41 protein-coding genes and 6 pseudogenes are annotated in these 47,639 nt (G+C 64.2%); 23 read left to right on the plus strand and 24 right to left on the minus strand.

Going from position 1 to position 47,639, the window contains the following annotated elements; translation table 11 throughout:
- Positions 1-693, minus strand: a 693-nt coding sequence (locus ACYP5B_RS18410) for an SDR family NAD(P)-dependent oxidoreductase (RefSeq protein ID WP_459570648.1), incomplete at its 3' end; no start/stop codon positions are given.
- 305 nt (positions 694-998) lie between these two features.
- Here ACYP5B_RS18410 and ACYP5B_RS18415 point away from each other — a divergent pair.
- From ACYP5B_RS18415 to ACYP5B_RS18425, 3 genes are all read left to right on the plus strand, one after another.
- The gene (locus ACYP5B_RS18415) at positions 999-1,400 is read left to right on the plus strand and encodes an SgcJ/EcaC family oxidoreductase (RefSeq protein ID WP_459570649.1); all 402 of its coding nucleotides are present in this window, start codon (positions 999-1,001) and stop codon (positions 1,398-1,400) included.
- 137 nt (positions 1,401-1,537) lie between these two features.
- The gene (fusA, locus tag ACYP5B_RS18420) at positions 1,538-3,586 is read left to right on the plus strand and encodes an elongation factor G (RefSeq protein ID WP_400095496.1); all 2,049 of its coding nucleotides are present in this window, start codon (positions 1,538-1,540) and stop codon (positions 3,584-3,586) included.
- Positions 3,587-3,626: 40 nt separating this feature from the next.
- Positions 3,627-4,418: an alpha/beta hydrolase gene (locus tag ACYP5B_RS18425; RefSeq protein ID WP_459570650.1), complete on the plus strand. Its 792-nt coding sequence runs from the start codon at positions 3,627-3,629 to the stop codon at positions 4,416-4,418.
- Between the two features lie 74 nt (positions 4,419-4,492).
- Here ACYP5B_RS18425 and ACYP5B_RS18430 read toward each other — a convergent pair whose 3' ends face one another.
- Complete coding sequence (locus ACYP5B_RS18430; protein ID WP_459570651.1) at positions 4,493-5,353, minus strand: class I SAM-dependent methyltransferase; 861 nt, start codon at positions 5,351-5,353, stop codon at positions 4,493-4,495.
- A 79-nt stretch (positions 5,354-5,432) separates the two neighbouring features.
- Positions 5,433-5,603: a hypothetical protein gene (locus ACYP5B_RS18435; RefSeq protein WP_459570652.1), complete on the minus strand. Its 171-nt coding sequence runs from the start codon at positions 5,601-5,603 to the stop codon at positions 5,433-5,435.
- Between ACYP5B_RS18435 and ACYP5B_RS18440 the strand changes: the two genes are divergently transcribed.
- Positions 5,596-6,672 (plus strand): mechanosensitive ion channel family protein, encoded by a 1,077-nt coding sequence (locus ACYP5B_RS18440; protein ID WP_459570653.1) that lies wholly within the window; start codon positions 5,596-5,598, stop codon positions 6,670-6,672. The two genes, ACYP5B_RS18435 and ACYP5B_RS18440, sit on opposite strands and share 8 nt — an antisense overlap.
- 56 nt (positions 6,673-6,728) lie before the next feature.
- Here the strand turns inward: ACYP5B_RS18440 and ACYP5B_RS18445 are convergent, their stop codons facing one another.
- From ACYP5B_RS18445 to ACYP5B_RS18455, 3 genes are all read right to left on the minus strand, one after another.
- Complete coding sequence (locus ACYP5B_RS18445) at positions 6,729-7,937, minus strand: serine hydrolase domain-containing protein (protein WP_459570654.1); 1,209 nt, start codon at positions 7,935-7,937, stop codon at positions 6,729-6,731.
- 161 nt (positions 7,938-8,098) lie between these two features.
- Positions 8,099-9,067 (minus strand): NAD-dependent epimerase/dehydratase family protein, encoded by a 969-nt coding sequence (locus tag ACYP5B_RS18450; RefSeq protein ID WP_459570655.1) that lies wholly within the window; start codon positions 9,065-9,067, stop codon positions 8,099-8,101.
- 254 nt (positions 9,068-9,321) lie between these two features.
- The gene (locus tag ACYP5B_RS18455; RefSeq protein ID WP_459570656.1) at positions 9,322-10,116 is read right to left on the minus strand and encodes an SDR family NAD(P)-dependent oxidoreductase; all 795 of its coding nucleotides are present in this window, start codon (positions 10,114-10,116) and stop codon (positions 9,322-9,324) included.
- A 267-nt stretch (positions 10,117-10,383) separates the two neighbouring features.
- Here ACYP5B_RS18455 and ACYP5B_RS18460 point away from each other — a divergent pair.
- A pseudogene (locus ACYP5B_RS18460) lies at positions 10,384-10,494 on the plus strand (helix-turn-helix domain-containing protein); the annotation flags it as partial.
- A gap of 49 nt (positions 10,495-10,543) precedes the next feature.
- On the opposite strand, the gene ACYP5B_RS18465 reads toward ACYP5B_RS18460, so the two are convergent.
- Together ACYP5B_RS18465 and ACYP5B_RS18470 are read right to left on the minus strand one after the other, a co-directional pair.
- Positions 10,544-11,566 (minus strand): class I fructose-bisphosphate aldolase, encoded by a 1,023-nt coding sequence (locus tag ACYP5B_RS18465; RefSeq protein WP_459570657.1) that lies wholly within the window; start codon positions 11,564-11,566, stop codon positions 10,544-10,546.
- An 86-nt stretch (positions 11,567-11,652) separates the two neighbouring features.
- Positions 11,653-11,988 carry a DUF3175 domain-containing protein gene (locus tag ACYP5B_RS18470; RefSeq protein ID WP_459570658.1) on the minus strand — a complete coding sequence of 112 codons (336 nt, stop codon included), beginning with the start codon at positions 11,986-11,988 and terminating at the stop codon, positions 11,653-11,655.
- A 285-nt stretch (positions 11,989-12,273) separates the two neighbouring features.
- On the opposite strand from ACYP5B_RS18470, the gene ACYP5B_RS18475 reads away from it, so the two are divergent.
- On the plus strand, positions 12,274-12,879 hold the full coding sequence (locus ACYP5B_RS18475; RefSeq protein WP_459570659.1) for a J domain-containing protein: 606 nt from the start codon (positions 12,274-12,276) through the stop codon (positions 12,877-12,879).
- 155 nt (positions 12,880-13,034) lie between these two features.
- Here the strand turns inward: ACYP5B_RS18475 and ACYP5B_RS18480 are convergent, their stop codons facing one another.
- Positions 13,035-13,790, minus strand: a complete 756-nt coding sequence (locus tag ACYP5B_RS18480; RefSeq protein ID WP_459570660.1) for an SDR family oxidoreductase — start codon at positions 13,788-13,790, stop codon at positions 13,035-13,037.
- A 43-nt stretch (positions 13,791-13,833) separates the two neighbouring features.
- Positions 13,834-14,235 (minus strand): nuclear transport factor 2 family protein, encoded by a 402-nt coding sequence (locus ACYP5B_RS18485; RefSeq protein WP_459570661.1) that lies wholly within the window; start codon positions 14,233-14,235, stop codon positions 13,834-13,836.
- Positions 14,236-14,460: 225 nt separating this feature from the next.
- On the opposite strand from ACYP5B_RS18485, the gene ACYP5B_RS18490 reads away from it, so the two are divergent.
- The 9 genes and pseudogenes from ACYP5B_RS18490 to ACYP5B_RS18530 form a co-directional block, all read left to right on the plus strand.
- Positions 14,461-15,099 (plus strand): TetR/AcrR family transcriptional regulator, encoded by a 639-nt coding sequence (locus ACYP5B_RS18490; RefSeq protein WP_459570662.1) that lies wholly within the window; start codon positions 14,461-14,463, stop codon positions 15,097-15,099.
- Positions 15,100-15,716: 617 nt separating this feature from the next.
- Positions 15,717-15,815, plus strand: a complete 99-nt coding sequence (gene kdpF, locus ACYP5B_RS18495; RefSeq protein ID WP_318235815.1) for a K(+)-transporting ATPase subunit F — start codon at positions 15,717-15,719, stop codon at positions 15,813-15,815.
- Positions 15,812-17,599, plus strand: coding sequence for a potassium-transporting ATPase subunit KdpA (gene kdpA, locus ACYP5B_RS18500; RefSeq protein WP_459570663.1), 1,788 nt, complete (start codon positions 15,812-15,814; stop codon positions 17,597-17,599). Before kdpF ends, kdpA begins: the two co-directional genes overlap by 4 nt.
- 10 nt (positions 17,600-17,609) lie before the next feature.
- The gene (gene kdpB / locus ACYP5B_RS18505) at positions 17,610-19,727 is read left to right on the plus strand and encodes a potassium-transporting ATPase subunit KdpB (RefSeq protein ID WP_459570665.1); all 2,118 of its coding nucleotides are present in this window, start codon (positions 17,610-17,612) and stop codon (positions 19,725-19,727) included.
- 56 nt (positions 19,728-19,783) lie between these two features.
- Positions 19,784-20,353, plus strand: a complete 570-nt coding sequence (gene kdpC / locus ACYP5B_RS18510) for a potassium-transporting ATPase subunit KdpC (protein ID WP_459570666.1) — start codon at positions 19,784-19,786, stop codon at positions 20,351-20,353.
- Between the two features lie 75 nt (positions 20,354-20,428).
- A pseudogene (locus ACYP5B_RS18515) lies at positions 20,429-23,109 on the plus strand (DUF4118 domain-containing protein).
- Between the two features lie 37 nt (positions 23,110-23,146).
- Positions 23,147-23,848, plus strand: a complete 702-nt coding sequence (locus ACYP5B_RS18520) for a response regulator (RefSeq protein WP_459570686.1) — start codon at positions 23,147-23,149, stop codon at positions 23,846-23,848.
- Positions 23,849-24,002: 154 nt separating this feature from the next.
- Entirely contained in the window at positions 24,003-24,260 is a 258-nt protein-coding gene (locus ACYP5B_RS18525; RefSeq protein WP_459570667.1) for a hypothetical protein, read from the plus strand.
- Positions 24,179-24,511, plus strand: a pseudogene (locus ACYP5B_RS18530) (cation:proton antiporter domain-containing protein); the annotation flags it as partial. The gene ACYP5B_RS18525 and the pseudogene ACYP5B_RS18530, both read left to right, overlap by 82 nt.
- A gap of 66 nt (positions 24,512-24,577) precedes the next feature.
- On the opposite strand, the gene eno reads toward ACYP5B_RS18530, so the two are convergent.
- From eno to ACYP5B_RS18560, 6 genes are all read right to left on the minus strand, one after another.
- Entirely contained in the window at positions 24,578-25,879 is a 1,302-nt protein-coding gene (eno, locus tag ACYP5B_RS18535) for a phosphopyruvate hydratase (RefSeq protein ID WP_459570668.1), read from the minus strand.
- 42 nt (positions 25,880-25,921) lie between these two features.
- Positions 25,922-27,352 (minus strand): pyruvate kinase, encoded by a 1,431-nt coding sequence (pyk, locus tag ACYP5B_RS18540; RefSeq protein ID WP_459570669.1) that lies wholly within the window; start codon positions 27,350-27,352, stop codon positions 25,922-25,924.
- A gap of 3 nt (positions 27,353-27,355) precedes the next feature.
- Entirely contained in the window at positions 27,356-28,651 is a 1,296-nt protein-coding gene (locus tag ACYP5B_RS18545) for a glycerate kinase type-2 family protein (protein ID WP_459570670.1), read from the minus strand.
- A 27-nt stretch (positions 28,652-28,678) separates the two neighbouring features.
- Positions 28,679-30,037 carry a dicarboxylate/amino acid:cation symporter gene (locus ACYP5B_RS18550; RefSeq protein ID WP_459570671.1) on the minus strand — a complete coding sequence of 453 codons (1,359 nt, stop codon included), beginning with the start codon at positions 30,035-30,037 and terminating at the stop codon, positions 28,679-28,681.
- A gap of 93 nt (positions 30,038-30,130) precedes the next feature.
- Positions 30,131-31,099 (minus strand): tripartite tricarboxylate transporter substrate binding protein, encoded by a 969-nt coding sequence (locus ACYP5B_RS18555; protein WP_459570672.1) that lies wholly within the window; start codon positions 31,097-31,099, stop codon positions 30,131-30,133.
- Positions 31,100-31,226: 127 nt separating this feature from the next.
- Complete coding sequence (locus tag ACYP5B_RS18560) at positions 31,227-32,303, minus strand: tartrate dehydrogenase (RefSeq protein ID WP_318237763.1); 1,077 nt, start codon at positions 32,301-32,303, stop codon at positions 31,227-31,229.
- 146 nt (positions 32,304-32,449) lie between these two features.
- On the opposite strand from ACYP5B_RS18560, the gene ACYP5B_RS18565 reads away from it, so the two are divergent.
- Entirely contained in the window at positions 32,450-33,373 is a 924-nt protein-coding gene (locus ACYP5B_RS18565; RefSeq protein ID WP_267606489.1) for a LysR substrate-binding domain-containing protein, read from the plus strand.
- Between the two features lie 58 nt (positions 33,374-33,431).
- Here ACYP5B_RS18565 and ACYP5B_RS18570 read toward each other — a convergent pair.
- Positions 33,432-33,512 (minus strand): annotated as a pseudogene (locus tag ACYP5B_RS18570) (glyoxalase); the annotation flags it as partial.
- Between the two features lie 169 nt (positions 33,513-33,681).
- Between ACYP5B_RS18570 and ACYP5B_RS18575 the strand changes: the two are divergent.
- A complete protein-coding gene (locus ACYP5B_RS18575; protein ID WP_400095469.1) occupies positions 33,682-34,083 on the plus strand; it encodes a hypothetical protein in 402 nt (133 codons plus the stop codon).
- A gap of 63 nt (positions 34,084-34,146) precedes the next feature.
- Here the strand turns inward: ACYP5B_RS18575 and ACYP5B_RS18580 are convergent.
- The 3 genes and pseudogenes from ACYP5B_RS18580 to ACYP5B_RS18590 all read right to left on the minus strand — a co-directional run bounded on the left by ACYP5B_RS18580 (position 34,147) and on the right by ACYP5B_RS18590 (position 38,258).
- Positions 34,147-35,494 (minus strand): annotated as a pseudogene (locus tag ACYP5B_RS18580) (gallate dioxygenase).
- Positions 35,495-35,503: 9 nt separating this feature from the next.
- The gene (locus ACYP5B_RS18585) at positions 35,504-36,832 is read right to left on the minus strand and encodes an MFS transporter (protein WP_459570673.1); all 1,329 of its coding nucleotides are present in this window, start codon (positions 36,830-36,832) and stop codon (positions 35,504-35,506) included.
- Between the two features lie 215 nt (positions 36,833-37,047).
- A pseudogene (locus tag ACYP5B_RS18590) lies at positions 37,048-38,258 on the minus strand (LysR family transcriptional regulator).
- 144 nt (positions 38,259-38,402) lie between these two features.
- Between ACYP5B_RS18590 and ACYP5B_RS18595 the strand changes: the two are divergent.
- The 4 genes from ACYP5B_RS18595 to ACYP5B_RS18610 are packed head-to-tail and all read left to right on the plus strand — an operon-like array spanning position 38,403 to position 42,462.
- Complete coding sequence (locus tag ACYP5B_RS18595; RefSeq protein WP_459570674.1) at positions 38,403-39,542, plus strand: 4-oxalomesaconate tautomerase; 1,140 nt, start codon at positions 38,403-38,405, stop codon at positions 39,540-39,542.
- Positions 39,543-39,567: 25 nt separating this feature from the next.
- The gene (locus tag ACYP5B_RS18600; protein WP_459570675.1) at positions 39,568-40,596 is read left to right on the plus strand and encodes an amidohydrolase family protein; all 1,029 of its coding nucleotides are present in this window, start codon (positions 39,568-39,570) and stop codon (positions 40,594-40,596) included.
- A gap of 24 nt (positions 40,597-40,620) precedes the next feature.
- Complete coding sequence (gene ligK / locus ACYP5B_RS18605; protein WP_459570676.1) at positions 40,621-41,316, plus strand: 4-carboxy-4-hydroxy-2-oxoadipate aldolase/oxaloacetate decarboxylase; 696 nt, start codon at positions 40,621-40,623, stop codon at positions 41,314-41,316.
- A gap of 51 nt (positions 41,317-41,367) precedes the next feature.
- The gene (locus ACYP5B_RS18610; RefSeq protein WP_459570677.1) at positions 41,368-42,462 is read left to right on the plus strand and encodes a porin; all 1,095 of its coding nucleotides are present in this window, start codon (positions 41,368-41,370) and stop codon (positions 42,460-42,462) included.
- A 47-nt stretch (positions 42,463-42,509) separates the two neighbouring features.
- On the opposite strand, the gene ACYP5B_RS18615 is transcribed toward ACYP5B_RS18610, so the two are convergent.
- Positions 42,510-43,445 (minus strand): LysR substrate-binding domain-containing protein, encoded by a 936-nt coding sequence (locus ACYP5B_RS18615; RefSeq protein ID WP_459570678.1) that lies wholly within the window; start codon positions 43,443-43,445, stop codon positions 42,510-42,512.
- A 152-nt stretch (positions 43,446-43,597) separates the two neighbouring features.
- Between ACYP5B_RS18615 and ACYP5B_RS18620 the strand changes: the two genes are divergently transcribed.
- Entirely contained in the window at positions 43,598-44,413 is an 816-nt protein-coding gene (locus ACYP5B_RS18620) for an aminotransferase class IV family protein (protein ID WP_459570679.1), read from the plus strand.
- 259 nt (positions 44,414-44,672) lie between these two features.
- A complete protein-coding gene (locus ACYP5B_RS18625) occupies positions 44,673-45,365 on the plus strand; it encodes a cytochrome b/b6 domain-containing protein (protein WP_459570680.1) in 693 nt (230 codons plus the stop codon).
- A 24-nt stretch (positions 45,366-45,389) separates the two neighbouring features.
- Here ACYP5B_RS18625 and ACYP5B_RS18630 read toward each other — a convergent pair whose 3' ends face one another.
- The 3 genes from ACYP5B_RS18630 to ACYP5B_RS18640 all read right to left on the minus strand — a co-directional run bounded on the left by ACYP5B_RS18630 (position 45,390) and on the right by ACYP5B_RS18640 (position 47,348).
- Complete coding sequence (locus tag ACYP5B_RS18630; RefSeq protein WP_459570682.1) at positions 45,390-45,848, minus strand: CHRD domain-containing protein; 459 nt, start codon at positions 45,846-45,848, stop codon at positions 45,390-45,392.
- A 217-nt stretch (positions 45,849-46,065) separates the two neighbouring features.
- Positions 46,066-46,791 carry a 2OG-Fe(II) oxygenase gene (locus ACYP5B_RS18635; RefSeq protein WP_459570683.1) on the minus strand — a complete coding sequence of 242 codons (726 nt, stop codon included), beginning with the start codon at positions 46,789-46,791 and terminating at the stop codon, positions 46,066-46,068.
- Positions 46,788-47,348: a methylated-DNA--[protein]-cysteine S-methyltransferase gene (locus tag ACYP5B_RS18640; RefSeq protein WP_459570684.1), complete on the minus strand. Its 561-nt coding sequence runs from the start codon at positions 47,346-47,348 to the stop codon at positions 46,788-46,790. Before ACYP5B_RS18640 ends, ACYP5B_RS18635 begins: the two co-directional genes overlap by 4 nt.
- Between the last annotated feature and the right edge of the window lie 291 nt (positions 47,349-47,639).

Raw genomic sequence — 47,639 nt, forward strand, 5'->3', positions numbered from 1 at the left:
GATAAAGGCACTGTCGTCCGAGGCGAGGAATACCGCAGCCTTGGCGAGGTCGTCTCCCGTGGCCAAGCGGCCCGCCGGTGTGGCGTCAATCATCGCGGCCTTGTGCTCCGGCGTCACCAGGGTGTCCAGGCCGGGAGTCTGGGTGTGGCCCGGGGCGAGCGAGTTCACGCGGATATGGCGCGGCTTCAGATCGTTTGTCCAGCTGCGGGCAAACGAGCGTATTGCAGCCTTGGTGGCGTTGTAGACCGAGAAATCGGCGTAGCCCTTGAACGAGGCAACGGATCCGGTCAGGATGACCGAGCCGCCGTCTACCAGCAGCGGTAGCGCCTTTTGCACCGTGAACAGCGTGCCGCGTACGTTCACGTCGAAGGTCTTGTCGAAGTGCTGCTCCGTGATCTCCCCGAACGTACCGAATTCATAGACGCCTGCGTTGGCAAACAGCACGTCCAGGCGCCCTGCTTCTTCCTTGATCTGCGCGTAGATGCGGTCGAGGTCGTCCAGATTTGCCACGTCGCCGCGAATCGCGACTGCGCCGCGCCCGATTTCGCTGACGGCCTGGTCGAGTTCGGCCTGACGGCGCCCCGTGATGAAGACGCGCGCGCCTTCCGATGCGAACCGCTTGGCGGTGGCCAGGCCGATGCCTGCGCTGGCTCCGGTGATCAACGCGACTTTGCCTTCGAGCTTGTTTGCCATGATGCTTCTCCAGATCGAGTCCCTCGGGCTTTGGTGGTGCTGGCCGGAGGGGCTTCGTTAAGTGGTGCCGGTATTGGTTGCCACGGATAGAGAGTAATAACGAGGCCTGCCTGTCGGTAGCCATCTGGCGGGACTAACAGCTATTCCAGATTCGAATTGATGGTGCTCAGAGCGATATGGGGCCGTACCGCGTGCGCCGGTCTGCCGCGCTCTGCCAGCTAGAATGGGCAAGTGCGCTCGCTGCGTCCCGGACGGGCGCAGGGCGCGCACTTGCCCTGGCTTGACCCTTACAGGAACTATCAGGAATGACCCAAGACGAACGTGCCATCCGCGACGTAGTCGACACCTGGTTCGCCGCCAGCAAGGCCGGCGACATCGCCACCGTCCTGGACCTGATGACTGACGACGTGATCTTCATGGTCGCCGGCCAGCCGCCCTTCGGCAAGAAGGCGTTCGCGGCGGCGTCGGAAGGCATGAAGAACGTCAAGATCGAGGGCGCCTACGACATCCAGGAAATCCAGGTCCTCGGCGACTGGGCTTATCTGCGCAACCATATCCGGATGACCATCACGCCGCCTGGCGGTAGCCCCGCCGTGCGCCGCTCCGGCTATACGTTGACGATCCTGCGCAAGGACGCCGACGGGCGTTGGCGGCTTGCGCGGGATGCGAATCTGCTGGCGGCGGAAACTGCAGCGACGCCGTCATGATGGCGTCGCCGGGTGAACCGCAGGGACAAGACAGTCGTTGTGCAGTGCACCAGGCAAGCCACGCTGCTACCGCGCATGGCGTTCCCGCCCTATATCGCCAATAATGGTCTAACTGCCATTGCCGGACGAGGGCGACCATGCTTTATAGTCCCGATGCCATTCGTACAGTCGCCCTGCTGGGGCACGCGGGGTGCGGCAAGACCTCGCTGGTCGAGGCGTTGCTGCACAAGGGAGGCGCGCTGCACATGCCCGGCAGCGTCGAGCGCGGCACCACGGTGTGCGATTTCGATCCCTTGGAGCGCAAATATCGCCACTCGCTCGCCACGGCGGCTGCCCACCTCCACTATCACGACACCCGTATCTACCTGCTCGACACGCCTGGCTATCCGGATTTCGCCGGCCTGTCGATAAGCGCCCTGGCGGCGGTGGAGACGGCCGCCATCGTCATCAACGCGCAGGCCGGCATCGAGATGACAACTCGGCGCATGATGGCCTGGGCGCAGGCGCGCAAGCTGTGCCGGATGATCGTGGTCAACGGCATCGACAAGGAGAAGGTGGATCTGCCCAAGCTGGTGGCGGACCTCCAGGAGGCGTTCGGCAAGGAGTGCTTGCCGATCAACCTGCCGGCGGGGCGAGGCAGCGAGGTTGTCGATTGCTTTTTCAACCCGGCGGGCGAGGCTGATTTCCTGTCGGTGGCTTCGGCGCACGAGGCGCTGGTCGATCAGGTGGTGGAGATCGATCCCAAGCTGATGGAGCTTTATCTGGAGCAGGGCGAGCAGATTGCGCCGGAGCAATTGCACGCGCCGTTCGAGCGGGCGTTGCGCGAGGGGCACCTGGTGCCGATCTGCTTCACATCGGCGACCAGCGGCACGGGCGTTCCGGAACTGCTCGACGTGATCGTGCGGTTGCTGCCTAACCCGGCCGAGGGCAATCCGCCGCTGTTCTACCGTGAAGCAGGCGAGCGCCAGGAAACGGTTCGTGCCGAGCCGGTGCCCGACAAGCATGTGCTGGCCCATGTCTTCAAGATCACGATGGACCCGTATCTGGGGAGGATGGCGGTGTTCCGCATCCACCAGGGCACGGTCACGCGCGACAGCCAGCTTTTTATCGGCAACGCCCGCCAGCCGTTCAAGGTCGCGCATCTGCTGATGCTGCAGGGCAAGGAGCGCGTTGAAGTGCCGCAGGCCGGACCCGGCGACATCTGCGCCGTGGCCAAGATCGACGAGATCGCCTTCGACGCCGTGCTGCATGATGCCAGCGAGGATGCACACATCCACCTGGCCCCGCTCGACTTTCCCACGCCGATCTATGGCCTGGCGATCGAACCATCGCGCCGCGGCCACGAGCAGCGCCTGGCTGAGGTGCTGCAGAAGCTGAGCGCGGAAGACCCCTGCCTGCGCATCGAGCATCCGGCCGGCACCAATGAGACCGTTGTGCTTGGCCTGGGTGAACTCCAGCTGCGCTGCGCGCTGGAGCGCCTGACGGAGCAGTACAAGCTGGAGGTGGTGACGCGGCCGCCGAAGATTGCTTATCGCGAGACCATTGGCGGCAAGGCCGAGGGGCATCATCGCCACAAGAAGCAGACGGGTGGTGCCGGCCAGTTCGGCGAGGTGCAGCTGCGCGTTGAGCCGCTGCCACGCGGCACGGGCTTTGAGTTTGTCGACGCGGTCAAGGGCGGCGCGATTCCGGGCCAGTTCATTCCCGCTGTGGAAAAGGGCATCCGCCAGGTCCTGGAGAGTGGCCCGCTGGCGGGCTTTCCGATGCAGGACGTGCGCGTCACCGTGTACGACGGCAAGAGCCATTCGGTCGATTCGAAGGAAGTGGCATTCGCGGCCGCGGGGCGCAAGGCCTTTATCGAGGCCGTGCTCAAGGCGCGGCCGAGCGTGCTGGAGCCTATCGTGGATATCGAGGTGACGATGCCAGAGGCGGCAATGGGCGACATCATCAGCGACCTCTCCGCCAAGCGCGGCCAGGTGCGTGGCACGCGTACCGCGGCGGGCAACAGCGTTCTCGTGACAGGACAGGTGCCGCTGTCGGAGCTCAACGACTATCAGTCGCGCCTGAACAGCATCACTGGCGGTCATGGCAACTACACGATCCAGCTCAGTCACTACGAAGCCGTGCCGCCCGCACAGCAGCAGCAGATGGCGTCGCAGCACAAGGCGCATGGGGACAGCGCGGACTGATGGGATGCCTGGATGCGGGGGTGCCGGGTTGCGAATGGCGATGAAGACCGCTGGACTTGTGCTATGGCTCGGCGCTCTTCTGCCTTCCCCTGCCCTTGCGGCTCTGCAGGACCAATTTCTGTATTTCCCTGTCAAGGCAGAGTTGCCAGAACTGGTTGCTGGCGGGCTAAGGGCCTGGCCGTCTTCGCAAGACTTCAAGGGGTTGGTTGCCGAGCCCACCGGGCCGGTGCGTGCCACTGCGATTGTTTTCCATGGCAATGCCGGACATGCCGGTAACCGTAAGGCTTACGCCGCGGCGCTGGCGCCCGTGGGCGTGCGCGTGATTCTCGCCGAGTACCCAGGCTATGGACCGCGCCCGGGACCGTTGGGCGAAGCCAGCCTTGTGGCGGATGCAGAGCAGGTCATTGCGCAGGCCTATCGCCAATATGGCGCACCGCTGCTGTTGATCGGCGAATCGCTGGGGGCCGGCGTTGCGGCCGCGGCCGGAGCGCGCCAGCGGGACAAGACAGCAGGCCTGATGCTGATCACGCCATGGGACACGCTGCAGCATGTTGCCGGCTACCACTATCCCTGGCTGCCGGTGTCGTGGCTGCTGCGGGACCGCTACGACAGCGCGGCCAACCTGGCGTTGTTCGACCGGCCCGTGGTCGTGGTGGTTGCCGAGCGCGACAGCATCGTCCCGGCGCGCTTTGGCGTGGCATTGCATAAGGAGTTGGTAGCGCCTCGGCAATTGCGCGTAGTGCCTGGTGCCGAGCACAACGATTGGTTCGAGCGAGTTGACGATGGCTGGTGGCGCGATGCCCTTCGTTTCTTGCTCGGGGGTTCGGATTGATTTGCCGCCGCCCCGTGCCGAACCGCAGGTAGCCCGTACCGGGGTGTTGCCACAACGGGAATGCATGCGGGCCGCTAGGTATTCGCCACCAGCAGCTCCTCCGCATTGTTCGGCGGGCGCAGATCATCCGTCCTGCCCGCGAAGTAGCGCCGGGCAAGATCGGCCGCCGAGACGTGCCGTGCTTCCCTGAAGCCAGCTTCGCGGGCCAGCGCCAGGATCTCCGGCGGGGTGAAGAAGCTGAGGAAAGGGGTCCCGCTTGCTCGCGCGCCCTTCTCCGCCATCTCGAGCCCGGGACGTACCTCGGGGTCCGCCAGCTCCAGCGGCAGCAGGAACGTCATGGCGAGGGTCGATCCCGGGGCGAGATCGGCGACCTGGCGCAGCGTGGCCGCGTTCGCAGCCTTGGTGAGATACATGCTGACGCCAGTGGAGACCACGATTGCCGGCTTGCTGTCATCGAAGCCGGCGGCCGCGAGCCCGTCCCGCCATCCCTCGCCCGCCTCGAAATCGACCGGCACGAAGCGCAGCCAGTCCGGGATGCCGAAACCGAGCTCCATCAGGCGCTGACGCTTCCATGCCTGAGGACCCGGCTGGTCGACCTCGAACACCCTCAGGCGGGATGCGATCTCCGGCCTGCGCTGCGCGAAGCTGTCAAGGCCGGCGCCGAGGATGACGTACTGAGCCAGCCCGCGGGCGGCCTGTTCCGCGACCAGGTCTTCGATGAAGCGAGCGCGCGCCACGATCGAAGCGCGGAAGGGGCGCGTGAACTGCGGGTCCATGTCCCCGCGGCGGCGCCAGTCCTCGTCCGGGGCCAGCAGCTTGAGGCCGATCTTGTCTTCCAGCACATGCGGCGGGGCGTCGGCCTCGACATGCAGGGCGCGCCACAAGGCGACTCGCGCTGCCGTGCTGTCCGGCGCTACATCTTGCTTGTCGTTCATGACTCTCCATCCGGTTGGGCCGGGCAACAGCGCATCGCTCAAGTCGCTGCAGCGAATGTCGGCCGACGGCGGCAACAATTCATCCATTGATCGTATCATTTGCCCGGCAGACCATGGCGCGTGCGGTGCCGAATTCCATGCGATTGCCGCCGCCTGCCCCAAAACGGCGAAACTTCTGTCCCATCTTCATGTCGTTACCTGCAATCAACACGCAACCCGCGATGACATAGGACGATCGACCGATGAACATTGCAATCCTCCTCGCCCACCCCTGGTTCGGCACATGGGCAGCGGCCCTGATCGCCGTCGTCGTCGCACTGCTGGCGCATCGCCTCGGCGGCATGCTGCTGTTGCGCATTACCCGGCCCGCCCCGGTGCTGCATACGATTGTGAGGAAAGCGCGTGCCCCGGCTGAGGTGGTCTTGCCCTTGCTGGCGCTGCAGCCGGTCTGGCTGGCCGCGCCAGACGCGCTACGCTGGATCGACAGCGTGCGCCATCTCAACGGCCTGTTGCTCATTGCCGCCACCACCTGGCTTGTGGTGCGCATCATCGCCGGCTTCGCCCAGGGCATCCTGGATCGGCACCCCGTGGACGTAGCGGACAACATGAGTGCACGGCGCATTCACACGCAAACACGCGTGCTCTCGCGCACTGCGATGACCCTGGTCGTGGTGATGGGTGCGGCGATGCTGCTCATGACCTTTCCGGGGGCTAGACAAGTCGGCGCCAGCCTGCTGGCCTCGGCAGGCGTGATTGGCCTGATTGCTGGCTTGGCGGCCAAGCCCGTGTTCAGCAACCTGATTGCCGGGCTGCAGATTGCGCTGACGCAGCCTATCCGGCTCGATGACGTACTGATCATCGAAGGTGAGTGGGGCCGCGTGGAGGAGATTGCCGGCACGTATGTGGTGCTCCGGATATGGGACGAGCGCCGTCTCATCATCCCGCTGCAGTATTTCATCGAGAAGCCCTTCCAGAACTGGACCCGCAACAATGCCCAGATCACGGGATCCGTGTTCTTCCACGTCGACTACGGCATGCCGCTGGCCCCGCTGCGCAAGGAGCTGGAGCGCATCGTGCACGCAGCGCCACAGTGGGACCAGCGCTTCGTCAATCTGGTGGTCACCGAAGCCACGGAGCGGACGATGCAGATACGCGTACTGTGCACCGCGGCCTCGTCTGGCCAGGCGTGGGATCTGCGCTGCATCGTGCGCGAAGGGCTGATCGACTTCATGCAGCGCGAATTCCCGCAGTTCCTGCCACGACTGCGCATTGAGGGCGACGGCGGCGCGCCGCCGCGAGATACACCGTCGCCCGCCTGAGCCGCACGAGCCTCTTGAGCGCTTGGGTCAATGCTTCTACCAGTTGCTACCAGTTGCTACCAGTTGCCATAGGTCGATACGATGCCACGCAGCAGCGCGTCGCGTTCCGCGCCAAGGTGGGCGCCGCTCGCGTCGCCCGACGCATCCTTGCCGACAGCGGTATGCACCACCACCAGGTTCAACGCGGGATCGACGAAGATGGCCTGCCCGTGGATGCCCAGGAGGGCAAACCGGCGGTGACTGCCGGGCAGGATCCAGGTTTGCAGGCCGTAGCCGTAGTAGGTGCTGCCGTGGTACTCCATGTGCCCTGGCCGAAATGCTTCGGGTTGCCGTGGTGCATCCGTCATCGCGAGCAGGTGGTCGCGTGATAGCACAGCGGTGCCCCTCACCAGTCCATCGGACGCCATCATCAAGCCCAGGCGAGCGTAGTCGTGCAGCGTGGCATTGAAGCCACCTTGCGCGAGCTCTTCCTGGTCGACCGGGTTCACCAGCCACGTCGCCTGCGCCTGGGCGCCGATCGGCTTCCATAGCTTCTCATCGACGTAGTCACAGAGCGTGCGGCTCGTGGCACCACGCAACACCAGCCCCAGGATTTGGGTCTGGGCCCCGGCATAGTTGAAGCGCACCCCTTCGGGATCGCTGCGCGCCGTGATCAGCCGAGCGGCCTGGGCAACGCCAGCTCGGCGCACGGCATCGTTGAACCTGGCCCGATCGTCGTGCGCCGAGTAGTCCTCGGTGTACCGGGCGCCCGAGGCCATGCGCATCAGATTCACGATTCGGGTCTGTCCGTACAGCGTGTCCTTGAGCTGAGGCGCGTAGGTCTCGGCGGTGTCATCAAGGGAACGGATGAAGCCCTCTTCCTGCGCCTTGACGATGGCCAGCGCGGTAATCGTCTTGGCCATCGAGTTGGAGAGCATCCGCATGTCAGCGGTGCGCATGTAGTTGTAGCGTTCCGCGACAATCTCGCCGTCCTTCACGACCAGAAGTCCGGTGGCGCGCTGTCGCTGCATGTAGTCGTCCAGTGTCAACTGGCGGCCACGAAAACGGTAGGTGAACGGCGTCTCGATGGCGGCCTTCTTCAGCGCAAGCGGATCGTCTGCCGACGCGAGCGCGCAGGACGGATTGAAGCTGTCCATCGCGCTGAACGAGCCGACGCGATAGCGCTCATCAAAGGCTTGCCTCTGGCTGCGAGCCGGCGGATAGCCCTCGGCTCTGCCCAGGGATTCTTCGTCGGGGGCGGCCGCGCTAGCGCTGACGGCGAGCAAGGCAAGCAAGGCAAGCGGCGGGAAGGAGAGCAGGCGAGCGATCGTCATCACGGCAGGATGTCATTGCGATGGCAGCATATTCTCATGCCATCGAGGCAGATACGCTGAAGGCTACGGGCGGATCCTGGAGGCGTTCTTGAGCCGGCCTCCAGGCGCGACATTCAGGCGGCGTACGACCCGAACTCGATATCGTGCAGGATGTCCGTGCGGGTTGGCGACCAGCCCAGCAGACGGCGTGTCTTATCTGACGACATGCGCTTGTTCAACGAGAGGCTCACGCCGACCGGGCCGCCAGCAGCGTACATCTCCTCGAGCTGGAGACTCGCTGTGCGATCGCCGGCGCCGATCATGCGGCTGACGGCCGCGGCGAGCTCCCGCTGGCTGACTTCACCTGCTACGCCGTGCAGCACTGCGCCAGCGGGCGCGCCCTCGACCGCGAGACAATACAGTTCGGCTAGATCATCCACATGAACATATCCCTGCAGCGTGCCGCCTGCTCCGAGGTGGGGCGCGACGCCTTGGGCGCGGGCCATGCGGATGAGGGCGGGCAAGTCGTAGCTGCCGCCGTTTCCATAAACGAGGCCCGGACGCATCACGATGCCCCGGATCCCGAAGGCGTTCGCCACTTCCTTCTCCGTCTCGACGCGCGCGCCCATGGCTGCGCCGAGCATTTCCACCAGCAGTGGCGGCACATTTGCCGATGCAGGCGCGAAGACCGCGGGCGGCAACGGCAGGCGCACATCTTCATCGAATACGTCGCGCGTCGCCTCGCCGCCATTGACGATGCCAAGGACCGCCGAGCCGCTGGTGAAGACCAGGGTCTTGCCCGACCCCTCGACAGCGCCAAGCATGGCGCGAATCGCGTCCCGATCCTGCGCGAACGTTTCGGCGCTGCCCGCCAGTGAGCCGATGCTTGCCGTACTGACGATCGTATCGACTCCGCTGGCCGCTCTGATCAGGCTCGCGTTGTCGGTGAAGTCGCCGGCGACAGGGGTGATTCCGGCGAGGCGAAGCCGCCCGGCGGATTCTTCCGATCGCGCGAGGCCGAAGACCTCGTGTCCACGTTTGACGAGCGCCTTGGCGGCGGCACCACCGATATAGCCGGTCGCTCCGGTCACGAGAATCTTCATTGCGTTTCTCCTTGACGAGCCGGCGTTCTTTCCTGATGTTTCATGTTCATATCCAATGAGTCTGAGCGTTAGAAGCCGCCGTCCGGATCCGGCGAATCGTTGAATTGAGCACGCTTCGCGCGCAGCTCGGCGTCCCGGCGTCGACCCGATGCACGGCCGCGTCCGATTTGCGGGTGCGGATGCCCTGGGTTGGGTTACCCGTCTCGATGGCGAAGACGCGTGCAGGGACCGGCTGCAAGCGTCTCCGAGTGCTTTCAGCCTTGGAGCCCCATTTTTCCAGTGGCCATTGCCGCGAGGCGAACCGCGAGCGTTCGGGGAACAAAGCGCGACAACCAGGTGGCCGCTCGCACGCTTGTCCGCCCTGGGTAGGCGACCGCTTTCCTTCGATCGAAGGCCTTGAGTGTTTTTTCGACAACCGATTCCGAGCTGTCCATGTCCTTGGGCGACACCTCGGTCGACACCCCGTCAAAGAAGCTCGTTGCCGTGGGTCCTGGGCAAGCTGCCATCACATGAACGCCCGTGCCGGCAAGCTCATATTGCAGCGCTTCGCTGAAGAAAAGGACGAACGCCTTGGTGGCAGCGTAGGTGCCCATGTAAGGGAGCGGCTGAAAGCTCGCGTTGGACGCAAGATTGATGATGCCGCCCGTGCCCCGCTTTGTCATTGCGCTGCCAAGCTGGTGGGCAAGCGCGACCAGCGCCTGGACGTTGACCTGGATCTCCGACTGTACTTTCTTGAAATCCTGCGAGAGGAAGCTGCCGGTCAGGCCAAGCCCCGCATTGTTGACCAGCAGGTCGACCTGAATGCCGCGGTGCTCGAGTTCCTCGCCGATCTGAATGGCGGCATAGGGATTGGCCAGGTCAGCGCTGAGCGGGACGCATTGGACGCTGTATCTGGCGGTAAGGTCTTGCGCCAGGGCGCGCAAAGCGTCACCAGAGCGCGCTACCAGCACCAGGTTCATGCCGCGTGCGGCAAGTGTCTCCGCGAAGACCTTCCCTAGCCCTTTCGATGCCCCTGTAATCAAAGCGGTCGAGCCACGATAAACAAACATTCTTTACCCCTTGCGTAAGGATGAACTTGCATTAGCCTCGCCGACGCGTTGATCCCGGCCTGGATTGCCGGTCACGTTGCCTGGCTGGCGACGGCGGTCGGCGGCGTTCATGCAAGGCTGACGGCGTCCCGTGCCCTGTCGGGAACGTTCGCACGAGCTTCATGGGGATTCGATCGCCGATTGCTGATGTGGAACATTGTGCAAGGTCCGGCGCGCTTTGATAATTGGCCCACCGGTTGAATCATCTTCAAAAAGAACGGAAATATCGTGGAGAACCCCGGTGACATCCGGCTTTTTGTTGAAACGGCAAACCCAGGCGGGCTGTCGGCCGCAGGACGCAAGCTGGGACACTCTCCTGCGGCGGCGAGCGCACGTATTCTCAACCCGCATTCAACGATCAATCGACTTTGGGCTATGTTCCCAAAGCTCAGCCCGCAGCAGTCTCCAGCGCCGCTTCGTATTGCCCCAGGCAGGCCATGCCATTCAGCCGTGCGCGCTGCAGCAGCGCCCGTTGCGCTTGCGCCGCGTTAGCGGCTTCGCCATGCCAGGCCAGCAGGGGCGGCTCCTGCAAGGCGCGCCCGTAGGAGAAGGCCAGCCGCCAGGGCTGCGGGGCGAGCCGGTTCATGGCATCGAGATTGGCGGTGGCCTCAGTGGGCGTTTGGCCGCCGGACAGGAAGAAGATGCCCGGCACCGCCGCCGGCACCGTGCGCTTGAGCACCTGCACGGTCTGCATGGCAACCTCGGCCGGCGCCGCGTGCCCGGCCTCCTTGCCGGGGAGCACCATGCTGGGTTTCAGCAGCATGTGTTCGAGCACCACCGCATGCCGGTGCAAGGCGTGAAAGACTTCGTGCAGCACGGCCTCGGTGACCTCGGCGCAACGCGCCATGGAGTGCGCGCCATCCATGAGCACCTCGGGCTCGACGATAGGCACCACGCCCGTCTCCTGGCAGATCGCGGCATAGCGTGCCAGCGCCTGCGCATTGGCCTGGATGGCAAGCTGCCCAGGCAGTTTGTCGGACACGTTGTACACCGCGCGCCACTTGGCAAAGCGCGCGCCCTGCTGGCGATAGCCGGCAAGCCGCTTGGCCAGCCCGTCGAGGCCTTCGGTGATCTCGTCGCCGGGAGCATGGGCGAGCGCGAGCTTGCCCTTGTCCACCTTGATGCCGGGCACGATGCCATGGCGCGCAGCCAGTTCTGGCAGCGGCGTGCCATCGTCGGCGCGCTGGCCCAGCGTTTCCTCGTACAGGATCACGCCGCTGATGAATTCACCAAGACCTGGTGTCGACAGGAGCAGGTTGCGCCACACCCGGCGGCTCTCCTCACTCGATTCCACCCCGATGCGCTCGAACCGCTTGGCGATCGTCGGCCCGCTCTCGTCGGCGGCCAGCAGACCTTTGCCCGCTTGAACCAGGGCGTCCACGGTGGCTTGCAGTTCGCTTCGTGTGTCCATGATGTTGCTCCGCGAAGATGACATGGGAACAAGCATTAGCTCGCACACGCAATCGCGCAAGCGAGCCGGGGGCGCGTGGCCGGTCCTTATGGTGGCCGCCCGAACGCTTCGCGCAGCTTGCCCTTGGCCTGCTCGAGCGTGGCGCGGCGCTCCCTGGGCAGGTTACGGCCGGCGCGATTGATGTAGAAGTTGAGCATCGACATCGCCGACTGGAAAGCCGTGCCCTTGCGGCGCCGGCTGCTCAGGGCGGACCGCTTGAGCGAGGCGGCGATCTCCTCGGGGCTGTCCGAGGCGAAGAGATGCGGTTCGAGGTCCAGTGCGTTGCTGCGCACGGTCACATCCTGCGACCAGCGCCGCACGGTCCCGGCGCTAGTACCGGCGCGGCCCTTTGCCGGCCGGCGAGTGGATTTCGTGGCGGCCATCTCTGGTCCTCTTACAATTTCATCGGCATCCATCAAGCCTAGGCAACTTTTCGCCGTCTTGGCCGCTCCGGGGGGCTGCAAGACGCGGTACCGCCAGCGGCATGCCCTATCGGCGAGGCCGCCACGACAAGAGCGGAACCGTGCCGAATGACGTCGATGTGCATATAAGCGCGCAAAAGGGGATAAGTGCGCTGTCGATAACAGCACCACGTCGACGTGGCGGTGACCGTGCTGGCGGGTCACCCCGTGCTAGGATAAAAGCCCCCCAGCAGCCACCCCAGGCCCATGACCACCCTCTACGCGACCCTCGGCGTGCAATCGGATGCCACCCTGGACGAGATCAAGCGCGCCTACCGCCGCGCCGCGATGAAGTGGCACCCCGACCGCAACCTTGGCCGCGAGGCGGAGGCGCACGGGGTATTCCAGGAAATCCGCGATGCCTACGCCATTCTTTCCGATGCCGTGCAGCGCCAGATCTACGACGAAGTATTCGAGCGGGAGATGCGGCGCTGCCAGGCCGAGCGCGAGGCGCAGGAAGAACAGGAGCGCGAGACCCAACGCGAGGCCCAGCGCGTCGCGCAGGAACACTACGAGAAGATGGTCGCCATCGCGATGCGCTTTGCCGATGACGGCCACAACCGCGACGTCATCTTCGGCGTGCTGCTCGGCCGGGACTGCGACGTGGAACTGGCGGCACGCATCGCGGACAGCGCATGGGCCTTGGAGGCGTCGCGGCGGGCAAGCGCGCCGGCCGCAGACGCGCCTGACACCGGGGCTGCCCCGACGCCCGGCGGGGCGGAGGCGTCAAACCCCGACGAGGCGACGCGGCCCAGGCGTCACCCCGGCGCCTTCGATTCGTTCTGGCACGGCTTGTTCGGCATCCGCTCGTAGCGGAGGGAGGGGGGACATGCCGAGGCCGAAGAATCCGAGCCTGTGCCCGACTGGCGAAGGCCAAGACCACGACATTGGCTATGGCACTCGGCGATATGGGCATCCATGTCAATCCCCTCTCGCTCGGCGGCACTCTGTATCCGGCAGGCAGCGAATCACCCAGCCTGCATCGCCATCATCTGTGCATTGAAGCCATTGACCATGTCGTGTTCACCGGGACCCGGGTTGCCACGGAACAGCTTGGCGCCTTCAACCAGAATCTCATCTGCATCGGTTCCGAGGACAGCGATCGTTTCGTCGATGAACGCTTCAAGCGGCATCGCTTGTTCGGCTTCGCGGCTGTTCATGAGGTCCGTGCGTACCCAAGGCGGTGCGATCTCGAGTACGCGAACCTTCGTGTCCCGCAGCATGAAGCGCTGCGAGAGGATGTACGAATGAAGCGCCGCCTTGGTCGACGAGTACACGGCAGTCACAGCCAACGGCACGAACGCCAGCACCGAGCTGGTATAGGCGACGACAGCATCGTTCCTGGTCTTGAGGTGATCGATCAACGCGGACGTCATGCGGATCGGCCCCATGAGGTTGGTCGTGATGGTGGACACCATCAGCGCGTCATCGATCTGGCCACCCGCCTGGTCCGGCTGCATGACACCGGCGTTATTGATCAGCACGTTGAGATCGGGATAGTCCGCGATCAACTGCGCCGCTACCCGCTCGATGCTGGCGGCATCGGTGATGTCGAGCTCGACCGCGGCCATGCCAGGGTTCGCAGCCACCACCTCGTCCAGGTGGCTGCGCCGGCGGCCGCCGACGATGACCTTGTTGCCGCGCTTGTGGAGCGCCTCGGCTAGCCCGCGGCCAATGCCTGAACCGCCGCCCGTGATGAAGATCGTGTTTCCGGTGAGTTTCATGATCATTTCCTTGCTGATGCTTTAGTGGTTGACGCTTGCGTGCTCAGGCCGAGAACCGGTCGCCGAACATCGGCAGGCCGCTGACGGATTGCGCCTGGGTCGCTTCGTCCTGAAGGACGTCCCAGTGCTCGGCGAGTTTGCCGTCCTCGAAACGGATGACGTCGGCTGCAATCCACGCGGCGGGTCTGCCCATTCCCGAAAAGCGGCCATGCGCGATGACATAGTCACCCTCGGCCAGGATCAGCTGGTTTTCATAGCGCAAGGTATCGGGCAGCGTGCGGATCAGATCGAACAGGCCTGCGCGTCCCGGCGCGATATGTGCGCTGTGCTGAATGTAGCGATCGGACCAGAAGTGCTCTGCTGCAACGTAGTCGCGCTTGTTGAACAGGGTGTCGAATGCTTCCAGCACAAGCGCCTTGTTCTGTTCAGGGGTTGTCTTCGTCATGTTGCGTTCCTCTTTGAAGAGCCGGGCGGCGACGCGGTCAGGCGTCGGGTAGACGTTGTGTCCGTGCTGCGTGGACGTTTGAGTCAAGTGGGTTATACTTAAGACAATGGTGACTGACATTGTCATGTGCTGGATTGTGGCGACTCGCCTCGGCAATGTCAATGGTGATCGACATTGTATTTTCGATGAGTCTTATTGGGCCGTTGGCGGCCGAAGAGAGGGGGAATGGGTGTTTCCAAGCAGCAGGCGATTGAAAACCGGCACGCGATCGTGGCAGCCGCCGAGAAGCTGTTTCGCGAGCGCGGCGTCGATGCGGTCGGGCTCGCCGAGCTGATGAAGGCGGCGGGCTTTACACAGGGCGGTTTCTACAACCACTTCAAATCAAAGGACGCGCTGGTCGCCGCGGTGATGGACAAGGCCATGGAGGATGGTGGAGATGCGTTTGCCTCGATAATCGAAGCCGCCAGATCGGCTGACGCCGACCCGGTCAAGCAACAGATTCAGTGGTACCTATCCCCCGAGCATCGCGCGAGTATCGATGCGGGTTGCCCCTTGTCGGGTTTTGTAGGCGACGCCCGCCGGCTGGGCGAAGCGGCGCGCGACGCTTACGCGGAAGGTCTCGCGGGGAACCTCGAACGATTCACCAGAGTCATCGAAGAGACGGATGGGACCAAAGAAGGTAGCCGCAGGAAAGCGATCACGCTGTTCAGCCAAATGGTTGGCACGTTGCTGCTTTCGCGTGCGGTTGCCGACATTGACCCGGCGCTCGCGGATGAAATTCTTGATGAGGGCCGCCAGCATCTCCTCACCGCCGTGGATGCGCAACCCGCAATCCGATCACGTGGCCACTCGCGCCGAGGGTAGCGCAATGTCCGTTCGGGCTTGGAGAGCGGCCATTGGATCGCTGCCCGTGAGTCGAAGGCAATGGCGCCCGCCGCCTGCCGATCAGATCGCCGGCCCCGACTCCGCCCGGGGCACGAGCGAGCGATAGAGCGTAGCAGCCTAAGGTGGTGATCTGGCGGCTTCGATGTGCTGGCGTACCCCGAACGTCCGATGCAATGCGGCCCCCGCGTAGGGCTGAAGATCCTGCAAAGCGAGCGGCCGGCCAAATCTTGCCAACGGATGCGACTCCAGAACCTGCGTCTGGATCGGCATCGGGTGGGAATGATGGGGAAATAGCGCCGCGTCGAGTGGAGTCGCAAGCATCCCGACCAAGAGCAGAAAATGCCGCCTATAGCAAAGGGGACCGGGCATGCCAAATAGGTAAAACAAATCACTTTCCGGCCAAGATCTATATATGTTTTTTACATGAACCGCCGTCTTTTCGACACGGTCTTTGCAGCGGCCTTCCTATATTGAGGCAGTCTCCCTTCGCAAAACGGAGTATTTCGTGGACGCGATAGTGGTGTTGCTGATTCCGGCATTTGGTGCTGCGCTGTGGGCGCTGATCGCGGGCTTTCGCCGTCTGGAGCGTCGGGGCCATGAACGCTGACCTGCTTTACTGGCTGGCGGGTGGCGTGACCATCGGCTTGTTCGCCTATCTCCTTTACGCGCTGTTCAATGCGGAGGACGTGGCATGAACTCCTCTCCCGTCGTCCAACTCGGACTCTACCTGGTTGCGCTGTTCGCGCTGGCTTGGCCGCTGGGCCGCTACCTGACTGCCGTTATGGACGGCCGCCTGAGCGCCCGCTATGGCTGGCTCGGTGCCTTCGAGCGTGGCATCTGCAAGCTGATCGGCACCAGTGCCGATGAAGACATGCCGTGGTGGCACTATGCCGCTGCAATCGTGCTCTTCAACTTCCTTGGGGTGATCGCCGTCTATGCGCTGCAGCGCCTGCAAGCTTGGCTGCCGCTCAACCCGGCCGGCATGGCCAATGTCGAAGCCGGCTCCGCTTTCAACACTGCCGTCTCCTTCGTCACCAACACCAACTGGCAGGGCTATAGCGGCGAAAGCACCATGAGCTACCTGACGCAGATGCTGGCGTTGACGGTGCAGAACTTCTTTTCGGCCGCCACCGCGATCGCCGTCGTAGTGGCACTGGTCCGTGGCTTCGCCCGCCGCTCGGCCGCCGGTATCGGCAATGCGTGGGTCGATCTCGGCCGCGCCACCGGATATGTGTTGCTGCCATTCGCCTTCCTCATCGCCCTGTTTCTGGCCGGGCAAGGCGCGATTCAGAATTTCGATGCCTATCAGGATGTGAAACTGATCGAGCCGATCGCCTACCAGCAGCAAAAGAACGACGCCAACGGCAAGCCCATGGTCGATAGCGCTGGCAAGCCGGTGATGGAGGACCTGAAGACGGACAAGCAGACCATTGCCATGGGTCCGGTTGCCTCACAGGAGGCGATCAAGATGCTCGGCACCAATGGCGGTGGCTTCTTCAACGCCAATTCCGCCCATCCCTACGAGAATCCGACTGGGGTGGCCAATTTCGTCCAGATGCTATCGATTTTCCTGATCCCGGCCGCGCTGTGCTTCATGTTCGGTGCCATGGTCGGCGATATGCGGCAGGGCGTGGCGGTGGTCGCCGCCATGACGGTGATCTTCGTCGCCATGTTTGCCGTGGTGCAGTGGTCCGAGATGCATGCCAACCCGCTGCTGACGCAGCTTGGCGTCGACGGCACCGCCGGCAACATGGAGGGCAAGGAAACCCGCTTTGGTATCACCGCCTCCAGCCTGTTCACTACCATTACCACTGCAGCAAGCTGTGGCGCGGTGAACACGATGCACGACAGCCTGCTGCCGCTGGGCGGTCTTGTACCCATGCTGCAGATCCAGCTTGGCGAGGTCGTATTTGGCGGGATCGGCTCTGGGCTTTATGGCATGCTGGTATTCGCCATGCTGGCGGTGTTTCTGGCCGGCCTGATGATCGGCCGTACGCCGGAATACCTCGGCAAGAAGATCGAAGCCTATGAGATGAAAATGGTCTCTGCCGCGATCCTGATTACGCCGTTTCTGGTCCTGGGTGGTACCGCCGTCTCCGTGCTGGCCAAGGACGGCCTGGCGGGCATTCTCAATCCGGGTGCCCATGGCTTCTCGGAAGTCCTGTATGCCTTTTCCTCGGCCGCCAACAACAACGGCTCGGCGTTTGCCGGTCTAAGCGCCAACACCCCTTACTACAACCTCCTGCTGGCACCTGCGATGTGGTTCGGCCGTTTCGTGCCGATCGTAGCTGTGCTCGCCATTGCCGGCAGCCTGGCCAGGAAACCCCGCCTGGCCGTCTCGAGCGGCACGATGCCCACGCATGGCGTGCTCTTCGTAGCGTTGCTGGTTGGCACGGTGATCATGGTTGGCGCGCTCACTTATATCCCGGCCCTGGCTCTGGGTCCAGTGGTCGAACACCTGCAACTGTTTGCCCATTAGGACATCGGCCATGAACGACACGACGCGGCCCGATCCGCCTTTGCAGGGTGGCCACATTACCGGCGACCGCGCTTTGCGCTCGCTGCCTCTATTTGATCCGGTGCTGGTCAGGCCCGCGGTCGCGGATTCCTTCCGCAAGCTGTCGCCGCGCGCGCAGCTCCGTAATCCGGTGATGTTCGTCGTTTGGGTGGGCAGCGTGCTGACCACCTTGCTCGGCATCCAGGCCGTCTACGGTCGCGGCGAGGCGCCCGCCGGCTTCATCTTTGCCGTCTCCGCCTGGTTGTGGTTCACGGTGTTGTTTGCCAACTTCGCCGAAGCGCTGGCCGAAGGCCGAGGCAAAGCCCAGGCAGCGGCTTTGCGCGGCAGCCGCAGGAACGTGATGAGCAAGCAGCTTGAGCATGCCAGGCGCGATGCACAGGTTACGGTGACGGACTCCCTCAGCCTGCGCCGCGGCGACATTGTGTTGGTCGAGGCCGGCGACATCGTACCGGCGGATGCCGAAGTGCTGGAGGGCGTCGCCTCGGTGGATGAATCGGCCATTACCGGCGAATCGGCTCCAGTCATTCGTGAGTCTGGTGGCGACTTTTCCGCCATCACCGGGGGCACTCGCGTGCTGAGCGACTGGCTCATCGCTCGCGTGACCGCCAATCCCGGGGAGGCTTTCCTCGACCGGATGATCGCCATGGTGGAAGGCGCCAAGCGCAAGAAGACGCCAAACGAGATCGCCCTGACCATTCTCCTGGTGGCTCTGACGCTTGTCTTCCTGATGGCGACCGTGACGCTGTTACCGTTCTCGCTATTTGGCGTGAACGCTGCAGGCAGCGGTAGCCCGGTCAGCATTACCGTACTGGTGGCGCTGCTGGTCTGCTTGATTCCCACTACCATCGGCGGCCTGCTTTCCGCCATTGGCGTAGCCGGCATGAGCCGTATGCTGCAGGCCAATGTGATAGCCACATCAGGGCGCGCAGTGGAGGCCGCCGGCGACGTCGATGTCCTGCTGCTGGACAAGACCGGCACCATCACGCTCGGCAACCGCCAGGCCAGCACCTTCGTGCCAGCACCGGGTGTGTCGGACCGGGAACTGGCCGATGTAGCGCAGTTGGCCTCACTATCGGACGAAACGCCGGAAGGTCGATCGATCATCGTGCTCGCCAAGGAAGAGTTCGGCCTGCGCGGTCGCGAACTGCATGACGCCCACTTCCTTCCCTTTACCGCGCAGACCCGCATGTCCGGGGTCAATATCGGCGAGCGTCATATCCGCAAGGGGTCTGCCGACGCGGTGCGATCCCATGTGGAGGCCATGGGAGGTCACTACCCGGCGGGCGTAGCCGACCAGGTCGACCAGATCGGCCGCCGCGGCAGCACACCCCTGGTGGTGGCCGATGGCCCGCGCGTAATGGGCGTGGTCGAACTGAAAGATATCGTCAAGGGTGGCATCAAGGAGCGCTTTGCCGAACTGCGCGTCATGGGCATCAAGACGATCATGATCACCGGAGACAATCGTCTGACTGCGGCCGCCATCGCCGCCGAAGCGGGCGTCGACGACTTCCTTGCTGAAGCCCGGCCGGAAGACAAGCTCAAACTGATCCGTGACCACCAGGCCGATGGCAGGCTGGTGGCGATGACCGGCGACGGCACCAATGACGCCCCGGCGTTGGCCCAGGCTGATGTGGCGGTAGCGATGAACAGCGGTACGCAAGCAGCCAAGGAGGCCGGCAATATGGTCGATCTCGACAGCAACCCCACCAAGCTGATCGAGATCGTCGAGACAGGCAAGCAAATGCTGATGACGCGCGGTGCGCTAACGACCTTCTCGGTGGCCAATGATGTCGCCAAGTACTTCGCCATCATCCCGGCCGCCTTCGCGGTCACTTATCCGCCACTGAAGGTGCTGGACGTGATGCATCTCTATAGCCCGGCCTCGGCCATTTTGTCGGCGGTGATCTTCAATGCTGTCGTCATCATTGCCCTGATCCCCCTGGCCTTGAAGGGTGTGAAATATCGAGCGCTAGGCGCCGATGCGCTATTGCGCCGGAACCTGTTGATATACGGCGTAGGCGGCTTGATCGTACCGTTCGTCGGCATCAAGCTGATCGATGTCGTGCTTGGACTCATCGGCGTCGCGTAGGCGCCGGGAGACCTCGCCCAACCAAGTGGCAGAGGATTCGGCAAGGAGTCTGGATCATGAAATCCCTGATACGGCCGGCCGTGACGCTGTTCTTGCTGTTGAGCGCGGTGACAGGCCTGCTTTATCCGGCCGTGGTCACCGGCGTGGCGAAGCTGCTGTTCTCGCATCAGGCGGCGGGCAGCCTGATCCAACGCGGCAACGAGGTAGCCGGCAGCGAACTGATCGGCCAATCGTTCAGTGGCATGCGCTACTTCTGGAGCCGGCCTTCCGCGACCTCGCCGATGCCGAACAACGCTACGTCTTCTGCCGGCTCAAACCTCGGCCCAACCAACCCGGCGCTGGTGGATGCGGTCAAGGCACGCGTCGAGGCAGTCCGTGCCGCGCACCCGGACCAGACAGGCCCGGTGCCGATCGATCTGGTGACAACGTCCGCTTCCGGCCTGGACCCGCATATCTCGCCGGCGGCAGCCTACTATCAGGTCGAACGGATCGCCAAGGCCCGCGGCTTGCCGCCTGCCAGGGTCAGGCAGTTGGTGGACCAGTACGTGGAGCGCCCCAGTTGGGGCATCTTTGGCGATAGCACTGTGAACGTGCTCAAATTGAACCTGGCACTCGACAAGGCCTGATCCGCTTCCGCAAGGTCTGTGGAATTCGGCCCTACGCCTTATGGGGTTGCCGTTTCCGGACCGAAGAGGTGGACCATGGACGCCGATCGCCCCGATCCAGATCGTCTGCTGGAAGCAATCAGGGAGGACGAACTAGCTGCCGCGCGCGGCAAGCTGAAGATATTCTTCGGCGCCTGCGCCGGTGTCGGCAAGACCTACGCCATGTTGCAGGCCTGCCGGCAGAAGCAGGCCGAAGGCGTGAACCTGGTCATCGGTGCGGTGGAAACGCATGGCAGGGCCGAGACCGCTATCCTGCTCGACAGCATGCCCGTGCTGCCGTCGCGCAAGATCGCCTACCGGGACCGGATACTGGCCGAGTTCGATCTCGACGCCGCGCTGGCGCTGAAGCCGGCGCTGATCGTGGTGGACGAACTGGCGCACTCCAACGTCGTGGGAAGCCGTCACCAGAAGCGCTGGCAGGACGCGGACGAACTCCTGGCGGCGGGTGTCGACGTCTACACCACGCTCAATGTGCAGCACATTGAAAGCCTCAACGATGTCGTCGGATCGATCACCGGCATCCGCGTGCGCGAGACGGTACCCGATCGCGTATTCGACGCCGCCGACGAGGTGACGCTAGTTGATCTGCCTCCCGACGAACTCCTGATCCGGCTTGCTGCCGGCAAGGTATATCTGGTCGACGCAGCGGAGCGGGCCACCAGGAATTTTTTCCGCAAGGGCAACCTGATTGCGCTGCGGGAGCTGGCGCTGCGCCGGACCGCCGATCGGGTCGATGCGCAGATGCAGGCCTACCGGGCCGACCGGGCCATCAGCAGCGTCTGGCAAGCGAAGGAGCGCCTGGTGGTCTGCATCGGTCCAGGCCAGAGCGGCGAAAAGCTCGTCCGCGTTACCGCCAGGCTGGCTGCCAAGCTGCAAGCCGACTGGATCGCCGTCTACGTCGAGACGCCCGCACTGCAACGACTGCCGCCCGCTACCCGCGCACGCGTGCTGAGCGTGCTCAAGCTGGCCGAGGAAATGGGTGCCGAGACCGCCACGCTGGCCGGCAGTGATGCCGCGGCCACGCTGGCAGCCTATGCCAAGAGCCGCAATGCCGGAAAATTGGTGATTGGCCATCGGCTAATACCCGGGTGGCGACGCAAGCTATTACCCGGGCTAGCTGACCGGCTGGCGGAACGGGCGGCGGAGTTGGACCTTCTTCTGGTTGGCGTCGACGAGACGGCGCCGCCAGCCGACGAGCGGCGCGTCCAGCTCGGCCAACTGGATTGGCGCGCCTACGGTGCGGCAACCGCCATTGTCGTGGCCACCACTGCGGCCGCTGCGGGCCTGCTTTCCGTGTTTGAGCTGGCCAATGTGGTGATGGTATTCCTGCTCGCGGTAGTCGGGGTCGCCATCCGCTACGGACGTGGACCGGGTGCGCTGGCAGCGATGTTGTCGGTGCTGGGTCTTGATTTCTTCTTCGTTCCGCCCAGGTTCACCTTCACGGTCAATGACACCCAGTATTTTTTACCTTTGCGCTGATGCTTCTGGTGGCGCTAGTGATTGGCCAACTGGCCGCTCAATTGCGCTTCGAGGCCAAGATTGCGCGCGTGCGCGAACGGCGGGCCGCTGAGCTCGCCGGCCTGGCGCAGCAGCTTTCGGCGGCATTGATCACCGAGCAGATTGTCGACGTCGCAGTCGACCGGATTGGCACCATCTTCCATGCCAGATCTGCCGTGCTGCTGCCTGACAGCCATGAGCGCATACGCGAACCTCACGAGACGTCCGATGCGGCCGCGTTGGTGCTGACTGACAACAGTGTGGCGCAGTGGGTTTACGACCACCAGCAAGCGGCTGGCCAGGGCACCAACACGCTGCCGTCAGCAACTGCCCGATACCTGCCGCTGAAGGCACCGATCCGAACCAGGGGCGTGCTGGCAATCCAGCCGGCCGACGTGGCGCTGTTCGATACACCGGAAGACATGCGCCTGCTCGACACTTGCGCCTCGCAGATTGCACTGGCACTGGAGCGAGTGCATTTTGTCGAAGTCGCGCAGGACGCGCTGGTCCATATGGAAGGCGAGCGGCTGCGCAACAGTTTGCTGGCCGCCGTGTCCCACGACTTGCGTACGCCGCTGACCGCACTGGTCGGCCTGGCCGATACACTGAGCCAGGATGAGTTGCCGCCGGAAACCCGCAAGGAGCTAATCGCCGCGGTAGGTCAGAAGGCTCGGGGAATCGCTGAACTGGTCGGCAAACTTCTGGATATGGCGCGCTTGCAAGCGGGCGCAGTCAAGCTCAAGCGCGACTGGCAGTCGCTGGAGGAAGTGCTAGGCTCGGCCCGGCGCCAACTCGAATCGGTGCTGGCCAGGCACAAGGTAAGCTCCCGCCTGCCGGCCGATTTGCCGCTGTGCGAATTCGATCCGGTGCTGATCGAACGCGTGTTTGTGAATATTTTGGAGAACGCCGCCAAGTACACTCCGCCGGGTAGCGAAATAGTGGTGTCCGCCACCGTCGGTGATGGCATGCTCCATGTGATCGTGGACGACAATGGTCCCGGCTTGCCAGCCGGGCGCGAGGAAACGCTGTTTGCCAAGTTCGAGCGAGGCGAGAGCGAATCTGCCCAGCCCGGCGTCGGCCTTGGCCTTACCATTTGCCGCGCGATCGTCGAAGCCCACGGTGGCCGCATGCACGCTGAGAACCGCAGGGAGGGCGGAGCCCGCTTCGTCTTCACGCTGCCATTCAGCGCATCCCTGGCCATTAACGAGACAGAATCTTAAACGCGTTCGATAGTTCGCCACTTCATACGGCACACGCATCATGAAAACCGCTGCCCGCATTCTGGTCGTTGAAGACGATGCCCACATCCGGCGTTTTGTCTGCGCTTCACTGACCGCCGAGGGCTACAGCGTGTTCGAAGCGCAGACCGTGGCACGTGCGCTGGTCGAGGCCGCCAGTCGACAGCCCGAGCTGTTCGTTGTCGATCTCGGGCTGCCTGACCGCGATGGCCGCGAACTCATCTCGGAACTCCGCGCATGGACGCTGGCCCCCGTAATCGTGCTGTCGGCCCGTGACCACGAAGAGGATAAGGTGGCAGCACTGGATGCCGGCGCCGACGACTACCTCATGAAGCCATTTGGCGTGCCGGAGCTGCTGGCTCGAGTCCGGGCGCAGTTACGGCGCAGTACCGTGATCACCGGCAGTGAACACGCCGGGATGGTGAACTTTGGCGATGTGGCCGTGGATCTGGCGGGCCGGCAAGTGAGGCGCCAAGGTAATCTGGTGCGATTGACGCCAACCGAATATCGCCTGCTGGTAGCCTTGATCAGGGGGCATGGCCGCGTGCTGACGCATCGCCACCTGCTGCTCGAGGTATGGGGGCCGAATAGCTCGGAGCATGCTCACTATTTGCGGATTTACATGGGCAATCTGCGGCAAAAGCTGGAGGTAGACCCGGCTAATCCTCATCACTTCATGACCGAACTGGGTGTGGGGTATAGGCTCGTTGGCCTGAGTTGAGCGGGATTGCTATGGTTGACGCACAAGACCCTGCACACGAAGTGATTTAGGCAGGCAATGACATTCGCGATCTTCTGACCCTTGGTCTTGGGGCTGCAAGACCTTCTGTGGAGTGAGAGGATGCCGGGTGCGAGGCGGAAAGGCAACTTGCGTCATGATTGACGCCATCGCCCTGCTCGTCGTTGCGGCGGCGGGATTCGCCTATCTCAATGAACGGATTACGCGCCTGCCAATGACCATCGGCGTCGCGGCGATCGCGCTCGCATGCTCCCTGGTGTTCATGGTGTGCGACGGTCTGCAGATTGCGGACTTGCGCGATCCCGTATCCCGGTGGCTGTCGGCGCTCGACTTCAGTCAGCTACTGCTGCAGGGCATGCTGTCGTTCCTGCTTTCGCGGGTGCATTTCATGTAGATGGGCGCAGGCTACGGCAATACGCATGGCAGATTGGCTTCCTGGCCGTCGTGGCAACGGCGGCCTCCGCGTTCCTGATCGGCGTTGCAACATATTGGGCGCTCCAAACGGCTGGCGTCCAACTAACGTTAGTCTACTGTCTAGTCTTTGGAGCTCTTGTCGCACCCACCGACGCGGTCGCGGTCCTGGGGGCTTTGCGTAGGGCGAAGGTGCCAGGGAACGTTGAGACCGCTATCGCCGGAGAGTCCCTGTTCAACGATGGACGCGTTGACGTGATGCAAATGGCCGTTTTGGCCTTTGCGGACGTTCAGACATTCTCAGGGGTTCATGGCACATCGAACACGCTGCGCAAACGCCGTCGATCCCGCATACGTGGCCCGCTCGCCCAACTCGGTTTCGATCAGCAGTATCCGGTTGTACTTCGCCACACGATCCGAGCGGCAGAGTGAGCCAGTCTTGATTTGGGTGGCCGAAGTCCCTACCGCGATATCGGCAATCGTTGTGTCTTCCGTCTCGCCGGAACGATGGGATACCACCGCTGTGTATCCTGCCGCAGCAGCCATCGAGATAGCTGCCAAGGTCTCGGTGAGGGTCCCGATCTGATTCGGCTTGATCAGGATGGAGTTGGCGATCCCTTCCTTGATGCCTCTCTCTAGGATGGCGGTATTGGTGACGAACAGGTCGTCGCCCACAAGCTGAATGCGTTCTCCAAGCGTCTGCGTCAGCAGCTTCCATCCTGCCCAGTCGTCTTCTGCCATGCCATCCTCGATCATGACGATGGGGTAGCTTTTCGCCAGTGTGGCGAGATAGTCGCAGAAGCCGCTGGCGTCGAAGCGCTTGCCTTCGGAGGCCAGGCTATACACCCAGTTTTCGTAGAGTTCCGAACTGGCGACGTCCAGCCCAAGTGCGATGTCGGGGCCAACCCGATAGCCGGCGATCTCGATTGCGCTGATGATCGCTTCTAGCGCAGCCTCATTGGAGGGGAGATCAGGAGCGAACCCGCCTTCGTCACCCACGGCGGTTGAGAGGCCGCGTTTTCGCAGCACGCTCTTGAGCGAGTGAAATACCTCTGCGCCCCATCGGATCGCCTCGGCAAATGACGTGGCGCCTACCGGCAAGATCATGAACTCTTGTATGTCGACGTTGTTGTCCGCGTGGGCGCCTCCGTTGATCACATTCATCATCGGTACTGGGAGCACGAAGCGGTCGGTCGTCGAGAAGCGTCTGTACAAGGGCACCCGCTGGGATGCAGCCGCTGCCCTGGCGGTGGCGAGCGACACCGCTAAGAGCGCATTCGCGCCCATGTGGGATTTCGCCTCCGTACCGTCCGCTTGCAGGAGCAAACCATCCACGGCCGCCTGGTCCGCCGCGTCGCAACCGACCAGCGTTGCGCTCAGGTCTTCGCTGACGTGTTTGACGGCCTGCCGGACACCTTTTCCGCCGTAGCGAGCTGGGTCATTGTCCCGGAGTTCCAGCGCTTCCCGGCTGCCGGTGGAGGCGCCCGAGGGTGCGGCCGCATATCCGCAGGCGCCATCGGCCAGTGTCACCTCTGCGGCCACGGTAGGATTGCCACGGGAGTCCAACACCTCGAAGCCTCGAATAGATCGGATGACGGTCATGATGCATGCCTCAAATAGTGATGTCGTCGGTGCCGAGGGTTTTCAGGCGGCTGGCTGGCCGAGCGTTGCGATGCGAAGCAGGTTGGTCGTGCCAGGCGTGCCAAAGGGCATGCCCGCAGAGATCACGATGACCTGCCCCGAAGTGGCAAAGCCCTCGCTCTCGGCTGTGTCGCAAGCGTAGGTCGTCATTTCGGTCACGCTTTCCACCTCATGGATGACGACCGCATGCACGCCCCAGACGAGTGCCATGGCGCGCGCAGCATGTAGATTGGGGGTCATGCCGATGATGGGAGCCTCGGGACGCTCGCGAGACATGCGCATGGCGGAATAGCCTGAGCTTGTGTAAGCCACGGTGGTGGCTACGTGGAGAAGCCCGGCTACGCGGCGCATTGCGCTGCCGATGGCGTTGGCGATGTCCGGCTCCGGCGGGGTCTGCGATGCCTCCATGACCTCCCTGTAGTACGGGTCCGCCTCCGTCTGCACAATGATGCTGTTCATCATCTGCACGGCTTCGACGGGGTATTTGCCGGAAGCGGATTCCGCGGAGAGCATGACGGCGTCGGCGCCATCGTAGATGGCCGTGGCCACGTCGGAAGCTTCGGCGCGCGTCGGTACGGGCGAGCTCACCATGGATTCCAGCATCTGCGTGGCGACAATGACGGGCTTGCCCGCCTTGCGGCAAGCCTGCACGATGCGCTTCTGAATGGATGGCACCTGCTCGGCGGGCATTTCGACCCCAAGATCGCCGCGGGCGACCATCACCGCGTCGGTTTCGGCGACGATGGCATGCAACTCCGCGATGGCCGCCGGCTTCTCCAGCTTGGCGACGATGCTGGCCCGGTTTCCGACAATCTGCTTGATCTCGCGAATATCCTCCGCGCGCTGGACAAAGGACAAGGCGATCCAGTCGACCCCGAGCGACAAGCCATAGTCCAGGTCTTCGCGGTCCTTCGCGGTCAAGGCCGACAGCGGCAGCACGACGCCTGGCACGTTGACGCCCTTGCGGTCGGACAGCACCCCACCGTCGATCACTTCGGTCTCGGCATGGTCCGGCCCGAAGGCCTTTACCCGGAGGCGAAGCTTCCCATCATCGAGCAACAGGTCGGTCTCCGCTTTCAGCGCCGCGAAGATCTCGGGATGGGGCAGCGCAACCCGGCTCGCGTCGCCCGGACGGTCCTTGTCCATGTCAAGCCGGAACGTCTGGCCTTGCACGAGCGTAACGGGACCGTTCCCAAACTGGCCCACGCGCAGCTTTGGCCCTTGCAGGTCCAGCAAGATGCCGATTGGCCGTCCCAGCTCCGTCTCCAGATCCCTGATGAGGTTGAGGCGTGCCTTGTGGTCGGCATGCGTGCCGTGGCTGAAGTTCAGCCGGAAAACGTCGGCGCCGGCCATGAACAGGCGGCGAAGGCTTGCCGCATCGCTGCTGGCCGGTCCGACGGTGGCGACAATCTTGGCATTTCGAGTGCGGCGCATGATCTAGCATCCTTTTCCGGCCGGGCTGGTAATCAGCATGGCGCGAAAATCGTTGACGTTGGTAAGAGTGGGGCCCGTGACGATGGCGTCGCCAAGCGCCTCGAAGAAAGTGTGGCCGTCGTTGTCGGAGAGAAAGGCGTGCGGCGCCATCTCTGCCTGCCAGGCTCGCGAAAGCGTCGTGGGATCGGCGTATGCCCCCGCGATCTCTTCTATGCCATCCACGCCATCCGTATCGGCTGCCAGTGCGAAGACACCGGGGTGGCCGTCCAGCGCAATGGCCAGAGAGAGCAGGAATTCCACATTGCGCCCGCCGCGGCCATTGCCCTTCACCGTGACGGTGGTCTCGCCCCCTGACAGGAGCACGCACGGCAGTTGGAATGGCGCGGTCCCCTGCGCGGCCTGAAAGGCGATGCCGGCCATCACCTTGCCCACGTCGGCAGCCTCGCCTTCGATGCGGTCCCCCAGTACATAGGGCTGGATGCCCGCGGCCGCCGCTGCCTGCGCCGCGGCGGCAAGGGAGATTGCTGGCGTCGCGATCATGTGCACCTCGCTGTGCGCGAGCCGTTCATCGCCAGGCTTGATGGACTCTCCGCCGCCGGACCCCAGGAGACGCTCTGCGCTGGCCGGGAGGAGGATCCCGTAGCGCCGGACGATATCCAGCGCGTCCTGGCACGTCGTCGTGTCGCATACCGTTGGCCCGGAAGCGATATTGACCGGATCGTCGCCGGGTACGTCTGAAATCAACAGCGTAACCACGCGTGCCGGATGGCACGCCGCGGCAAGCCTTCCACCTTTAATGCTGGATAGATGCCGCCGCACGCAGTTCATCTCCGAGATGGTCGCGCCGCTGGCCAGGAGCGCCTGGTTGACGGCGCGCTTCTCGTCCAGGCTGATGCCGGCAAGCGGAAGGCTAAGCAGTGAGGAGCCCCCGCCGGAAATCAGGCAGATGGCCAGATCGTCTTCGGACAGTCCCGAGATCATGTCCAGCATGCGAACCGCGGCGCGCTGGCCAGCCGCGTCGGGCACCGGATGCGCGGCTTCGACCACTTCGATGCGCGAGGTCGGCGCGGCGTGGCCGTACCGCGTCACGACCAGGCCGGCCAATGGGCCTGGCCATGCGCGTTCCAGCGCCCGCGCCATGCTGGCGGCTGCCTTGCCGGCCCCGACGACGACGGTGCGACCGACCGGCGGCTCGGGTAATGCGCACGTCAGGCAGTCCTGCGGGTCCGCTGCGGATACGGCAGTCCGGAAGAGCGACTCCAGGAATGCCTTGGGGTTTTCAATGATGGCGTGTTTCACGATGCGTTACCTGTTTCCGTTCCGGCTTCAAGCGCTCTTGCGGGCGTCGGCTGCATAGTTGGGCTGCAACGGCACCAGCGGGATCGGTTCCTGAGCGACACCCTCATAGAGTTCCTCCAGGTCTTCGGGGTCGACTTCGCCATTGAGCACGCGTTGGACACGGTCCTCATCGAGTGCGCCGACCCACTTGGCGATCGCCATGGTCGCAACCGCGTTGCCGATGGTGTTGGTAATGGCGCGCGCCTCCGACATGAAACGGTCCACGCCAAGCAAGAGCACCATGCCGGCCACCGGAATCTTCCCCAGCGACGCGAGCGTTGCTGCCAGGGTGATGAAGCCCGAGCCGGTGATGCCCGCAGACCCCTTCGACGTCAGCAGCAGCACGCCGAGCACGACGAACTGGTCGGCGAGGGTCAAAGGCGTGTTGGTGGCTTGCGCGATAAAGATTGCGGCCATGGTGTAGTAGATGCACTGGCCATCGGGGTTGAAGGTAAGCCCCGCCGGCACCACCAGCCCAACGACGGGCTTCGACACGCCAACGTTTTCCAGCTTGCGCATCAACTGCGGGATAACGGATTCCGACGAGCTCGTACCCAGCACGGTCAGGATTTCGTCCTTGATGTACTTCAGGAACTTCAGCAAGCTGAACCCGCAGGCGCGGCAGATTGCACCCAGGACGATCAGCACGAACAGCGCGCAGGTCCCGTACATGGTGGCAACCAGCTTGCCCAGCGACGCGATGGAGCCAAATCCGTATTTGCCTACCGTGAAGGACATCGCGCCGAACGCGGCGATCGGCGCGAAGCGCATGATCATGCCGACGACCGCGAACATGGCGTTGGCGAACGAGTCCAGCGCGGCGACGAACGGCTTGCCGCGTTCGCCCAGGTGTGCCAGCGCCACGCCCATGAATACCGAGAACACGAGGATCTGCAGGATGTCGTTCTTGGCGAGCGCATCGACGATGCTCATCGGCACGAGGCTGAGCAGGAAGTCCATGATGCCTTCGTGCTTGACCTGTGCCGTATAGGCGGCAATGCTCTTTGTGTCGAGCGTCGCCGGGTCGACGTTCATGCCATGCCCAGGCTGAACCACATTGACGACGATCACGCCGAGCAGCAACGCGAACGTCGACAGCACTTCGAAGTACAGCAGCGCACGCCAGCCCACCCTGCCGAGATCCTTCATGCTTTCCATCTTGGCGATGCCGAGCACAACGGTCGCAAAGATGATGGGTGCAAACACCATCTTGATGAGGCGAATGAAGATATCGCCAAGTGGTTTGAGCTCGCTGCCGATATGGGGCATGAAGATACCCAGCAGGATGCCCGCCGCCACGGCAATGAGCACCTGAACATACAGTGAGCCTATGAGTCGCCTTTTCATGATGTCTCCTGTGGCGACGCACTTGCAGCGCAGCCTGTCTTGCCTTCATCAACCGGATGCGGCCGACGCCTGCGCGACGGCCGTGCCTCTTGGTCAGTCCATGCTGACGTGCGCTTCCTTGACGAGCTTGCCGAAGCGGGTGACTTCGTCCTTGATCTGGGCCGTCATCTGGGCCGGGGTGTTGCCGACCGGCTCTGCGCCGATGGCAGCGAATTGTTTCTTCACATCGGGCAGTGCCAGGGCCTTGGCGATTTCAGTGCTAAGCCTGTTCACGATCTCAGGCGGCGTTCCGGTAGGGGCAAGGATGCCGAACCAGGAGGCGATGTCGAAGCCGGGCAAGCCGGATTCGGCAAGGGTAGGCACATCCGGCAGTGCGGAAGAGCGCTTGGCCGTGGCGACCGCCAGCGGCTTGAGCTTGCCCGCCTTGATGTAAGGCAGCGCGGACGACGCGGTGTCAAACATCATCGATACCTGGCCGCCCATCAGGTCAGTGATGGCCGGGGCGCTCCCCTTGTAGGGAACGTGGACGATGTTGGTGCCGGTCTGTGCCTTGAATTGCTCGCCGATGAGGTGATGGGCCGTGCCGTTGCCATTGGACGCGTAGGTCAGCTTTCCGGGATTGGCCTTGGCATAGGCGACCAACTCCTGCACGTTCTTGGCCGGAAAGCTCGGGCTGACGACGAGCACGTTCGGCACGATGGCAACGACGGAGACCGGCGTCAGATCCTTTTGGAAGTCGTAAGAGAGCTTTCTGTAGACGTTCGGCGCGATGGTGTGGTGAACCGCGCCCATGAGCAGTGTGTAGCCATCTGGCGCGGACTTCGCGGCGGCGTCCGCGCCGATGGTTGCACCAGCGCCCGGCCGGTTTTCGATGATGACGGGCTGGCCTAGCGCCTGCGTGAGCTTTTGTCCCACGGCGCGGGCAAGGACGTCGGTGGTGCCCCCCGGGGGAAACGGGACAATGAGGCGAATGGGCTTGGTGGGATATGCCTGGGCGAAAGCGGTGCCGGCGCCGAGAGCGAGGGCGAACGCAGCCACCGCAGTCCGGATAACGGATTGCATGCCTGTCTCCTGATGGCATTCTTGATTGGCCGGCCCACTCAGGGCCGACTCGGTGCGGGGCACCTGTGCCGGTGCTAGCCCGCTAGCTGTTTGATGCGGCGCGGCGAGCCGCGCTTCCTGCTCAGCCTCAGGCCGCCTTCTTGACCTGGTTGGCCAGCACCTTGCAGATGGCTTCGGTGACCGACGCGGTGGTCGCGTTGCCGCCCAGATCCGGGGTGAAGACGCCGTCCGCGGTGATCTGCTCGATGGCTGCCATCAGGCGGTCAGCCGCGGGCTTTTCACCCAGATGCTCAAGCATCATGGCCGCGGTCCAGAAGGTGGCGATGGGATTCGCCACGCCCTTGCCCGTGATGTCGAAGGCGGAGCCGTGGATCGGCTCGAACATGGACGGGAACAGGCGCTCCGGGTTCAGGTTGGCGGTCGGCGCGATGCCGAGGCTGCCGGAAAGTGCCGCCGCCAGGTCGGACAGGATGTCGGCGTGCAGGTTGGTCGCGACCACCACGTCCAGCGTATGGGGCTTCAACACCATGCGCGTCGTCACGGCGTCGACCAGTTCGCGGTCAACCTTGACGTCCGGATAGTCCTTGGCGACTTCGTAGAAGATCTCGTCCCACATCACCATGCCGAAGCGCTGCGCGTTCGACTTGGTCACCAGGGTAAGGTGCTTGCGGGGGCGCTTTTGCGCGAGCTCAAATGCGAAGCGGTGGATCCGTTCGACACCGGCGCGCGTGAAGACAGCGGTTTCCGTGCCGGTCTCGATGGGCAGGCCACGGTGGGTACGGCCGCCGTTGCCCGCGTACTCGCCTTCCGAGTTCTCGCGGATGATGACCCAGTCGATGTCCTTGCCATTGGCCAGCGGGCTCTTCACCCCTGGCAGTACGCGTGCGGGGCGTACGTTGGCGTACTGGTCGAAGCCCTGGGCGATGGGTAGGCGCAGGCCCCACAGCGACACGTGGTCGGGCACGTTCAGTGCACCGACGGCACCAAAGAAGATGGCGTCGAACTGCTTCAGGCGTTCAAGCCCGCCTTCGGGAATGTAGTAGCCTTTTTCCAGGTAGTAGTCGGAGCTCCACGGGAAATGCTCGACGCTCAGCTTGAAGCCGCCATCTTGCCCCGCCAGGGTCTCCAGCACTTGCAAACCGGCAGAGATGACTTCCGGGCCGATGCCATCGCCAGGGATGGCTGCAATCTTGTATTCACGCATAGCGTTGCTCCTCTCATTGTTTTCCACACACCGAAGGCCGCTTTCAACCGCCAGGTATGCCGGCGCCTTCTGTGACCTAACTATCGTTGAAAACTGAGGGAGTAAGATGAACTGGATTTCAAACTAATATTAACTTGGGGTTGAAGATGGGACATCCTTCGGAACTTGCCTTCTTCGCTGGCCTGGCCAAGGCGGGCAGCCTGTCAGCGGCCGCGCGTGAGCAAGACGTCACACCTGCGGCCATCAGTAAACGGCTCGCTCAAATGGAGAAGCGGCTTGGGGTGCGGTTGCTGAACCGGACGACGCGGCGCATCGGCCTGACCGCCGAGGGAGAGGTCTACCTCGAGCACGCCCGGCGCCTGCTCGCGGAGATCGAGGATCTCGACCAACTGATCTCCAGCAGCCATGTGGCGCCGCGTGGGACGTTGCGAGTCAACGCTCCGCTGGGATTCGGGCGAACCTACATCGCGCCTGCGATATCCGATTTCGCCAAACGGTTTCCACAGATGGAGGTGCAGCTACATCTGACGGACAGGCCAATGAACCTGGGGGATGAAGGATTCGACATCGGGATACGGTTCGGCGAGATTCCGGACACACGCCTGATGGCACGGAAGATTGCTGACAACCGGCGCCTGGTCTGCGCCGCGCCCTCGTATCTGAAAGCACACGGCACGCCGGTCACGCCACACGATCTGACGCAGCATCAATGCATCGTGCTGCGCCAGAATGACTCCGCGTATGGCATCTGGCGCTTCGTCAAAGGCAAGAAGACGGAAACGGTGAAGGTTCGCGGCGCGCTGAGCAGCAATGATGGCGAAGTCACGCTGACGTGGGGCCTTGCCGGGCAAGGGATCCTGCAACGCGCGGAGTGGGACCTTGCCAAGTACCTCCGAAGTGGCCGCCTGGTCTTGCTGCTCGAAGACTATGCCTTGCCACCAGCCGACATCTTTGCCGTCTTCCCGGAGCGGCTGAACATGTCGGCCAAGGTCCGGGCGTTCCTCGACTTCCTGGTTGCCCACTTTGAAGGGAAACTGCTTAGGGCACGTGGGGGTACCTCTTCCTGGTAGACGGCTGGCCACGCGCAGTCATCCGGACAGACTACGGCCGCCTTGGCAGACCTCCACGTCAGATGTGGGCGAGCACATTGATCAGTTTGCCAAATGGGTCGCGAACATAGAAGCGCCGCACGGCCCACGGCTCGTCAGAGTTGTCGCTGTGGAAACCACGGATGGGCATTTTGAGTGGCTCGCACAAATGGTTCCCCATCGATTCGCCCACTCCTCGCAACAGTGAATTGCAAACCGAGGGTTTTCCCTTGGCGCGACGTTGGCGTAGATTACTTACTCCAATCGGCCTTGCCAAGGAAGCGAACGTCATGCGACTCACACCCGAAACCCTGCTCCCGACCCAACACGTGACGACGGAAGACGTCGTCACGGCTATCCGTCACCAGGACATCGTCGAGGCCTACACGGCAACGAGCGCTTCGCAACGTGTCGCCGTGCTCCACATGCTCTACCCGCGCACCGACGCCCGCACGCATCGCAGCCTCGACGCGCTTGTCAACGCGCTGCACGTGCATGGCCTGCACCAGGTCGCGGACATGGTGGAGAAGGAAGCGCATTACCTGGTGTTCAAGGACCCCGCCAAGGCCTGGAAGGCGCTGCACGAGATCCGCCATGACTCGCTCGCGATCGGCGTGCACCTCTATTACAAGGGGCAGTCCGGCGCGGCGGCCGAGGCTGCGCTGGATGTGGATGCGCATCGCGCGGGCTAATGGGTTGTTGCCCTTGTCGCCAGTCCAGCGAATATCCTCTGGCAATTTGCTCGCCCCGCTGCTTTAGTCCGGCTTGACTACGGGCGCCACCGCGTCCGGCTGCGCGCCGGGGCTTTGCCACGCGGCGCCCTGGCCAGCTGTGGCGGCAGTGCCGCTTACCGAGTAAAGCGCGCCGGGCGCGTTGCGGGTCTTCTGGAAATCCGCGAGCGACTCGCCGCGCATGGCGGCGTAGATATGGAGATTGGAGACGCCGCTGACCGCGCCGAGCTTCTCCAGCAGGAAGAAGATCACGCCGTAGTGGATCATCCCGCGCCAGTCGCGCTGTGAGATGAGGTCGCGCTCCTGCGCGGTGAGTCCGGATTCGTCGTACGTGGCGGCGGGATCGGCCAGGAAGCGGACGCGGAAGTCCGGCTGCACCAGCTGATGCAGGTAGCGGTTGATGCGGTAGGCCCGCACGCTGGTTTCCAGCGTGAAGGGATACGTGCCTTCCAGCGCTTCGATGCCGCGCAACTGGTGCCCGATATGCTCGCGCTGGCGCTCGGCGCGCGCCGCCACGCGCTCGGGGTCCGTGCAGGCTTGGTTCTCGTAGACGGCCACGGCGATGCCGGTCATGGAGGGCAGGTAGTAGTCGCGATGGATGCAGCGGATGGCGTTGGACATGGCGCCGCGCATGACCATCCACATCACCACCTCGGCGCTCTCGAAGCCGCCCAGCTTGGCGTAGTCGGCGTGGGTGAGTTCCAGCAGCGCCTCAGGGTCGGATTCGAACAGATCCAGGAAGCGGTGATCCCACGCGGTGTTGTTGAAGCCGGCGCGTTCGCCATGCACCTGGTGCGAGAGCCCGCCGGTGGCCACGATGGCCACGCGCAGGTCTTCCGGGTAGCTCTCGATGGCGCGGCGCAGCCCCTGCCCCAGCTTGTAGCAGCGGCGCGCGGACGGCGCCGGGAACTGCAGCACGCCGACTTGCAGCGGCACGATCCTGACAGGCCAGCCATCGCCGTGCGGCAGCAGGACCGACAAGGGCGAGAAGCAGCCGTGGTCGAGCGCCTTGTCCTGGAAGAAGGACATGTCGAACTCATCGGCCATCAGCGATGCGCCGATGTGCCTGGACAAACCAAGATGGCCACCGATGGCGGGCAGCGCGCGCGGGCCGCCGCCTTCATCGGCCGCGGCGTAGGACTCGCCGACCCCGAGCGCGAATGCCGAGTAGTGGTCGAAGAAGAAGGATGTCACGTGGTCGTTGTAGACCATGACCAGGACATCCGGCCTGGCTTTGGCCAACCATTCGCTGAACCGGCGCGTACGCGGCAAAGATCGGAGCCCAGGCGGGATCCTGCTGCTTGCCCGCATCCAGCGCGAAGCCGATGGTGGGCGTGTGGGATGACGCGATGGCGCCGATGATAGTGGCCATGTTAACGACTCAGGCGGGTACGGCGCGTTGCTGCACCTTGGTGGAAATGATCGATATCGCGGCCATGGCCGCGGGGACGGCAAGGATGGCAATGACCGCGCTGAAGCCCCAGCCCAGGCCGAGCAGCACGCCGCCAGCCATGGACCCGGTGATGCTGCCGAAGCGGCCGATGCCCAGCATCCAGCTCACGCCGGTGGCGCGCACCGGGGTGGGATAGCACCCGGGGGCGAAGGCGTTCAGGCCGGTCTGTGCGCCGCTCATGCAAAAGCCCGCCATCAGCACGTAGAAGGCAAACAGCGTGGAGCTCACATTGCCCGAGGCCAGCAGGAGAATCCATGCTGCGCCGCAAACGTAGGCAAGCGCGATGACCTTGTTGGCGGCGCGGCGGTCCATGTAGAACCCGACCACGAGTGCGCCAACAGTCCCGCCCAGCTGGAAGAGCGCGGTGAGGTTGGCGGCGCGCTCGATCGGCAGTCCTGCGTCCTTGATCAGGGTCGGCAGCCAGCCGCTGAGCAGGTAGATCACCAGCAAGCCCATGAAGTAAGTGAGCCACAGGGACAGTGTGATCCCACGGTAGCCGGGCGACAAGAGCGTGCGCACGGGTTGCGAGGTGGGCACCGGCGGCTCGCTGATGGTGAACTCGGTATTGTCCGCAATGTTGCCCCCGCACACGCGGCGCAGGGTACGGGCGATCTTCTCCGGGGCCGCTTTGCGCACGGCCATGAAGCGCACGGATTCCGGAATCAGCAGCATGTAGACCGGCAGGCAGATCAGCGGCAGCGCGCCGCCCACCATCAGCACCGTGCGCCAGCCGTAGTGCGGCAACAGCGCGGCGGCGCCGAAACCGACCAATGCGGAGCCCAGGTTGAAGCCGGTGAACATGGCGGCCAGCAGCGTGCTGCGGGAGCGTTCCGGCACGTATTCCGAGAGCAGCGTGGTGGTGCTGGGCATGGCCGCGCCCAGGCCTAGGCCCGTGAGCAAGCGCAGCAGCGACAACGTCACGATGCCGTCGGAAAACGCGCTCAGCAGGTTGAACGAACCGAACAGCGCGATGGAGCCGATCAGCAGCTTCTTGCGGCCAAAGCGGTCGGAGAGCGGGCCGACCAGCAGCGCGCCGATGGCAAGGCCGAGCGGCGCAGCGCTCATCACGATGCCGAAGCTGGCACGGGAGATGCCCCACTCGCGCGTGATGTCCGGGGCGAGGAAGCCCATGATGGCGACATCCATGCCGTCGGTGGCGACGATCAGGAAGCATAAGCCGAGCAGCAGCCACTGGTAGCTCGACATTTTTCTATCATTGATGTGGGCTCGGATATCGAGCCGGGGCCGTGCAGTCATGCCGTCTCCTGGTGAACCCGAACGCGGGTTCTTATCGTTCATCTGACTAATGGCCAGAATCGCCATGCTGGGTGTGGGCGCCAGCGCAACGTTCATGGCAAGGCTAGTCTACGATCCGGGCGGTCTGCATGTATTGCTTTCGGCTGGCGGGGCGTTGCCATCTGCTTATCGATGCACGGGCGGCTAGCGCCGCGGCACCGGCTGCGGCGTGGACTTCAGCGCCAGGCCGCGCTGCAGGTGCGCAGCTCGGCAAGCAGCGCGTCGGCGCCGGGCGAGAGCCGGGCGCCCGCGCGGGTCGTGATGCCGTTGGGTGGCTCGCGCCGGGTATGGGGAGATCGAGCACGCAGAGCGATCCTTGCTCGATCTCATAATGAAGCTGGTGGGCAGACAAGGCAGTGATCATCTCGCCGCGCAGCAGCAGGCCGCGCAATAAAGCCAGGTCTCCGGTTTCCACGAAGGGTTGCGGCAAGGGCCGTCCCTGCTGCACAAAGTAGCCGTCCAGCGCCTCGCGCAGCGGTGAGCGGGCACGGGAGAGCACCCACGGGTAGGCCTCGACATCGCGCAGGGTGAGCCGCCGCCTGGATGCCAGCGGATGGTCGGCGCTGGCAATCAGCGCCATCCGGTCCTCGAACAGCGGCTCCATCGCCAGACCCTGGGCGGAGCCCGGCCGCAAGGCGCCAAGGATCAGGTCGATGCGCCCGCTGAGCAGCCCCGCGGTCAGTTCCTCATAAGGACTCTCGAGCGAGCGAAAGCGCAAGCGCGGGTGGCGCGCGTGCAGCCCGGCGATGGCGGCCGGCAGCAGCTGGGTGCGGCCGAGTGGCAGCGCGCCCACCGTGACCACGCCCTCCAGCACTCCGCTCAGTGCGGCCACGTCGGCCTTGATATGGCGCAGTTCCGCCAGCACGCGCTCGAACCGCACCATCCAGCGGTCGCCCACGTCCGTGGGAATCATGCCGCGCGCGGTGCGCAGGAACAGCGGCTGCCCCAGAATCTCTTCCAGCCGCGCCACCGCCTGGCTGACGGCGGATTGCGAAATGCCAAGCACCGCGCCCACGCTGGGCATGTGGTGTGCCTCGGCCAGCATGGTGGCGACTTCCAGCCGGCGCTCGTTGTAGAGCGATTCGAGGCTGGCGACAGCGCCGCCATGCCGGCTGCGCAGGCGCAAGGCTTCGTCCCGGACCTCTCTGAGGATGGCGTCGATCTGCTGCACGCGGAGCAGCACTTCTTCTCCGGCGCGGGTCAGCAGCATGCCCCGCCCTTTGCGCTCGAAGAGCTCTACCTCCAGGCTGCTCTCCAATGCGCAGACCGAGCGCGCGATCGCTGACGACGCGCGGTGCAGCGTCTCCGTTGCGCGGCGCACGCCCCCTGCGGCAGCCACGCCGGCAAACACATAAAGGTGATGCAAGCTGATCGGGGAAAGATCCATCGGGTGCCTGAGTTTCGCCTTCGTTGTGCTTTCGGTTCGCCAAGCCAATAAGAAGATTGGAACACTGGCCGGGTCAGAAGGCAACCCACCGCAAGGGCTTAGCGCCAATACTCGCCCATCATCGACGTACGCGGATCGTGTTCCATGAATGACCTCATCGCTTCGGATCTCTTGCCGGTACCGTGCATCCTGATGCGTGGCGGCACGTCTCGCGGCCCCTTCTTTCTCGCCGCGGATCTGCCTGCGCAAACCCCTGCGCGAGACCGCGTGCTGCTGGCCGCCATGGGCTCGCCGGATCCGCGTCAGATCGACGGCCTGGGTGGCGCGCATCCGTTGACCAGCAAGGTTGGCATCGTGGGGCGCGGCGTGCCGGGCGAGGTCGATCTGGAGTTTCTTTTTGCGCAGCTCCAGCCCAGGACAGATACGGTGGACACCACGCCCAACTGCGGCAACATGCTGGCCGCCGTGCTGCCGTTCGCGGTGGAGTGCGGCTTGCTCAAGCCTTCCGGCGATGTCACCCGTACCCGGGTGCTCACCCGGAATACCGGGATGGTATGCGACATCACCTTGCAGACGCCGGGTGGCAAGCCGCACTACGCAGGCGATGCACGCATCGATGGCGTGCCCGGTACGGCCGCGCCCATCGTGATCGATTTCCTGGATACGGCGGGGTCCGTCTGCCCTGCCCTGCTTCCCAGCGGCAATGCGCTGGACCGGTTGACGGTCAGCGACGCTGCCACGGGCAAGACGATCACCGTGGACGCGACGCTCATCGACAACGGCATGCCGATGGTCCTGCTACGCGCCAGCGATCTCGGGCGCTCCGGCTATGAAAGCGTGCAAGCCCTGAACGAAGACGCGCCGCTGAAGGCCACGCTGGAGGCGCTGCGCCTGAAAGCAGGACATCGCATGGGACTGGGCGACGTCACCGCCAAGAGCTATCCCAAGATGTGCCTGATCGCCCCGCCGCGTGCCGGCGGCAGCGTTGCCACACGCTGCTTCATTCCGCACGTTTGCCACGAGGCCATCGGCGTGCTGGCGGCCGTGACGGTGGGCACCGCTTGCGTCCTGCCTCAAACGGTAGCGCAAGGCATCGCCGACATCCCCGGCAGCGGCCCTGTCCATGCCATCAGCGTTGAACACCCCACCGGCGAGTTCACCGTCGAGCTGGAAACCGATCCCACGCGGCCGAACACCATCGCGCGCAGCGCGCTGGTTCGCACCGCCCGACCCATCATGCGCGGCGAGGTCATGATCCCCGCCGCTGCATGGCCTGCAACCTGAACGTACACGCTTAGCACACGTCTTTATGATCATCGATTGCCACGGGCATTTCACTACCGCGCCAAAGGCGCTGGAAGACTGGCGCAAGCAGCAGATCGCCAACCTCGCCTCGCCCAGCCTCGGCCCCTCTGCGTCAGACCTGCATATCAGCGACGATGAGCTGGTCGAAGCCATCTCCTCCAACCAGCTGCGCATGATGCGGGAGCGCGGCTCCGATCTCACCATCTTCTCGCCACGCGCATCGTTCATGGCGCACCACATCGGCAACTTCGAGACCAGTGCCACGTGGTCGAGCCTGTGCAACGCGTTGTGCTACCGGGTCGCGGAACTGTTCCCGGATCACTTCGTGGGTGCGGCCATGCTGCCGCAGTCGCCGGGCGTGGACACGCGCACGTGTCTCGCTGAACTCGAGCGTTGCATCGTCGAATACGGGTTCGTGGGCGTGAACCTGAACCCCGATCCTTCGGGCGGCCATTGGACCTCGCCGCCGCTGTCGGACCCGTACTGGTATCCCATCTACGAGATGCTGGCCGCGTATGACGTGCCGGCGATGATCCATGTCAGCACCAGCTGCAATGCGTGCTTTCACACGACCGGCGCGCACTACCTGAACGCGGATACCACGGCATTCATGCAATGCCTGACCAGCGATCTGTTCAAGCGGTTTCCCACGCTGAAGTTCGTGATTCCGCATGGGGGCGGCGCGGTGCCTTATCACTGGGGGCGCTTCCGTGGCCTGGCGCAGGAGCTGAAGCTCCCTGAGCTTGAGGCGCATCTGCTCGGCAACATCTTCTTCGATACGTGCGTGTATCACCAACCCGGCATCGACCTGCTCACCCGCGTGATCCCCGTCGACAACATCCTGTTTGCCTCCGAGATGATCGGCGCGGTACGCGGGATCGATCCGCGCACCGGCCACCACTATGACGATACGCGCCGCTACGTGGACCAGGCGGGCCAGCTCACGCCGCAGGAGCGCCACAAGATCTTCGAGGGCAACGCCCGCCTTGTGTATCCCCGCCTGGACGCCCGGCTCAAGGCCCGCGGACTCTGACACTGAGAACATAAGGAGACTGTAGTGAATCCCTCTCAAACCCAGCTTGGCGTGGTCCGGCGCCATATCGAACGGGCACATCCCGAAGCGGTGGCGCGCCTGTCTCGCTTCGGCGTGGCGACCGTGCACGAAGCGATGGGCCGCCTTGGCCTGATGAAGCCGACCATGCGTGCGGTGTATGCCGGCGCGGCCACGTGCGGCCCGGCCGTCACGGTACTGCTGCAGCCCGGCGACAACTGGATGCTGCATGTGGCGGCCGAGATGATCCAGCCCGGCGACGTGGTGGTCGCCGCCTGCACGGCAGACAGCACGGACGGCTTCTTCGGCGACCTGCTGGCCACGTCCTACCGGGCGCGCGGCGCCAAGGGCCTGGTCATCGATGGCGGCGTGCGCGACGTCAAGGACCTGACCGCGATGGGCTTCCCCGTATTCAGCCGCGCCGTGCACGCCAAAGGCTGCGCGCGCGCCACGCTGGGCTCGGTCAACGTGCCGGTGGTGTGCGCGGGCGCCTTCGTCAATCCGGGCGACGTGGTGATCGCCGACGACGACGGCGTGGTGGTGGTGCCCGCGGCCTGCGCCATGGCCGTGGCCGAGGCTGCCGAAGCACGCACGGCCAACGAAGCCGCAAAACGGGAGCGCTTCGCCGCCGGCGAGCTGGGACTCGATATGTACAACCTGCGCGACGCCCTGGCCCGCGCCGGACTGCAGTACCTGGATTGAGCCAACCGCCCGCAACCAGCGGGCTCTGACAAGAAGAAAGGAGGAGTCAACATGAGAAAGCTGCGCCCCTTAGCGCTTGCCTTGTTTTGCGCGCTGCCGGCTTTGGCCTCGGCCCAGTCCGTCACGCTGTACGGCGTGGTCGATACCGGTGTCGAGTACGTGAATCACATCGGTGCCGCCAGCAACAGCGTCACGCGCATGCCGAACCTGAGCGGCACGGTGCCGTCGCGCTGGGGCCTGCGTGGCACCGAGGACCTTGGCGGCGGGTTGAAAGCGAACTTCGCACTGGAGTCCGGCTTCGGGCCGGATACGGGGGCGTCCAACCAGGGGGGACGGCTGTTCGGACGCCAGGCATGGGTGGGGCTGAGCAACAACTGGGGCCAGATCAGCTTTGGCCGCCAGTACACCATGCTGTTCTGGGCGATGCTGGACTCCGACATCCTGGGGCCGAACGCCTATGGCTCCAGCTCGCTGGACAACTACTTCCCCAACGCCCGCGCCGACAACGCCATTGCCTACAAGGGCAAGTTTGGCGGGCTGACGGTGGGCGCCACGTACAGCTTTGGCCGCGACACGGTCAACGCGGGGCCGAGCCCTTCCGGCACCAACTGCGCCGGCGAGAATGCCGCTGACAGCAAGGCTTGCCGCGGGTGGTCCGCCCTGCTGCAGTACGAAACCAACTGGTGGTCCGTCTCCGCCGCGTACGACTCGCTGCGCGGCGGGCCCGGCGCATTCGGCGGGCTGACCAACAGCAACTTGAAGGATGACCGCCTGGTCCTGGGTGGTTACGTGCTCGCCGGCAACGCCAAGGCGGGCCTGGGCTGGGTCGCCCGTCGCAACGAGGCGCTGACGGCGTCGCGCAGCAACCTGTATTACGGCGGCGTGTCCTACGATGTCACGCCCACGGTAAATGTCGCGGGCGAGCTGTATTACCTGAAGTACCGCAACAGCGCGGACAAGGCATGGCTGGGTGCCCTGCGCGCCAGCTACGCGTTCTCCAAGCGGACCTCGGTGTATGCCACGGCCGGCTATATCGCCAACGGTGGACAATCGGCGCTGTCGGTGAGCAGTGCGGGCACGGGTACGGCGCCTGCTCCGGGCGGTAAGCAGTTGGGTTCGATGGTTGGCATCAAGCATATCTTCTGATGCTTAGTGCCCCCGCGCTGCGCCGGGGGCATCCACGATCTCCACCGTCAGCCCGGATGACCGCCCTGAACAGGGTGAGCGGTCTCATTGCGCATCCATTGGCTAAACGCCAGGATGCGAGGGTCCTGGCTGCTGCGCTCCGGATAAACGAGATGATAGGCATACTCAGGCGCTATGCTGACGCCAATCTCGAATAGCCGCACCAACCGGCCCTGGGACAGGTCATTGGCGATCATGGGCAGTTCCACCAAGCCAATCGCGGCGCCGTCGATCACGGCCTGCACGACATGGCTCGAATCGGAAAAGGCGACGCACCGGCTGTCGTCAAAATCATCGACGCCGGCGGCGGCCATCCACATGCGCCAGTCGGGCCAGACCATGCCGTCGACCGGGCAGTCGACATAGCACAGCGTGTGGCCGAACAAGTCTTGCGGTGTTTGCAGCCTGAAACCGGCTTCGCGCAGTTTCGGGCTGCAGATCGGGACGACGACGGTGTCGAACAGCCGGTCCGAGCGCGCGCCCTCAACGGATCCGGCGCCAAAGCGGATCGCGATATCGATATCGTCCACGTCGAAATCCCGTACCTGATCGGAAATATCGAATATGAGTTCCAGCGTGGGGTTCGCGGCCCTGAACCGTGCAAGCCTGGGCAGCAACCAGTTGGTGGCGAACACCGCGCCTAGCGAGACGCGCAGATGTGCCGGCCCCCGCGCCGTTCTCCGGGCCCGGCTGGTGGCTCGCTGCAGGGTGTCGAGCGCGTCGGCAGCCGCCTCGAACAGTACGGCGCCGGCCGGCGTCAGCTGGATGCTGCGGCTGGTGCGCGCGAACAGGGTGATGCCCAGCTGGTCCTCTATCTCCTTGATCTGGTAGCTGACCGCCGCCGGCGTCAACCCCACCTCCTGCGCCGCGCGCGTGAAGTTCAGGTGCCGCCCGGCCGCCTCGAAGGTCCTCAGTGCTCGTGTTCCCGGCAGCATTCGCTTCATCGATCTTCAAGCCGTATTTAATGATCCGGCAAGAAATACTCGTTTCTCAAAGCCTGGTCAATAGCAGATAGTTGCGGCAATCCATGCGCATGGGTGCGGGACGCGCCCCTCGCCAAGCCCGCTCCACGCAACTACCCGAGTGAAACCTGTCCATGTCAGCTAGCCCGTCTTCTTCTATCGTTCAACGCAATGGCCTGCCGGCTACCATCGAAGCGTTGGCACCTCTCGCCTTCGCGGGCTATGCGCACTTCACCGGGATGCAGGTGCGTGGAGGCCGGGTCCGTGGCTTGGATCTCCATCTCGAGCGGCTGAGCGTGGCCTCGATGGCGCTGTTCGGTCGCGCATTGGCCGACGATCAGGTGCGCGCCTATCTGCGCGCGGCGCTGGCGTGCGCGCCAGCGGACGTCTCGCTGGTGGCCACGGTGTACTCGCCGGCGGGTGAGTTCACCGTGGCCGGCGCGGATGTCGAGCCGGAAGTACTGGTCCGTACCGGGCCGCCCGCGTCCGGCCCGAGGGGCCCGCTAGCATTGGCGACTGTCGCCCACGAACGGGTGCTGCCAGCCCTGAAGCAGGTTGGCGAAGTGGCCAAGACGTATTTCCTCCGTCAGTCCGTCGGGCAAGGTTTCGACGATGCCGCTTTCGTTGACCGTCAGGGGCGCCTGAGCGAGGGAACGATCTGGAACCTGGTCTTCTGGGACGGCGAAACGGTAGTGTGGCCCGAGGCCGAGATGCTGGCCGGCACGACCATGGGCATCGTCCGCCGGCAACTGGATCGCCTCGGTATCCCTCAGCGCGTGCAGCCCGTGACGCCCGCCGACCTGCCTGGCCTGGCCGGGGCGGCGGTGATGAACTCCTGGACGCCGGGGGTGACGGTAAGCCGGATCGGATCCGTGGCCATGCCTGAGGCGCCGAGCTTCCTGGCGCCGCTTCACCGGGCCTATCAAATGGAAGAACCTGTCTTGCCGTGAGAGCCGGCGGTGGCCGCACGCTCACTGCATGAGCATGGGCAATGCCGCCACCAACGCATCGACGGCGAGACAGACCTTGCGCGGCAAGTCGGCAAGATCGTGGTGACGGTTTGATGGAACGCCATCGCCGGCGATTGCCCATTGTCGCGGATTGCGGTTGAATGACTCCGTTGAGGTCTACGTCGCCAGCCGTGGCAGTGGCTTGTGGGCAGCACGCGAGCATTGACTCGGACCGGCTTACCTGCGGGAGGGCTGACAGATGAAACCTGACGAACCACTCACACCCCCGGGGCAACCCGATCGTCGCCCCGTGCTGGTCTGGGACGCGCCGACACGGCTGTTCCACTGGCTGGCGGTGGTGCTGGTAGCGGGGGCTTATGCGACCTGGCGGCTGAACTGGATGGACTGGCATATCCGGATCGGCGAAACACTGCTCGCGCTGGTGCTTTTCCGCTTGCTTTGGGGCTGCTTCGGCAGCGAAACCGCGCGGTTCCACACCTTTATGGCCTCGCCCGCCGCCGCGTTGCACCATCTGCGGCACGTGCTGCGCCGCGAGGCCGACCTCCAAGTCGGCCACAACCCGGCGGGCGGGTGGATGGTGTTGTTGCTGCTCGCTTTGATGCTGGGCGAGACGCTCAGCGGGCTCTACATCAACAACGACATCGCGGACAAAGGGCCGCTCACCGAATGGGTTCCCGCATCGGTCGCCAATGCGATCACGGCGCTGCACACGATCCTGTGGGACGCGCTGCTGGCGGCGGTGGCGTTGCACGTGCTGGCCATCGCGCTATACGCGGCGGCCAAGGGTCACAACCTGCTGCTTCCCATGCTGACCGGCCGCAAACAACTGCCGGCGCGCATCGCCGCACCGCGGCTGGCGTCCGCGATGCTGGCGCTGCTTCTGCTGGGGGTTGGCGCCGCCGCAGCGGCGCTTCTCACGGCGTATCTCTGAGCTGATCTGAGCCCAAGCGCGGCGTCAGTTGCTCTTCGGTGGCAGCACCTGGCCGCGGATCTCGCCGGCGGGATGATCCTTGGTGTGCACGTTGATGTACATTTCGCCGGCAAGGAACTCCTGCGCGTCAGCTGGGGCGAGCGTGGCCTGGCCCTTGAGGGGACTGGTGACCGCGCCACCCTTCCCGGAGAGCCAGACTTTCACCCCAGCGTTCTTGCCCGCCGTGGCGGGCCCGTGGAAATGCGCCATGGTGGCCTCGCTGGGCAGGCCGCTGACCGTGACCGTCCAGGTGACAATCCGTGAGGTGGGATCGTAGGTGAGGTCGGCGGAACCGCTGCCCTTGGTCTCGACAGGAGGCACCTCCTGCGCGCCGCTGAGCGGCACGGTAAACGAGAGGGGCGCCGCATGCGCCAAGGTCATTGCCCCCGCCAGGGCGAGGCCGGAGAGCCACACTTGGGGCCACCGCGATATCGAAACACGCATTTGATTGTCTCCTGTCCGGTTCTGCATTGGTTGAACAGCGGCCGCCTGCTGTTGTTGCATGGCGGCGAACGTACCCGATGCCGGCGCTACCCGGCTGGCGGCACGAGTCCGAGAAAAGGATAGACCGGGCCGTCTATCAAATCCAGGACTGTCGTTGGCAACCAGATCGGCGCAATCGGCTAGCGCTTTGCCCGCTTTGCGGAGGGTCTTGGAACGCTTAACGCGAATCATGAAAAATCAGGCCCACGGCATGCCGGCGGCCGCTGCGGATCCGGCTCACCCCGTGTCGCATGGTGACCTTGCGGATACCGCCGCGTTTGCCGGCATCCGGGCGCTGGTTGACGGTGAATACCACGGCGTCTCCCTGGCGCAGCGTCACCACGTCCGCGCGTTGCCGGCCCGGCGAGTTCTCCGTCATGACGAACTCGCCGCCAGTGAAAGAGGTCCCTGGCTCAGACAACAGGATCGCTACCTGCAGCGGGAAGACGTGGTCGCCGTACAGATCCTGGTGCAGGCAGTTGTAGTCGCCCACGCTGTATTCGAGAATCAGCGGTGTGGGACGTGTCTGCCCGGCCTGGTGGCAGCGAGTCAGAAAGGCGTCCAGCGCATCCGGGTACTGCACGTCGATGCCAAGTTGCCGATTCCAACGGTTGGCGATGGGAGCCAGGCGCGGATAGAGCGCATGGCGCAGGTTGTCCAGCAGCGGTGGAAGCGGATAGGCGAAATACTTGTACTCACCCCGGCCGAAGCCGTGGCGAGCCATCGCGATGCGGGTGCGGAAGCGGTCTTCCTGGGGATACAGGGCGCAGAGTTGCCCGCACTGCGCCTTGCTCAGCAAGGTCGGCAGAACCGCGTTGCCATAGCGGTCAAGCGACTGCTCGACCGCTCCCCAGTCCAGCTTGGCTGCCACATCCACGACGGCTTTTGCGATCCGGGCATTCATTGCGTGCGTTCCTTCGCGAGCAGCGTGCGCTTGCGCTCCACGCCCCAGCGATACCCGGAGATCGAGCCGTCACTGCGAACGACGCGATGGCAAGGAATGGCGATGGCAAACACATTGGCAGCGCAGGCACCGGCGACGGCCCTCACGGCCGCGGGGGCGTCCAGGCCCGCGGCAACTTCACTGTAGCTTCGGGCCTGTCCTGCGGGGATGGCGCACAGCGCCTTCCACACGTTTTGTTGGAAGGGCGTTCCACCGATATCCAGGGCAATGACGCCTTCGGCGACGTCTTTGTCGATGAAGTCAATCAGCTGACGCAAGTCACGATCGAGGGATTCGGCGTCCTCCTCTCTCTCAACTTGCGGGAAGGCGTTGCTGAGCTGAGCGCACAGCCCTTCGGCATCGGAATCGAGAAAGATCGCGCACAGGCCATGCTGACTGCGTCCGACTAGGACCAACCCCTCGACGCTCTGGCCGATGGCGTAGCGCACGGGGCCGGCGATCTCGCTGCCGGGCGCGCGGAAGTTGTACTGGAAGAGGGAAAGCGGGTTGGATTTCATGGTCATTCACCTGGTGTGCCAAGAGATGTAACCAGTTTAGAAAGCAAGAGGCGAATCGGAACTCCGCTCCTTGCGGTTGAATTCTTGCGCAAGCGAGGGCCTTCAGACTGCTGACTAACCGGAAGCATTAGCCGAAGCCGCCAAGCAGGCCAACGCCGCGCGCCATGACGACGGCTGTCGCTCCCTCTCCCCTCAGGGCTTAGGTGTGCCCACATTTTTTGAACAACTAGCTGTTCTCCCTACACCCATCTCCACCGGACAGCTATTCATCCTGCTGGAATATCCGATACA

This window comes from Cupriavidus sp. 8B (genome assembly GCF_054589115.1).

Coding starts and splice junctions, on each gene's coding strand:
- ACYP5B_RS18415 (WP_459570649.1), top strand. CDS start 999: ATGACCCAAGACGAACGTGCCATCCGCGACGTAGTCGACACCTGGTTC.
- fusA (WP_400095496.1), top strand. CDS start 1,538: ATGCTTTATAGTCCCGATGCCATTCGTACAGTCGCCCTGCTGGGGCAC.
- ACYP5B_RS18425 (WP_459570650.1), top strand. CDS start 3,627: ATGAAGACCGCTGGACTTGTGCTATGGCTCGGCGCTCTTCTGCCTTCC.
- ACYP5B_RS18430 (WP_459570651.1), bottom strand. CDS start 5,353: ATGAACGACAAGCAAGATGTAGCGCCGGACAGCACGGCAGCGCGAGTC.
- ACYP5B_RS18440 (WP_459570653.1), top strand. CDS start 5,596: ATGAACATTGCAATCCTCCTCGCCCACCCCTGGTTCGGCACATGGGCA.
- ACYP5B_RS18435 (WP_459570652.1), bottom strand. CDS start 5,603: ATGTTCATCGGTCGATCGTCCTATGTCATCGCGGGTTGCGTGTTGATT.
- ACYP5B_RS18450 (WP_459570655.1), bottom strand. CDS start 9,067: ATGAAGATTCTCGTGACCGGAGCGACCGGCTATATCGGTGGTGCCGCC.
- ACYP5B_RS18455 (WP_459570656.1), bottom strand. CDS start 10,116: ATGTTTGTTTATCGTGGCTCGACCGCTTTGATTACAGGGGCATCGAAA.
- ACYP5B_RS18465 (WP_459570657.1), bottom strand. CDS start 11,566: ATGGACACACGAAGCGAACTGCAAGCCACCGTGGACGCCCTGGTTCAA.
- ACYP5B_RS18470 (WP_459570658.1), bottom strand. CDS start 11,988: ATGGCCGCCACGAAATCCACTCGCCGGCCGGCAAAGGGCCGCGCCGGT.
- ACYP5B_RS18475 (WP_459570659.1), top strand. CDS start 12,274: ATGACCACCCTCTACGCGACCCTCGGCGTGCAATCGGATGCCACCCTG.
- ACYP5B_RS18480 (WP_459570660.1), bottom strand. CDS start 13,790: ATGAAACTCACCGGAAACACGATCTTCATCACGGGCGGCGGTTCAGGC.
- ACYP5B_RS18485 (WP_459570661.1), bottom strand. CDS start 14,235: ATGACGAAGACAACCCCTGAACAGAACAAGGCGCTTGTGCTGGAAGCA.
- ACYP5B_RS18490 (WP_459570662.1), top strand. CDS start 14,461: ATGGGTGTTTCCAAGCAGCAGGCGATTGAAAACCGGCACGCGATCGTG.
- kdpF (WP_318235815.1), top strand. CDS start 15,717: ATGAACGCTGACCTGCTTTACTGGCTGGCGGGTGGCGTGACCATCGGC.
- kdpA (WP_459570663.1), top strand. CDS start 15,812: ATGAACTCCTCTCCCGTCGTCCAACTCGGACTCTACCTGGTTGCGCTG.
- kdpB (WP_459570665.1), top strand. CDS start 17,610: ATGAACGACACGACGCGGCCCGATCCGCCTTTGCAGGGTGGCCACATT.
- kdpC (WP_459570666.1), top strand. CDS start 19,784: ATGAAATCCCTGATACGGCCGGCCGTGACGCTGTTCTTGCTGTTGAGC.
- ACYP5B_RS18525 (WP_459570667.1), top strand. CDS start 24,003: ATGATTGACGCCATCGCCCTGCTCGTCGTTGCGGCGGCGGGATTCGCC.
- eno (WP_459570668.1), bottom strand. CDS start 25,879: ATGACCGTCATCCGATCTATTCGAGGCTTCGAGGTGTTGGACTCCCGT.
- pyk (WP_459570669.1), bottom strand. CDS start 27,352: ATGCGCCGCACTCGAAATGCCAAGATTGTCGCCACCGTCGGACCGGCC.
- ACYP5B_RS18550 (WP_459570671.1), bottom strand. CDS start 30,037: ATGAAAAGGCGACTCATAGGCTCACTGTATGTTCAGGTGCTCATTGCC.
- ACYP5B_RS18555 (WP_459570672.1), bottom strand. CDS start 31,099: ATGCAATCCGTTATCCGGACTGCGGTGGCTGCGTTCGCCCTCGCTCTC.
- ACYP5B_RS18560 (WP_318237763.1), bottom strand. CDS start 32,303: ATGCGTGAATACAAGATTGCAGCCATCCCTGGCGATGGCATCGGCCCG.
- ACYP5B_RS18565 (WP_267606489.1), top strand. CDS start 32,450: ATGGGACATCCTTCGGAACTTGCCTTCTTCGCTGGCCTGGCCAAGGCG.
- ACYP5B_RS18575 (WP_400095469.1), top strand. CDS start 33,682: ATGCGACTCACACCCGAAACCCTGCTCCCGACCCAACACGTGACGACG.
- ACYP5B_RS18585 (WP_459570673.1), bottom strand. CDS start 36,832: ATGACTGCACGGCCCCGGCTCGATATCCGAGCCCACATCAATGATAGA.
- ACYP5B_RS18595 (WP_459570674.1), top strand. CDS start 38,403: ATGAATGACCTCATCGCTTCGGATCTCTTGCCGGTACCGTGCATCCTG.
- ACYP5B_RS18600 (WP_459570675.1), top strand. CDS start 39,568: ATGATCATCGATTGCCACGGGCATTTCACTACCGCGCCAAAGGCGCTG.
- ACYP5B_RS18610 (WP_459570677.1), top strand. CDS start 41,368: ATGAGAAAGCTGCGCCCCTTAGCGCTTGCCTTGTTTTGCGCGCTGCCG.
- ACYP5B_RS18615 (WP_459570678.1), bottom strand. CDS start 43,445: ATGAAGCGAATGCTGCCGGGAACACGAGCACTGAGGACCTTCGAGGCG.
- ACYP5B_RS18620 (WP_459570679.1), top strand. CDS start 43,598: ATGTCAGCTAGCCCGTCTTCTTCTATCGTTCAACGCAATGGCCTGCCG.
- ACYP5B_RS18625 (WP_459570680.1), top strand. CDS start 44,673: ATGAAACCTGACGAACCACTCACACCCCCGGGGCAACCCGATCGTCGC.
- ACYP5B_RS18630 (WP_459570682.1), bottom strand. CDS start 45,848: ATGCGTGTTTCGATATCGCGGTGGCCCCAAGTGTGGCTCTCCGGCCTC.
- ACYP5B_RS18635 (WP_459570683.1), bottom strand. CDS start 46,791: ATGAATGCCCGGATCGCAAAAGCCGTCGTGGATGTGGCAGCCAAGCTG.
- ACYP5B_RS18640 (WP_459570684.1), bottom strand. CDS start 47,348: ATGAAATCCAACCCGCTTTCCCTCTTCCAGTACAACTTCCGCGCGCCC.